Origin of the sequence: Vibrio panuliri, from assembly GCF_009938205.1 — a bacterium.
Lineage (GTDB): Bacteria > Pseudomonadota > Gammaproteobacteria > Enterobacterales > Vibrionaceae > Vibrio > Vibrio panuliri.
The window spans coordinates 1,382,714-1,440,384 of sequence record NZ_AP019655.1 but is presented as its reverse complement, the minus strand read 5'-3'; the positions used below and the strand labels follow the sequence as shown (position 1 = coordinate 1,440,384).

At 45.1% G+C, this 57,671-nt stretch carries 51 protein-coding genes (2 of these 51 running past the window's edge); 16 read left to right on the top strand and 35 right to left on the bottom strand.

What is annotated here, in order from left to right; translation table 11 throughout:
- Positions 1-590, top strand: the 3' portion of a protein-coding gene (locus tag GZK95_RS21170) for a class I SAM-dependent methyltransferase (RefSeq protein ID WP_075714442.1). 157 nt of this gene lie to the left of the window's left edge; only the last 590 of its 747 coding nucleotides appear in the window; its start codon lies beyond the left edge, outside the window; its stop codon occupies positions 588-590.
- Between the two features lie 70 nt (positions 591-660).
- Here the strand turns inward: GZK95_RS21170 and GZK95_RS21165 are convergent, their stop codons facing one another.
- Positions 661-1,407, bottom strand: coding sequence for a class I SAM-dependent DNA methyltransferase (locus GZK95_RS21165; protein ID WP_139315042.1), 747 nt, complete (start codon positions 1,405-1,407; stop codon positions 661-663).
- A gap of 282 nt (positions 1,408-1,689) precedes the next feature.
- Here GZK95_RS21165 and GZK95_RS21160 point away from each other — a divergent pair, with 282 nt between their 5' ends.
- The 3 genes from GZK95_RS21160 to GZK95_RS21150 all read left to right on the top strand — a co-directional run bounded on the left by GZK95_RS21160 (position 1,690) and on the right by GZK95_RS21150 (position 5,292).
- Positions 1,690-3,081 carry an MATE family efflux transporter gene (locus tag GZK95_RS21160; RefSeq protein WP_075714444.1) on the top strand — a complete coding sequence of 464 codons (1,392 nt, stop codon included), beginning with the start codon at positions 1,690-1,692 and terminating at the stop codon, positions 3,079-3,081.
- Positions 3,082-3,285: 204 nt separating this feature from the next.
- The gene (locus GZK95_RS21155) at positions 3,286-4,473 is read left to right on the top strand and encodes a C45 family autoproteolytic acyltransferase/hydolase (protein WP_075714446.1); all 1,188 of its coding nucleotides are present in this window, start codon (positions 3,286-3,288) and stop codon (positions 4,471-4,473) included.
- A 192-nt stretch (positions 4,474-4,665) separates the two neighbouring features.
- Entirely contained in the window at positions 4,666-5,292 is a 627-nt protein-coding gene (locus tag GZK95_RS21150) for a LysE family translocator (RefSeq protein ID WP_075714448.1), read from the top strand.
- Positions 5,293-5,390: 98 nt separating this feature from the next.
- On the opposite strand, the gene GZK95_RS21145 is transcribed toward GZK95_RS21150, so the two are convergent.
- The 7 genes from GZK95_RS21145 to GZK95_RS21115 form a co-directional block, all read right to left on the bottom strand.
- The gene (locus GZK95_RS21145) at positions 5,391-6,530 is read right to left on the bottom strand and encodes an iron-containing alcohol dehydrogenase (protein WP_075714450.1); all 1,140 of its coding nucleotides are present in this window, start codon (positions 6,528-6,530) and stop codon (positions 5,391-5,393) included.
- 290 nt (positions 6,531-6,820) lie between these two features.
- Complete coding sequence (locus tag GZK95_RS21140) at positions 6,821-7,639, bottom strand: hypothetical protein (protein ID WP_075714452.1); 819 nt, start codon at positions 7,637-7,639, stop codon at positions 6,821-6,823.
- Positions 7,640-7,766: 127 nt separating this feature from the next.
- Complete coding sequence (locus tag GZK95_RS21135; RefSeq protein WP_075705597.1) at positions 7,767-8,084, bottom strand: cupin domain-containing protein; 318 nt, start codon at positions 8,082-8,084, stop codon at positions 7,767-7,769.
- Positions 8,085-8,114: 30 nt separating this feature from the next.
- Complete coding sequence (locus GZK95_RS21130; RefSeq protein WP_075714454.1) at positions 8,115-8,756, bottom strand: HAD-IB family hydrolase; 642 nt, start codon at positions 8,754-8,756, stop codon at positions 8,115-8,117.
- Between the two features lie 59 nt (positions 8,757-8,815).
- Positions 8,816-9,133 carry a MazG nucleotide pyrophosphohydrolase domain-containing protein gene (locus GZK95_RS21125; RefSeq protein WP_075705593.1) on the bottom strand — a complete coding sequence of 106 codons (318 nt, stop codon included), beginning with the start codon at positions 9,131-9,133 and terminating at the stop codon, positions 8,816-8,818.
- Between the two features lie 150 nt (positions 9,134-9,283).
- Positions 9,284-10,117, bottom strand: a complete 834-nt coding sequence (locus GZK95_RS21120) for an arylamine N-acetyltransferase family protein (RefSeq protein WP_075714456.1) — start codon at positions 10,115-10,117, stop codon at positions 9,284-9,286.
- Positions 10,118-10,226: 109 nt separating this feature from the next.
- Positions 10,227-10,853, bottom strand: a complete 627-nt coding sequence (locus tag GZK95_RS21115) for an HAD family hydrolase (RefSeq protein ID WP_075714458.1) — start codon at positions 10,851-10,853, stop codon at positions 10,227-10,229.
- Between the two features lie 304 nt (positions 10,854-11,157).
- On the opposite strand from GZK95_RS21115, the gene GZK95_RS21110 reads away from it, so the two are divergent.
- Positions 11,158-11,865, top strand: coding sequence for a lipoate--protein ligase family protein (locus GZK95_RS21110; RefSeq protein ID WP_075714460.1), 708 nt, complete (start codon positions 11,158-11,160; stop codon positions 11,863-11,865).
- Positions 11,866-11,914: 49 nt separating this feature from the next.
- On the opposite strand, the gene GZK95_RS21105 is transcribed toward GZK95_RS21110, so the two are convergent.
- The 5 genes from GZK95_RS21105 to GZK95_RS21085 all read right to left on the bottom strand — a co-directional run bounded on the left by GZK95_RS21105 (position 11,915) and on the right by GZK95_RS21085 (position 18,252).
- Positions 11,915-13,177, bottom strand: coding sequence for a quaternary amine ABC transporter ATP-binding protein (locus GZK95_RS21105; RefSeq protein WP_075714462.1), 1,263 nt, complete (start codon positions 13,175-13,177; stop codon positions 11,915-11,917).
- The gene (locus tag GZK95_RS21100) at positions 13,170-14,069 is read right to left on the bottom strand and encodes an ABC transporter permease (protein ID WP_075705581.1); all 900 of its coding nucleotides are present in this window, start codon (positions 14,067-14,069) and stop codon (positions 13,170-13,172) included. Before GZK95_RS21100 ends, GZK95_RS21105 begins: the two co-directional genes overlap by 8 nt.
- Positions 14,070-14,157: 88 nt before the next feature.
- Positions 14,158-15,147 carry an ABC transporter substrate-binding protein gene (locus GZK95_RS21095; RefSeq protein WP_075705579.1) on the bottom strand — a complete coding sequence of 330 codons (990 nt, stop codon included), beginning with the start codon at positions 15,145-15,147 and terminating at the stop codon, positions 14,158-14,160.
- Between the two features lie 383 nt (positions 15,148-15,530).
- The gene (locus GZK95_RS21090; protein ID WP_075705577.1) at positions 15,531-17,279 is read right to left on the bottom strand and encodes an SgrR family transcriptional regulator; all 1,749 of its coding nucleotides are present in this window, start codon (positions 17,277-17,279) and stop codon (positions 15,531-15,533) included.
- A 355-nt stretch (positions 17,280-17,634) separates the two neighbouring features.
- Positions 17,635-18,252 (bottom strand): DedA family protein, encoded by a 618-nt coding sequence (locus GZK95_RS21085; protein ID WP_139312590.1) that lies wholly within the window; start codon positions 18,250-18,252, stop codon positions 17,635-17,637.
- 551 nt (positions 18,253-18,803) lie between these two features.
- Between GZK95_RS21085 and gadC the strand changes: the two genes are divergently transcribed.
- The 4 genes from gadC to GZK95_RS21065 all read left to right on the top strand — a co-directional run bounded on the left by gadC (position 18,804) and on the right by GZK95_RS21065 (position 23,447).
- Positions 18,804-20,324: a putative glutamine/gamma-aminobutyrate antiporter GadC gene (gadC, locus tag GZK95_RS21080; protein WP_075714464.1), complete on the top strand. Its 1,521-nt coding sequence runs from the start codon at positions 18,804-18,806 to the stop codon at positions 20,322-20,324.
- 67 nt (positions 20,325-20,391) lie between these two features.
- A complete protein-coding gene (glsA, locus tag GZK95_RS21075; protein ID WP_075706215.1) occupies positions 20,392-21,327 on the top strand; it encodes a glutaminase A in 936 nt (311 codons plus the stop codon).
- A 15-nt stretch (positions 21,328-21,342) separates the two neighbouring features.
- Complete coding sequence (locus GZK95_RS21070; protein WP_075714466.1) at positions 21,343-22,737, top strand: glutamate decarboxylase; 1,395 nt, start codon at positions 21,343-21,345, stop codon at positions 22,735-22,737.
- A 95-nt stretch (positions 22,738-22,832) separates the two neighbouring features.
- Positions 22,833-23,447, top strand: a complete 615-nt coding sequence (locus GZK95_RS21065) for a trimeric intracellular cation channel family protein (RefSeq protein ID WP_075705569.1) — start codon at positions 22,833-22,835, stop codon at positions 23,445-23,447.
- A 62-nt stretch (positions 23,448-23,509) separates the two neighbouring features.
- Here GZK95_RS21065 and GZK95_RS21060 read toward each other — a convergent pair whose 3' ends face one another.
- Complete coding sequence (locus GZK95_RS21060) at positions 23,510-24,031, bottom strand: NADPH-dependent FMN reductase (RefSeq protein WP_075714468.1); 522 nt, start codon at positions 24,029-24,031, stop codon at positions 23,510-23,512.
- A gap of 110 nt (positions 24,032-24,141) precedes the next feature.
- Here GZK95_RS21060 and GZK95_RS21055 point away from each other — a divergent pair, with 110 nt between their 5' ends.
- Positions 24,142-25,044, top strand: a complete 903-nt coding sequence (locus tag GZK95_RS21055) for a LysR family transcriptional regulator (protein ID WP_083626183.1) — start codon at positions 24,142-24,144, stop codon at positions 25,042-25,044.
- A gap of 41 nt (positions 25,045-25,085) precedes the next feature.
- Here the strand turns inward: GZK95_RS21055 and GZK95_RS21050 are convergent, their stop codons facing one another.
- The 5 genes from GZK95_RS21050 to GZK95_RS21030 all read right to left on the bottom strand — a co-directional run bounded on the left by GZK95_RS21050 (position 25,086) and on the right by GZK95_RS21030 (position 31,318).
- The gene (locus GZK95_RS21050; protein ID WP_075714470.1) at positions 25,086-26,822 is read right to left on the bottom strand and encodes a hypothetical protein; all 1,737 of its coding nucleotides are present in this window, start codon (positions 26,820-26,822) and stop codon (positions 25,086-25,088) included.
- Between the two features lie 62 nt (positions 26,823-26,884).
- Positions 26,885-27,721 carry a hypothetical protein gene (locus GZK95_RS21045; RefSeq protein WP_075705561.1) on the bottom strand — a complete coding sequence of 279 codons (837 nt, stop codon included), beginning with the start codon at positions 27,719-27,721 and terminating at the stop codon, positions 26,885-26,887.
- Positions 27,722-27,733: 12 nt separating this feature from the next.
- On the bottom strand, positions 27,734-29,368 hold the full coding sequence (locus GZK95_RS21040) for a PT domain-containing protein (protein WP_225623961.1): 1,635 nt from the start codon (positions 29,366-29,368) through the stop codon (positions 27,734-27,736).
- Positions 29,365-30,915: an OmpA family protein gene (locus GZK95_RS21035; protein ID WP_083626185.1), complete on the bottom strand. Its 1,551-nt coding sequence runs from the start codon at positions 30,913-30,915 to the stop codon at positions 29,365-29,367. The genes GZK95_RS21040 and GZK95_RS21035 overlap by 4 nt, the downstream gene beginning before the upstream one ends.
- Positions 30,899-31,318: a hypothetical protein gene (locus GZK95_RS21030; RefSeq protein WP_075714474.1), complete on the bottom strand. Its 420-nt coding sequence runs from the start codon at positions 31,316-31,318 to the stop codon at positions 30,899-30,901. The genes GZK95_RS21035 and GZK95_RS21030 overlap by 17 nt, the downstream gene beginning before the upstream one ends.
- A gap of 616 nt (positions 31,319-31,934) precedes the next feature.
- Here GZK95_RS21030 and GZK95_RS21025 point away from each other — a divergent pair.
- Positions 31,935-32,834, top strand: coding sequence for a LysR family transcriptional regulator (locus GZK95_RS21025; RefSeq protein WP_075714476.1), 900 nt, complete (start codon positions 31,935-31,937; stop codon positions 32,832-32,834).
- A gap of 52 nt (positions 32,835-32,886) precedes the next feature.
- On the opposite strand, the gene GZK95_RS21020 is transcribed toward GZK95_RS21025, so the two are convergent.
- The 5 genes from GZK95_RS21020 to GZK95_RS21000 all read right to left on the bottom strand — a co-directional run bounded on the left by GZK95_RS21020 (position 32,887) and on the right by GZK95_RS21000 (position 38,365).
- Positions 32,887-33,759 (bottom strand): radical SAM protein, encoded by an 873-nt coding sequence (locus tag GZK95_RS21020; RefSeq protein ID WP_075714478.1) that lies wholly within the window; start codon positions 33,757-33,759, stop codon positions 32,887-32,889.
- A 239-nt stretch (positions 33,760-33,998) separates the two neighbouring features.
- Entirely contained in the window at positions 33,999-34,826 is an 828-nt protein-coding gene (locus GZK95_RS21015) for an SDR family NAD(P)-dependent oxidoreductase (RefSeq protein WP_435594135.1), read from the bottom strand.
- Positions 34,827-34,838: 12 nt separating this feature from the next.
- Positions 34,839-35,144 carry a DUF1330 domain-containing protein gene (locus GZK95_RS21010; protein ID WP_075714482.1) on the bottom strand — a complete coding sequence of 102 codons (306 nt, stop codon included), beginning with the start codon at positions 35,142-35,144 and terminating at the stop codon, positions 34,839-34,841.
- Positions 35,145-35,327: 183 nt separating this feature from the next.
- A complete protein-coding gene (locus tag GZK95_RS21005; protein ID WP_075714484.1) occupies positions 35,328-37,382 on the bottom strand; it encodes a TonB-dependent receptor in 2,055 nt (684 codons plus the stop codon).
- A 308-nt stretch (positions 37,383-37,690) separates the two neighbouring features.
- The gene (locus tag GZK95_RS21000) at positions 37,691-38,365 is read right to left on the bottom strand and encodes a fructose-6-phosphate aldolase (protein WP_075714486.1); all 675 of its coding nucleotides are present in this window, start codon (positions 38,363-38,365) and stop codon (positions 37,691-37,693) included.
- 203 nt (positions 38,366-38,568) lie between these two features.
- Here GZK95_RS21000 and GZK95_RS20995 point away from each other — a divergent pair, with 203 nt between their 5' ends.
- From GZK95_RS20995 to GZK95_RS20985, 3 genes are all read left to right on the top strand, one after another.
- Entirely contained in the window at positions 38,569-39,483 is a 915-nt protein-coding gene (locus GZK95_RS20995; protein ID WP_075714515.1) for a glycyl-radical enzyme activating protein, read from the top strand.
- 2 nt (positions 39,484-39,485) lie between these two features.
- Complete coding sequence (locus GZK95_RS20990; RefSeq protein WP_075714488.1) at positions 39,486-41,909, top strand: formate C-acetyltransferase/glycerol dehydratase family glycyl radical enzyme; 2,424 nt, start codon at positions 39,486-39,488, stop codon at positions 41,907-41,909.
- 119 nt (positions 41,910-42,028) lie between these two features.
- On the top strand, positions 42,029-42,769 hold the full coding sequence (locus GZK95_RS20985) for a DeoR/GlpR family DNA-binding transcription regulator (protein ID WP_075705543.1): 741 nt from the start codon (positions 42,029-42,031) through the stop codon (positions 42,767-42,769).
- A 20-nt stretch (positions 42,770-42,789) separates the two neighbouring features.
- Here GZK95_RS20985 and GZK95_RS20980 read toward each other — a convergent pair whose 3' ends face one another.
- The 10 genes from GZK95_RS20980 to rarD all read right to left on the bottom strand — a co-directional run bounded on the left by GZK95_RS20980 (position 42,790) and on the right by rarD (position 54,320).
- Positions 42,790-43,608 (bottom strand): lipase family protein, encoded by an 819-nt coding sequence (locus GZK95_RS20980; RefSeq protein WP_075714490.1) that lies wholly within the window; start codon positions 43,606-43,608, stop codon positions 42,790-42,792.
- Between the two features lie 249 nt (positions 43,609-43,857).
- The gene (gene yidZ / locus GZK95_RS20975) at positions 43,858-44,847 is read right to left on the bottom strand and encodes an HTH-type transcriptional regulator YidZ (RefSeq protein ID WP_075714492.1); all 990 of its coding nucleotides are present in this window, start codon (positions 44,845-44,847) and stop codon (positions 43,858-43,860) included.
- Positions 44,822-46,009: an MFS transporter gene (locus GZK95_RS20970; RefSeq protein ID WP_075714494.1), complete on the bottom strand. Its 1,188-nt coding sequence runs from the start codon at positions 46,007-46,009 to the stop codon at positions 44,822-44,824. The genes yidZ and GZK95_RS20970 overlap by 26 nt, the downstream gene beginning before the upstream one ends.
- Before the next feature lie 111 nt (positions 46,010-46,120).
- Positions 46,121-47,659 (bottom strand): DHA2 family efflux MFS transporter permease subunit, encoded by a 1,539-nt coding sequence (locus tag GZK95_RS20965; RefSeq protein ID WP_232061585.1) that lies wholly within the window; start codon positions 47,657-47,659, stop codon positions 46,121-46,123.
- A gap of 19 nt (positions 47,660-47,678) precedes the next feature.
- The gene (locus GZK95_RS20960; RefSeq protein WP_075705535.1) at positions 47,679-48,728 is read right to left on the bottom strand and encodes an HlyD family secretion protein; all 1,050 of its coding nucleotides are present in this window, start codon (positions 48,726-48,728) and stop codon (positions 47,679-47,681) included.
- Between the two features lie 336 nt (positions 48,729-49,064).
- Positions 49,065-49,583: a prepilin-type N-terminal cleavage/methylation domain-containing protein gene (locus GZK95_RS22445; protein WP_075714498.1), complete on the bottom strand. Its 519-nt coding sequence runs from the start codon at positions 49,581-49,583 to the stop codon at positions 49,065-49,067.
- A 235-nt stretch (positions 49,584-49,818) separates the two neighbouring features.
- A complete protein-coding gene (locus GZK95_RS20950; RefSeq protein WP_075714517.1) occupies positions 49,819-50,820 on the bottom strand; it encodes a metal-dependent hydrolase in 1,002 nt (333 codons plus the stop codon).
- Between the two features lie 171 nt (positions 50,821-50,991).
- A complete protein-coding gene (locus tag GZK95_RS20945; protein WP_075714500.1) occupies positions 50,992-51,501 on the bottom strand; it encodes a hypothetical protein in 510 nt (169 codons plus the stop codon).
- A 210-nt stretch (positions 51,502-51,711) separates the two neighbouring features.
- Positions 51,712-53,214: a phospholipase D family protein gene (locus GZK95_RS20940; protein ID WP_075714519.1), complete on the bottom strand. Its 1,503-nt coding sequence runs from the start codon at positions 53,212-53,214 to the stop codon at positions 51,712-51,714.
- 179 nt (positions 53,215-53,393) lie between these two features.
- The gene (rarD, locus tag GZK95_RS20935; protein ID WP_075714502.1) at positions 53,394-54,320 is read right to left on the bottom strand and encodes an EamA family transporter RarD; all 927 of its coding nucleotides are present in this window, start codon (positions 54,318-54,320) and stop codon (positions 53,394-53,396) included.
- A gap of 295 nt (positions 54,321-54,615) precedes the next feature.
- Between rarD and GZK95_RS20930 the strand changes: the two genes are divergently transcribed.
- Together GZK95_RS20930 and GZK95_RS20925 are read left to right on the top strand one after the other, a co-directional pair.
- On the top strand, positions 54,616-55,848 hold the full coding sequence (locus GZK95_RS20930; protein ID WP_075714504.1) for an NAD(P)/FAD-dependent oxidoreductase: 1,233 nt from the start codon (positions 54,616-54,618) through the stop codon (positions 55,846-55,848).
- Between the two features lie 114 nt (positions 55,849-55,962).
- Complete coding sequence (locus tag GZK95_RS20925) at positions 55,963-57,252, top strand: dicarboxylate/amino acid:cation symporter (protein WP_075714506.1); 1,290 nt, start codon at positions 55,963-55,965, stop codon at positions 57,250-57,252.
- Positions 57,253-57,264: 12 nt separating this feature from the next.
- Here GZK95_RS20925 and GZK95_RS20920 read toward each other — a convergent pair whose 3' ends face one another.
- Positions 57,265-57,671 carry the final stretch of an AraC family transcriptional regulator gene (locus tag GZK95_RS20920; protein ID WP_075714508.1) on the bottom strand. Its footprint extends 421 nt past the window's final position, so only the last 407 of its 828 coding nucleotides appear in the window; its start codon lies beyond the right edge, outside the window; it ends in the stop codon at positions 57,265-57,267.

Below are 57,671 nucleotides of genomic sequence, written 5' to 3'. Positions count from 1 at the left end.
GTAAATACGCTGATAAACTTTTGTACCATTACCCAAATGCATCGGCGGTGGTTGTGGAGCCGGAAAAAACATTGGCAGAAAAAAACCTACCCAATCGACGCAAGCAGGTTATTCAATCTCCTTTCCAAAACATTGCGCTACCCAGTGGATTGAATGCGGTGCAGTTTAATTGGGTGTTGCATCATTTCGTTACTAGCGGGTATCGCGACACCTGCGCTTTACAACAGCGAGCGCTGCACGATGCTTATCGTTCGTTGGCTCCCGGCGGTATTATCATGATTTTTGAGAACTTTTATGAGGGGGCTTTGAGCGAGGATCTTCCCAGTCAGTTGATTTTCCATCTTACATCTAGCCAGATTCTAGCGCCACTCACAGAGAAACTCGGTGCCAATACAGCGGGTGTTGGGGTTTGCTTTCACTCGGCACGTTTTTGGCGAGAACAGCTCGCACAAGCAGGCTTTAGCCAAATAGAAGAGCATCCCTGCTACGACTTTGGGACTCTTTCAAGCATCAAAAGAGTAGCTTTAACATTAAGAAAGCAGCGCGTTGGCTTGCTGGTGGCACGAAAGCCATTGTCTACGGTAAGCTGATTGGTATCGGCTCGGGGAGAATAAAACTTGGCTCTTAAGAAAAGCGTTGAGAGCCAAGTTGAGAAGTTGGTTAGTCACGTTTTACGCAAGCGAAGAACGCGTTTCCTGCTTGACCATCCCAAGGGAGAATCTTTTCATAGTCATGTTGGAAAATGTGCACTTTAAAATAGGGCTCAAGTAACGCTGTTAGCTCTTGATAATTCACTGCCACCATTGGGTGCTCATCATTCCAAAGCTGTTTTTCAGTTTCAGACTGTTTTTCGATGCTAAGGGTTAAGAACTGGCGTTCTCCTTCACCGCAGTATTTCCAACCGGAACTGAAGGTAAACTCACTGCCTTCATGATTAGCGCTGTGGCGAACGAAGGAACGGTTGTCGATTTTGTCGCAATTGACCGAGTTAAAACAGAGCATACCACCTTGTGCCAAAGCGGCATGGGCGGCTTCGATACACTTCTTCAGGTTTTCAATACCATCGCTGTAGTGGATGGAATAAAGAAAGCAGGTAATCAAATCAAGTGGCTGCTCGACGGTGAAATCGCACATATTGTGCAAGATAAAATCCGCTTCAGGACAGCGAACTTTAGCAAGGTCAAGCATTGGTTGGTTGAGATCAAGCCCACTGCTTTGATAACCAAAATCGATAAAGTGACGGATGTGTGGGCCTGTTCCGCACGCGAGATCAAGGTGCTTTTTACCTTGATTGCCAAATAGTTGATGCAGACGGCTGACGTAGTGACTTTGCGCTTTGTAATCGATGTCGGCACACATCAAATCATAGTAACCTGAAAGGTCGGTATAGAGGGCGTTTGAAGGAATAATTCCCACAGTGGTTATGCTCGTAAATAATTGGGCTGCGCATGCTATACCAACATTGACTGAGAACGAAGCAAAAAATAACAACTATTTCTTGATGTCAACCTTATGTGTTTTTAGCAATCGTTTCACTTTCATGATGTTATTGGATTTTGATCATAAACGTGATGCTTGACCGATTTTAGCAAGCTGTTTATATTATCGCCGCCCGATGGGCACACCCTAAAATGCACACCCGCTATCCTGCCATCATTGGTGCATTTATATTGGTGTTTGTGAAATACCATGCAAACGACATTAAGTCCTTTCTCTCGCTTTACTCGTGAATCGGGTGCTTTGATGCATCTGTCGATTCCTATTATTTTGACGCAAATCGCCACTCAAGCGATGGGGTTTGTTGATACCACTATGGCGGGCCAAGTAAGCCCTGCTGATCTTGCGGCGATAGCACTGGGTGGTAGTCTTTGGATCCCGGTTTTACTATTGCTGCGCGGCATAATTATGGCGCTGACTCCCGTGGTGGCTTATCACCGAGGCGCTCGTGATTTTCCCAGTATTTCGGTTGAGTTTTTTCAGATGGTTTGGCTTGCGCTGCTCTCTAGCGTGTTGCTGATCAGCTACTTGCTGAGTGCCAAACCGATTCTCGAATGGATTGGTGTTGCTTCTGATATCATCCCTATTGCGAGTGACTATGCTTTTGCTCTCGCTTTTGGAGTGCCAGGGATTGCGCTGTTCTATACCTTAAATGGCTTTTGCGAAGGAATGAACAATACCAAGGTACCAATGGTTATCTCGGTGATTGGGTTACTGCTCAATATTCCAGTCAACTACGTACTTATTTACGGCAAACTGGGCTTCCCAGAGCTTGGTGCGGTTGGCTGTGGTTGGGCAACCAGTTTGGTCTACTGGGTGATGTCAGGCTTGCTTTATTCATACATTCGTGGACATCATCACTACAAGAAAATTATCTCATTTGCTGATGTAAAACCCCGCGCTAAAGAGATGTTTAATCTGCTCAAATTGGGTCTGCCGATTGGTATGAATATCGCGGTTTGTGGCAGCATTTTTGCGGTAATCGCTCTGTTAATTGGTCGTATTGGCGCTGAGAACGTTGCGGCTGCGCAGATTGCGTTGAATATCTCAAGTCTGACTTACGTGATTCCAATGAGTATCTCATTTGGTATCACGATTCGTGTTGGTCATTCACTGGGTGAACGTGAGGAACAGAGTGCGATTGAACGCAGTAAAATCGGCATTTTAGTTGCGGCGATGGTGTCGCTGATTTCAGTGACGATTTTCTTGCTCTTCCCTGAGTGGATTATTCGTTTATATACGACGGATCCCGCAATTAGCGCAACCGCTGCAACCTTGCTGGTTTTTACTGCGATGTACCAGTTTAGTGACGCGCTGCAAACTTCAGCCAATGGCGCGTTGCGTGGCTATAAAGATACGAAAATTCCGATGTTCTTAGCGATTGCGTCATACTGGGGCTTGGCGCTGCCAATGGGTGTCGTGCTCGGTCTAACCGATTACGTTGTACCCGCAATGGGCGAGAAAGGTTTTTGGGTGGGGATTCTCACCGGCTTAACTGTCGCCGCCATTCTGATGTTGCTACGTCTGCGCTTTGTGATTAAGCGCCGCAACACGGTTGAAGCTAACGGCGTGACGGCCAGTTAAGTCCAAATACAATTCAATCCATAAGATAAAGCGCGTGACTGCAAATAGGTGACGCGCTTTTTTTATGGCTTAAAGCCATCATTTATCGCTTTGCGCTGGCAATCAAAATGCTTTGCTAGCGATTACTAAACACCGTTGTAATGCTTAGATATAGCGTCTTTCTTATGATGAACTCAGTTTAAAGATATATCCCGTGAGGACACTATGAAAAAGACTCTTCTAGCTTCGTTACTTTCTGCTATTGCGCTCAATGCTAATGCAGAACTTATCCAACACACCGATCAAATTGGTGAGGTACAGTTTACCGGCTCTACGTATGAGCTTGGTAAACATGTTGGTGAGGTCGCTGGCGATCAAGTTGAGAGTGCAATCAAGCGCTTCAGCGATACTCTAGGTGTGATGTTGCCGGGCTTAAGCGCGGAGTCTTTATCTCAGTCATTCGATAAGCAACAAGTATTCACTAAGCTAGAGAAAGCGAGTCCGGAATCTGCTGCCTATATCCGTGGTCTTGCCGATGAACTTAACAAGAACCCTAATCTATTGTTAGCGGTTGCGATGTCTGATGAAGCCATCTTAGAATCTCAGCGTAACGGTGGTATGGGTTTCTTACAGGCAGAGAAACCAGCCCATGATGCATCTGCGCCAGCAAAATGTACCTCAATGGCTGTCGCGGCAGTGGGTGATAAAGCTTGGGCGGCATCGAACTTTGACTATATGGGCGTTAACTACACGGGTCTGCTAATGCTTAAGCACACGGATACTGATGGTAAAACCCGTCTAATTCAAACTTGGGCAGGTCTTATCCCTTATGGTGGTGTGACCAAAGGTGCTCAGGTGATGACGATGAACACCATGGCTGACCAAGGTACGTTGCGTGAAAAGGACGGCGGAGAGATCTTAAGTGATACAGCGACGCCATCATTTTACCTTAGCTGGGATGTGTACAACGAGGAAAGCTACCAAGGCATTAAATCGGTGTTCGATAAATACCCAGAGTACACGGCGTTCTTTACTTACACGGTTGCATCGGCAAACAAACCAGCGATGAACATTGAGAACACATATGGCGGTAAAGTGAACTACAGCGAAGGTGACTACAAAGCGCACGCGAACCATTCGATTTACGGTGAAACGGCTGACTTTGTTGATGAGGCATTCGCTGCGCACTCTCTTGCTCGCCAAGATGCCGCGTCAAAATTTATGGCGAACGCATCGGTGAATACGGCTGAATCAGATGTACGTAAACTGCTTCAAAGCAAACCTTTGTGGAAAGGACGTGGAGAGATGATGGGCACAGTGACCAACACTTACTATAAAGTGAACGGTAAGAAAGTAGATGTGTACTTCCAGACCGATAGCGAGCACGAACCCGTGCATATGACTAACTACTAATCATCGATTAACGAGATAAAATAACGAAAGCCAGAGGTCGCTATCTCTGGCTTTTTCTTTTTTAGCGATTTGCAAAAGTGACACAGATTATGTGTTAGATAGTGGAAAATTTGGTCAATAATGGCTCGTATTTACAGCTAAGTCTCAGGTAGGGTTATTGGTGTCATTTCATATTAACGACAGGGAGTCATCATGTTTCCATTGGATATTTTTATTCCTTATACCTTAGCCTGCTTATTGTTAGTGATATCTCCAGGGCCTGATAATCTTTTGGCGATTGCACGTGGATTGAGCCAAGGTAAATTGGCGGCTTGGGTATCGGGGTGCTCTTCTGGTAGTGGTATTTTGCTTCACGTTTTTGCGGCAACATTTGGTTTAACGTTGTTGATTCAAACCTCTGAAATCGCATTCTATATTGTCAAGTTAGTCGGTGCTGCGTATTTGATTTGGCTTGGGGTGAAAGTTCTGCGCTCAAAAAGCTTGTTTAGCCTTGAACAAGCCGAGCCGCAATCACTTAAAACGATATTTACCACTGGTTTCCTTTCCGCCGCGCTAAATCCTAAGCCTGGGCTATTTGTCCTTGCGTTTATTCCTCAGTTTGTTAACCCTCAGCTTGGTTCCGTAACTGTGCAAATGGTCGTTTATGGGGTGTGGTTCGCGCTGCTGACGGCGGTAGGATTTAGCCTGATGGGTGTATTTTCTTCTCAATTAGCACACTGGTTTAAGCAAAAACCACGAGTTGTCTCTGCTCTTAACATTGGTGGAGGGTTAACTTTTATTGGCTCTGGATTGGCAGTAGCATTGATGCGTCAAGAATAGTCAATAAGACCACAATCTCGCGGATCAAAAAAAAAGGCCCCGCGAAGCGGGGCAATGGTTACTACATGAGGGTAGTAAGTTATGGAAATGCCTGGCGGTTATTCACCAAAGTATGCGCGGCGATAGATTTCTTTAACGTCAGCAGGTGTTGGTGTTCCCGGGTTGGTTAGTGTACATGGGTCGTCGAAGGCGTTTTGGCTCATGCGATCGAGTACTGCAAGGAACTCTTCCTCTTTAATATCAACTTCAGTCACATCTTTGAACGTCAATGGAATATCGAGCTTAGCGTTAAGAGCGCGCAGCTCGTTTTCAATCGCGTCAATGCCAAGATAGCGTTCGATTTCTGCATATTTATCAGTCGATTGCTTATTGTACTCAATGATATAAGGCATCAAGATAGCGTTCGCTAAGCCGTGAGTTACCGCAAACTCGCCACCGATTTTATGCGCGAGTGAATGCACTAAGCCTAATGAAACGTTAGAGAAAGCCATGCCTGCCAGCGTTGAGGCATTGTGCATGTTGTCACGAGCAGCCATATCGTCGCCTTGCTTGTAGGCGGTTTCAATGTTTTCAAACACTAACTTAACGGCACGCATGGCGAGTGGATCGGAGTAGTCGTTTGCCACTGTAGAAACAAACGCCTCTAAAGCATGCGCCATCACATCCATACCGGTGTTTGCAGTAATATGTGGCGGCATTTTTGCAGGCAGCGCTGGGTCAATGATTGCGACATCTGGCACGATATGCGCCGATACAATTGGGTACTTAATATGGTTTTCCATATCAGTGATCACTGAAAATGCGGTGATCTCAGAAGCGGTACCGCTGGTCGATGGAATCGCGACAAACTTAGCTTTGTTACGCAGTGCTGGCATTGAACCAACAGGGATAATATCCTCAAAGCCCAATTGTGGGTGCTCATAGAAACACCACATAATTTTCGCCGCATCTAAAGCCGAACCACCACCGATTGCAATGATCCAATCTGGTTCAAAGTCACGCATGGCTTGAGCACCTTTGACGACGGTTTGAACCGATGGGTTTGGTTCTACGCCATCAAAAACAATCGAATCAATACCTGCTGCACCAAGGAGTTCTTGTGTTTGGGCAATAAAGCCAAACTTTTTCATTGAACTACCACCGGTGACGATGACCGCTTTACGACCTTGTAGGGTTTTGAGAGCATCCATAGCATTCTCACCAAAGTAGATGCTCTCAGGGATTTTAAACATGTTCATGTTTTTTCCTTCAGTCTAATTTTAATACAAACTGAGGAAATATTAACTTGGCTTATGAATGCGAAATTGATCCGTATCATGTCGGGTAACAGGTGAATGATAGGGACTTATTTTGACTTGAAAATTTAGGACTCTCTTATCAAATTGAATGAAAAATCACTGCAAATCATTGGCTTAAATTCAAATGCGTCGGTCTGCTAAGTTTTTCAAAGTCAATTGCTATGAGGATGACTTTCGATAAACATCGCACTAACTCTAGAAGAACTTTGCTGTGAATCTAGTCGGGTCAATTACCCTTTATCGACAGTATAGTTTTCCATCTCTTCCGCGATACGGTGAGCGTGTTCGGTAACTGCTCTAGCATTGTCCCCGTTCTCTGGATCACCACAGCGTTGACCTTGATTGAAGATATTTGGGCTAGAGTAGACTGGTAAAATATTGTCTTCGTAGCTCATGATGGTTCCGCTAGTGCCACACTTAAAAGCTCGGGCATAAGGTTTCAATAAGTGGTGGTATTGGGGAAGAATGACCGATTCTAGCCATTTACCAAGATTATGTGGGTGCCCGTCTTTATGTTGCGCCCAAGATAGATGCCCAAGTTCATGCTCTATTAAATCGATGCCGTTATCAAACGTGATGGTAAAGAATTTGCGGCTTAAGTTAACTTCAACCTGCCCAGTAAGATCGGCAATGTCCGCTATCGTTTTAGGCAAAACCAACCCATATATCTGATTTGGCGCAGGGTAAGAGCTATCGAGATCATCAATGCCTAGATTTACTTCCAACTGTTTATGTAAAGCGTAGAGACTTTCAAGGTTACTTTTGTTTAGTTCTACGTATGTGATGCTCCCTAAAGAGCGAGTCATAGGGATGCAGGAGTTTTTCAGGACTAAGTTAGAGTGATGAAGTGATTGTGTAAAGTAGCGTTTAACGGCTTCTTTGCTGTTCGCGTTAAGCACATCTTTATCGACAATAAAACTGACTTCGGTATCAACAATGGGGGTAACGTCGCAGTCAGGCAATTGCAAGCCTTCAGAGTTTGGTTTAGTGAGCACCATGACTAATGCAACGAACACCAAGCTAGAAGCCACTAAAGCCTTACGTTTCATAACGATACCTCTGTCAGTTTAATAGCTCAAAGTCTGTCTAATTTAATGATTATTAACAACATACTTCTATCCATATGCGACAGACGTAACGTATTCACCTTTTGGTGTTATGCGGGTAATTGTGCCGCTAATCTGGGTAAAATACGGCTAGCCAAACGGTCGGCTCTTTGTCTGATGTTGCCGTGACACGATGTTTTTGATGAGCGGCAATATTGAGATAGTCGCCTTGTTTGAGCTCGAAGCGTTCTCCATTGTCATATTCGATAATGCCGAAGCCAGTTAATACCATCACCCATTCATTTTCATCTTGCTCATACCAACCTTGCTCCGGAGAACTTTGACCATAAGAGACAATGCGTTCGATTCGAATCTGATCGGTTTTAACAATGTCGCGAAACTGCTCGTGGTCGAGAAATGGAGGAATACAGGAGAATAGGTTATTCATAGCGCCTCTCAGTAGATTGTGAGCAATGAGTTACTTGGCTAATCGCTGTTGTATCTGCTCAGTGTTGGTGACTTTTTGCCAATTGAACATCTTTTCATCGGCAAGTTCTAACATTGGGATATCTTCATAGGTATCACCGTAGGCGTATATTTTGTCAAACTGATTAAGAGTAATTTGCTGGCTCACTAAGCGTTTTTTGAGTAAACGAACTTTATTGTCTAAGCTACAGTCACCATCCACATAACTGCCGGTATAACGGCCTTTTTTTATCGCTAATCGACTGCATATCACTTCAATACCTTGTTGTTGACCCCAAATATCGAGGTAAGGATTGAGAGAAGCAGAGATAAGGTAAATCCTATCTCCTTGCTGTTTATGCCAATTGAGTGCTGCTATGGCTTCGGGTCTTAGTACTGTTGGTAAATACTCGCTAACAAATTTGCTGGCAAGCGCGTCGACTTGCTCAACCGAACGGTGCCAAAAAGCAACTTTGGCAAGAATAGGGCGAGTATAACGTGCGGGTAGTAAGCCGAGTTTATACAACCCAATTACCGGTGATGCGATGATAAACCCTGCTAACGTACGCGACTTGGGTGTCGCGTAAAATAGAAACTTGGTAAACGCATCTTGGTTGGTGATGGTGCCGTCAAAATCGAATAAAGCTAAGTTCATAAGGTATGTATAGGTTCAGAGCAATTGGTTCAAGCGAAGCAATGCCGTGTAATCGCTGGCTATTGCCAACGACGTTGCTTGTTTTTTTCTTCTTTGGTTAGAAAAGCTTGCTCTAAGTCGATATCGTAGCGATTGGCAATAGAGCAAAGATAAATAAAAATGTCGGCAAGTTCATCGCCAATGTCACCAACTTTAGATTGTGGGTCAATAGCAATGCCTTGGGCTTTGCGTATTGCTTTGAACAACTCGCCAATCTCTTCGCCTAAAAGCAAACATTTTTCGAGTGGTGGCTGGTCAGCAAACCCTCGCTCGATTTCCAGTTGGCTAACGTAATGTTGGAAATCAGCCAAAGTAGGAGTTGGTTTTAAGTCTGGCATGGTTGTCCCTATAACTATCTAATTAAATGATGAACTTACCCCAAGTGACGCTCACTTTTCACCGTATCTTGAGAGTACTTGGGATAGGGTATCCATAATCGAAGCGAAACACCAATTTGTCTATGAGCCGTTGTCTTGTGACGCTGAGTGTTACGATTTTGCTTTTAATTGCTGATGTTCAAATATTTCTTCGATCTCTTCGCTGGTAAAGTTGAGCCCCATATCGTGAACGATAACTTGGAACAGATGCTCGCTAGATCGGATAGGTGAGCAAGTTTCGCTACCTTGGTGTTCATCGTACTCGAAAAGCTCCAACCGCTTAACCAATAGCCGTTTATCTTTGTCGATGGAAGAGACAACGAGATTGTTGACGAAGTTGCTCTGAGGAAACTTATGGGTGTAGAAATGGCTAGCATCGCAGTCGGCCTCTGTTGTCTCACTGAGATCAAAGCGATACATGGTTTGCCAGTTATCGAGTATCAACTGTTCGACGCGATAATCTTGCCCTTGAATGGCACAAAGGCGACAGTGAGTTTGCGACCATTGATAATGTTGGCTTGTGAGTGGTAAGGCTTCTCTTGGGGTACCAATACCGAACCCGACGTCCACAGCATACTCTTGAGAATTGAGTGTGAGTAAGGTGAGTCGGTGTGAGCGGCGATTATACTCATTCCCATCGAGCAAGACACGAGCGAGAATTGGGCGCACTTGATAGCCAAGGTGCGCTAGCGCCACTTGCATTAGCTTGTTGTGTTCAAAACAGTAGCCACCTTGTTTTCTTACCACGATGCGATCGACAATGTCGGCAATATCTAGCGGAAGTTCCCGTTCAAGCATTACGTTGATACTACTGAAGGCGAACATCGAAAGATGTTTTTGGATCATGTAGTTAACTTGAGCAAGGCCCGTTAAATTTTGCGGCACTTCGAGTGCTGCGAGGTATTGCTCGATAGGCTCGTATACGTTTAAGGTGTTGTCAGTCATCAGTGAGATCTTTGTCTATGCGTATTGAATGAATAGGCATGATAAAACCTCAACCTAAGTTGAGGTAAAGCGTTATTTTTGCCTCAAGAGTATAATGAGGAGAGGGGCTCTACTCTTCGTCGCTCAATATACCTAGACGCTTAAGATCCTGTTCGCATTGTTCTGCATTCTCAAACTGCAGTGCTGACATACCAACATTTTGCGCGCCTTCGACGTTGTACGCCATATCGTCAATAAACAAACATGACTCAGCATTCAACTGGTATTGTTCTAACAAAGAAAGGTAGATCTCTTGGCTAGGTTTAAGAAAGCCAACATCAGCAGAGATCACTACTCCGTCGAACAGAGACCAGAAGTCGTATTGCTGTTTGAGGTAATCAACGATCTCGTGGACATTGTCCGACAGGGCATAAACTTTATAACCTGACTCTTTAACTTGCTTGATTAAGTCAACAGAACCATACAGCTCAAGCTGAGTATGTTTGACGTAGTAACCGAGTTTTTCAGCTTGAACTGAGGAGAGACCAAACTCTTTTTGCAGCGCAACCTTGACTTGCTCTTCACTTAACTCACCACGATTGGCGGCTTGCCAAATCGTTGATTGAAAGATTTGCTTGGTCAGGCTTGTCGCACGAGGCGAATCTCCAAACGTAAGACGAATGATTTCGCCGGGTGACCAACGAACGATAACGTTGCCGATATCGAAGATGATATTTTCAATGCTCTTTGATGACATCCTGTTCTCCCAAAAAACAATTTCAACGGGTTGTGTTAGTGATGTCAGATAGTCAGAATCTCTCGAACTCTTGTTATTGCAAGGCAGTACTACGTGATGACTTAACAGATTACTTTAAGAGTTATGAATAAGGGAGAGAGCCTCGACGTTAGACTAATTCACTGTTGTTTCATAAGTTTAGTGGTTAATATCTGTTCTGTATATATTGGCGCTGGTTGAAATTGTAAGTCGATCTAAATTCTTCCCGCTTTTATTGCCTGCTGAATGTCTAAAGTTATTATCAAACACAAAACAAAGGTGCAATATGGCAACGAAAAACAAAATTATCCGGTTTGCGGCGATCGAAGCACAAGCACTGTTTGATAAAGAGCATCAACTCATTGAGCAGGTGAAGAGCAACCAACTTGAGCAAGTGTTGTTACTTTGGCAAGCAAAGCAGCCGACTCTAGTCTTACCAGCTGGTAAGAAATGGGCGGTTAGTGAAGAGCTTGTTGATACGTTATCAGAGCTAGGCTGGCAACTGACAGCACGCAAAACAGGCGGTGCGCCAGTCCCTCAGTTGCCGGGGATCATTAACTTATCCCATATTTATACATGCAGTGATGACAAGCCCTACGACATAAAAACCGCGTATATGCAGCTATGCAATATACTCAGTGAGTTTTTTAGAACATTGGGCATCAATGTCGACGTTCATGCGACGCCAAATTCCTATTGTGATGGTGATTACAATCTCAATATCAATGGGCAGAAGATCGTGGGAACTGCGCAGCGAGTGCTGCTGAAAAAAGATGGTGGGAGAGTGGTGTTATCGCAGGCTTGTATCATCATTGATGCGGACGTAGAGCGCATCGTCGAGCCCGTCATTGTCTGCAATCGAATTTGTCACTATCCCGCTCAGATCGAAGCTAACGTGCATACTAGTTTGTTCAATCATATGACTGAACGGCCTAGCGTCGACTTCTTATTCCAACGATTGACCGATGCCTTTTTAGCCCATGCGCCTCGATAAAAGAATCCCTCAACGGCGGTTGAGGGATTCATGTTAAATTTGGACTCGCTTAGCTAACTTTGTCTAGCTTGGGGTCATTGGGATCTTTTGGTGTGTCCGGATCCTCTTGGGCGGGATTGGAGTCATCACCATTTGATTCAGAGAAAATTTCGGCGACAGCACTACGCTCTAGTTCCCCTTGCAAGTTACCTTCTTCGTCTACAACCGGAAGTGAGTAGTCAGAAGAGATCGTTTCAGTCAGTACTTCTTCAATTGCGGTATCCGGAGAAACAACCGGTACTGACTCGTACATTTCTTCACACCAATCATCACTGTCAGGGTCTTGGACCGCGTCAATCAGGCTTTCTTGGGTAACCAAACCTTGATAGCCATCTTCGGTGACGTGATAACCGTAGTCGTGCTTGGATTTCTTCATCTGCAGCAACGCCTCTTCGAGTGTTGAGGCGGTAATGCGCAATGCTGGTGGCTGCATGACCGTTTCAACGGTCAACGCCCGTGCACGGTTTACATCTTTAACAAAGGCCTCTACATAATCGTCGGCAGGGGTGAGTAAGATTTCATCTGGTGTCCCTTGCTGAACCAAAACACCATCTTTTAAGATCGCGATGCGATCGCCAATGCGTAGTGCTTCGTCTAGGTCGTGCGTAATAAAGATAATGGTTTTGTGGAGCTTTTCTTGAAGCTCGATTAACTGGTCTTGCATTTCACTGCGAATAAGTGGATCAAGCGCGGAGAAGGCTTCATCCATCAGCAATATTTCTGCATCGGTGGCGAGTGCGCGGGCGAGTCCCACACGTTGCTGCTGGCCGCCCGACAACTGGGCAGGATATTGCTTTTCATAGCCTTTCAATCCAACGGTATCGAGCCAATTTTGGGCACGTTGATAGCGCTCCGTTTTCTCAATACCTTGGATTTCTAGGCCATATGATACGTTGTCAATCACGGTGCGATGGGGAAGCAGGCCAAAACGCTGGAAAACCATCGACATTTTATGACGACGAAACTCTTCCAACTCTTGGTTGGAAAGCTGCATAACGTCGATGCCTTCCACCATGATTTTCCCCTCAGTGGGGTCTATTAAGCGGTTAAAGTGACGAATAAGAGTCGATTTACCAGAGCCTGAAAGCCCCATAATCACGAAGATTTCACCTTGATTAATGTTCAAGTTGATATCTTTTAAGCCGACAGTATGACCTGTTTCAGCCAGTACCTGCTCTTTGCTGTCACCGCGTTTAACCTGCTCCATCACACTTTTAGGTGCTCGACCAAACACCTTGTACAGACCGGTGATCTCAATTAATGGTTTAGTCATGCTTTAGATCTCCTAAATGCGCTTGAGTTCGTTTGGCATAGGCTTGTGAAGCTCGGTCAAACAAGATGGCCAGTGCGACAATGGCAAAGCCATTGAGTAGACCCAAAGTGAAGTACTGGTTGGTGATCGATTTTAGTACGGGTTGGCCTAAGCCTTTTACACCGATCATCGAAGCGATAACGACCATCGAGAGTGCCATCATAATGGTTTGGTTGATCCCGGCCATTATCGTGGGCATTGCAAGTGGTAGTTGCACGCCAAATAGGCGCTGTTTCTTGCTGGCTCCAAAAGCGGTGGCAGCCTCGAGTACTTCTTTGTCGACTAGGCGAATCCCTAGGTTCGTTAAGCGAATTACGGGTGGAATCGCGTAAATGACCACCGCGATAAGACCTGGGATCTTGCCGATACCTAACAGCATTACAACCGGAATCAGGTAGACGAAAGCAGGCATGGTTTGCATGATATCGAGCATTGGTGTAACCACGGATTGAACTCGGTTTGAACGAGCCATAGCAATACCAATAGGGATACCGAGCACAATGGCGAGCATGGTACAGACAGTGATGATGCTGAGTGTGCGCATGGTGTCATCCCACATGCCAAAGTAGCCGATCAGTAGCAGTGATACAGCACAGCCTACCACCAACTTCCAAGAGCGACTTGCGGCGTAAACCAGAGCACAACAGGCTGCTAAAACAATAAACCAAGGTGTGGAGAGGAGCAGCTTTTCAAACCAAACCAGAAAAGAGAGAAGTGGGTCAAAAATGGATTCTATTAGGTCTCCATACTCGCGAGAAAAGTCGCGGTACGCCCCATCAAGTGTTTTACGAATGGCTCGTAGATCGGCGCGTTCCATTTGCGGAAATTCGCTGAGCCAGCTGTTGTCAGACATGTTAAGTTCCTTATCAATACTGAAGCGGCAGGTGCCGCTTCAGAACTACAGATGTGAGTGTTAAGTCTGTATTGGGTTAGTCGAGGGCTTAAAGTGCTTGCGCGACTTTGTCAGCAACCTCTTTTGGTAGCCATTGCTTCCATGTGTCAGGGTAGGTTTCTAAGAAGTGGAACATGGCGTCTTCGCCACTTGCTTGGTTATCTTCCATCCATGCAAGCAGTTGGTTCATTTGGTCATTGGTGAAGCCACGTTTATTGAGGTAATCCTGAACAACAGGTACGCGCGTAGCAAAATCTTCAGTTACGACAGTGCTAACAGGTGATGGTGGGTACATAGTCGGTTTTGGCGAATCACACTCTTCTTTGCTGATGCAGTTGAGGTATTGATCTTTATCGACGCCAGAACCAAAGTCCACTTTCACCATTTCGTATTTACCCAAAATGGCCGTTGGTGCCCAGTAGTAACCAAACCATGCTTCTTCACGGGCAAACGCTTTGGCGATAGAGCCAGATAATCCCGCACTTGAACCTGGATCAACGATAGTGAAGCCCGCTGCATCAAGATCCATTGCTTTGAAAAGATTGCCTGCGCTGATTTGACAGTTCCAACCCGCTGGGCAGCTATAGAATGCGCTCGTTTCTGAATCTTCAGGATGAGGGAAAAGGCTGACGTGTTTTTTGACACCTTCGATAGTGGCTAGCTCAGGGTATTTTTCAACCATGTACTTCGGTACCCAAAAACCTTCTTCACCACCTTCGACTAACGCCTTACCCGCATAGCGTAAGCGTTTTTCTGCGACACCACGGTCAAGGGATTCTTTAAGAGCATTGGTCCACATCTCAGGAGCGATATCTGGTTGACTCTTCTCGATCATGGATGCGCCAGTTGGCATCGTATCACCCGGGACGAGTTCTGCTTCACAACCATATCCTTCGTTGAGAATAAACTGATCTAGATTGGCGATTAAACTTGCAGAATTCCAGTTCATTTCAGCGATGGTGACTTTGCCACATTCGTCAGCAGACGCATGTGCAGACACTAATCCAGCGACCAACAGAGCCGCGAATTTTAGTTTCATTTCGATATCCTTTCTCAAAAGTACGCTATAAGGTTACCTAAATATTTATTAGAGTTCAAACTATTGAGAAATGTAACTTTAGCGAAATGATATAGTCTACATGCCTATTTAAGTCCTTATTTAAGCTGTTTTTTTGCTTTTTGAGGTCAATTAAACCCCCGTGAGAATAGGCTTGGCTGGGTGAATTAAATCGTTAATGAAACAATGGTAATTAGAATTCTAATGATTTGATCCAGATCGCATTATGGTAGGGGTTGACGAGGGGTTAAAAAATGCTCGGATGGTGGCGGTGTTGAAATGAGCAATGGAAAGGAAAAGTCCATCACGTCATGGATTTAATAACAGTGATGGACTTGAAATAAATATGCAAATTAAGCGTTGAATTAGTCGGCTGACCAAACGTTACGAATGTCCGGCCAACCCCAGTTTGTTAGAGCGACATCTTTTAAAACGCCGTGGAAACGCAAGGTTTGTCTATGGTGGAAAATGGGCAACAACAGATACTGATTAATCAATGATGATGCGATGGGCTCAAGGGCATCTAAATAATGCTCGAGTGGGGTATTAGCGCGTAAATGTTTGAGTGACTCAGACAACCAAGCTTGCGCCTTGTCACCAATACTGGCTTGTAAAATTGGGTTATGAAATAGGCTGCCAAATGCTGATGAGTGGCGATTGTCATCAAGGTTAATATTGTGAACAATCAAGTCTTCAAGCAACTGGTGTCTTTCCGAGCGTTGATTCAACTCTCTAAACGAGTAAATGTTCACGACAACCTCAATGCCCAATAGTTTAAGTTGCTCAGCAACAGCATAGGCGCAGTTGATTAACGAGTTGTAATCGTAGACAGCAATGCTGATTTTACTTGGCAATGAGCAGGGTTCGGCAATCGGGCGTATGACTTTATGCCACTGTGGTAGCAAGTTGTAAGCATTTTCACTACCAAACGTCTTTCGCTCTTGTTGCAAATGGCGGTAAGTGCTTTCTGGCGTAATCACGCTCGATAGGTAACGCTGCTGTAAAGTGTCGAGTGGCCTACTACTGCGTTGATTAAACAGTAAAAACATACAACCATCTTCGATTCTAGTATGTTGCACTGCTTCCGCTGTATTGTCCCCTTCAGAGGTTAGATAGTAGTGACAAGCATGATGACTTTGACTGCTTGATTGGTTGGTTTCAATCTGCTTCTGTTTGAGTTCTTTTTCGTCTAATTGCCAAATCGTGACTAAGTCGGTCAGCGCGCGGCATGCGTAATATTGCTCAAAAGCTTGTAGGCAGAGCCTAGTGTTGGAATGTTCTATAACTTCAAAGACCCCACTTCCTACCACCGGACCTTGATAGTTTTCTTGCAATTGTGAGAGTGGCTGGATGGAAAACTTAATCCCGGATAAAAGACCAGCAAAGCCTTGATCTGGCTGAGAAAGTGTAAACACCACTTTATTGTCCATGGGGGCTGAAATATCGACTAAGTGGTCGAGATCAGGATGATAGTGTTCCAGTTCTAGTAAGCGTGTAAACAACTCAGCAATGGTGTGAGCATTGATGGCGGTGCCGTTGTGAAAGGTGAGCCCCGGTCTTAAATAAAAAGTCCATTGTTGCGCTTGTTCATCCTGTTGCCAGTGATGAGCAAGCTGTGGTTCTAGTCGTCCTTCGAAGTCACAACTGACCAAACAGCAATAGATTTGGCGGATCAAATAGCGCTCACTTGAGCGGTGTCGTTGGTGGGGAACCAATTGTTCGAACGGGCGCTTATAGGTTAACTGAATATGCAGCCGTCCTTCACGAAAAGAGGCACCAGAGGTCGACTGGAGTAAAAGACCAAAGGCGCGTTCGTCATTATCTAAAATTGATAACGCTTTTTCGTACTTGCCCTGTTCGATGCGTTTGGTTGCAAGCTGGATTTTTAACTCTTTTAACTCAATCTTAAGCCGTAGTGTAGAGCGTTGATTACGCCCAACTTTAGGAGTCCAGCTTAACCAATCAAGTTTGTGCATGTCGCCAAGTAAATTTCGTGCGTGCCGAGTGCTGGTAAATAGAGTATTGGCTACATCAGCGAGTGCGATCTTAATATCTTGATCCGACCCCAGCGGTGTCAGACGAGCATAATAACGGAGTAGGTTTAAATCAGACATCAACGTCACCCTTCAAAATAGAGCAATGTTTTCTCGATTCTGTTCCTTAAATTGGGCAAACAGCACGGTTTGTGGTTGATAATTAACCAAATGCAGCAAAATGAGGAATGACTTGGAAAAAAAGTGCTCACTGTTTCTTTTCCTTATACTAGGGGACAATAGCATCATAAAGAGAGCATAGAAAGTAGTAGTCGATAGTCGCCCGCTCCTGTACCCCCAGAACGCACATCTACTACTGCTTTTTATGCTCTTTTATTTATACCAAGTGGCATTGAGGTGCCTGGTTCAGCCAAAATGCTTTGCCAATTAGGGCATGATGTAAGGATCTCGCGGCGCTAAATTTTGTCTCTTGAGGCTATTTGGGTGTCGATGCCTTGCGCTTGCGACGATGAAGTAGGATACCAATAAGTAAAGTGAGTAAAACCGCGACAATCATCCACACTAGGATTTGGTTGTTGGTATAGAAAGTGGCGAGCTGGTGTAGGTGAGCAAAAGCAAAATTGGTCAGCAAACTAAATACTGCAACCCATATTGTAGAAGCAACAGCGTTGCCGATGAGAAACTCTCTTTTAGGCATTTTGGCGATACCGCAAGCCAATGGCATAAACTGTTTCATTCCTTCGATAAATCGGCTAATGATCAAGCAAGCGGGACCGTATTTCTGAATAGCGGACTGTAATTTTAGAAATTTGTCACCCGAAATATAACCCTTTTTATCGAGCCAAGTTTCAAAGTGATAACCTAGCAAGTAGCCGCAGGTATTACCGAAAAAGCACGCCAGCCAAGAGACTCCCATCACCATAGAAAGATTCATTACCCCTCTTGAGGCCAGAATAGAGGCTGCGATCATCAGTGATTGACCGGGCATGGGAACCCCGATGCCTTCGAGAAATATACTGACGATAAGTGCAAGATAGCCGTATTGATCCAGTAGTGGCGACATGGCTTCAAGTAGTTGGTTAATGTGTTCCAATAGCAGCTCCCAAAAGAGTAAAGCGTGAATACTTGCGTGGTCTAAACATCATAATGATCACTTGGGTATAGATACTCCCCTAAGGGGAGTGAATCAATGCGCAATCCGTGCTGAGCTAAAAATCTAACCTTGCTCTGATATTTGTGTTTAAGAAACAGACATTCCACTCGCGCTATTGCCTAGCTTAGTTATTGGAAGCGAGGTTGTGTAGGTTGTAAGACGTGAGTTCCGACCTCGAACCTGATTTTGCCAGCTTTTAACTGGGTGTGACGAGTTAATCATTACCCCCTTATTTCGCTTGTAAGAGAGCAGAGTAAAATGACGTAGCTACTCGTTTTTAGTTAATCTCATGAAATCATCATCGAGACAACGTGTAGATATGCAACATTAAATGCTATTTTTGCTAGCTATGCAGCCCGTCATCGTGGTGGTACTTTCCACACATTAGGTTTCTCCTGTCTCCATATAACACGCCAAATCAGACGGTTATACGCCCACTCGTAGTACCTAACCCACTTGATTTTTACCCTGTAAATATAAGGTTGGTTATTATGGCTAATACCGAAAAAACGCCAAATGGGCGAATTAGTATCTTTGCCCTTGCAATGCTTAACATCGTTGCAGTGGTGAGCTTAAGGGGCCTGCCAGCAGAAGCTGAATATGGTTTAAGTTCAATTTTCTATTATATCTTTGCTGCAATTGTATTTCTGATTCCCGTTTCTCTGGTCGCGGCTGAACTGGCGACTGGTTGGTCGGAAAAAGGCGGTGTGTTCCGCTGGGTTGGCGAGGCTTTTGGTCCTCGTTTGGCTTTGGTCGCAATGTTTATGTTGTGGATTGAGGTGACCGTTTGGTTCCCAACTGCATTGACCTTTGGTTCTGTTTCTCTTGCGTTTGTCGGCCCCGATCAATCTTGGGACCAAGCTTTGGCGCAAAATAAATTCTTCGTCCTGACTATTGTGTTAGCAATATACTGGCTCGCGACCGTCATTGCCTTGCGTGGTACTGATGCTTTCGCCAAAGTGGCGAAATGGGGTGGCTTGATTGGTACCGTCATTCCTGGCGTAGTGCTTATTATCTTGGGTTTCTCTTATCTCTTCTTCTCTGGTCTTGCTCCTCAAATTGAAATGTCATGGAGCAAAGTGATTCCAGATTTCTCCAACTTTCATAACGTGGTCCTTGCGGCGAGTATCTTCTTGTTTTACGCCGGTATGGAAATGAACGCACTCCATGTTAAAGAGGTGGATAACGCGGCACGTAACTACCCACTTGCCATCATGATAGCGGCAGTTGGAACCGTGAGTGTGTTTGTCTTAGGTACGCTGGCAATCGCCTTTGTAATTCCACAACAAGACATCAGTTTGACGCAAAGTTTGCTGGTTGCTTATGACCAAATGTTCGCGTGGGCGGGTATTAGTTGGGCTGCGCCAATTATGGCAAGCTGTCTTGCCCTTGGTGTTTTGGCGATGGTCGTTGGTTGGGTCGCAGGTCCTTCATCGGGTCTACTTGTTGTGGCAAAAGGCGGTTACCTTCCTCGCTTTTGGCAATACACCAACAAACACGGCATGGCGACACACATCATGATGGCGCAAGCGCTGCTAGTCACAATGATCTCTACCGTATTTGTGGTGCTACCTTCAGTGCAAGCGGCATACCAGATCCTAAGTCAGTTAACAGTGGTGCTCTATCTCGTGATGTACTTGCTGATGTTTGCAGCGGCGATTCACCTTCGTTATACACAACCAAACCGTCCTCGTCCTTATCGTATTCCTGGCGGCAACACTGGTATGTGGATGATCGCTGGTCTTGGCTTTATCGGCTCAATGATTGCCTTCGTATTCTCATTTATTCCACCAAGCCAAATTGCAGTGGGTAGCCCAGAAGCCTACGTTGGCATCTTGGTGGCGTTAACCATTGTTTTTGTCTCAGTGCCTTTTGCTATCTACAAAGCTCGCAAACCTCACTGGAAAGATCCAGCCGTGACAGACTTTGCGCCGTTCACATGGGAACTTGAGGATGTACACCCTGGTGTCATTAACCCATCCAACAAAGTGACTCACACATTGAACTCATAAGCGAGAGGGGAAAACCATGTCATACGTTTCTCAATTATCAGAAATTACCGCTGAGTCAGCATCTGTGATGACTGTACAGTTGGCTGAGGTTATGCAGCAAGCGTTGGACGATAGTGCCAATAATTGTCAGGGAGAAAATGCCTCCTACATCCCGTACCTCGCGTCCGTACCTTCCGATCTAGCGGGGTTAGCATTTGTCTCTGTTACCGGCGAAATATTGATGCTGCAAGATGCGGAGTACAAGTTTGCTATCGAATCGATTTCAAAAGTAATGACGTTAGCCTTGGTGTTAGAGCAGAGCGGGGCCGAAGCGTTGCACAGCCAAGTTGGCGCTGAGCCAACAGGGATGCCGTTTAACTCCGTTCTGGCGCTAGAGCTTCACCAAGGCAAGCCTTTGACACCGCTGGTTAATGCGGGGGCGATAGCCACAGTGAGTATGGTCAATGCCAGTGATTGTGAAGACCGTTGGCAGCAAATCTTAGCCTTTCAATCTCAGCTAGCTGATAGCCAGATTGAGTTGTCACAAGCGGTAAACCAATCCGAGCAAACCACCAACTCACATAATCGAGCGATTGCATTGTTGCTTGAATCATCGGGCTGCATTTACTCAGAACCAATGCAAGCGTGCGATGTGTATACACGTCAATGCTCGACGCTATTTAATGCTCTTGAGCTTGCCAAAGTTGGGGCAACCTTGGCCAATGGCGGCCAGAATCCTTGCTCCGGAAAACAGCTTATCCAACCAGAGAATATTCCCCACATTCTGGCTGAGATGATGATGGAGGGGCTTTATGATACGTCCGGTGACTGGGCGTATGATGTAGGCCTTCCTAGTAAAAGTGGGGTCGGCGGCGGTCTGCTGACAGTGATTCCGAATGTCGGGGCATTAGCAGCATTCTCACCACGCTTAGACGCATTTGGCAATAGCGTGCGCGGCCAACAAATGATCAAACAAATTGCTCAAACAATGGGCTGGAATTTGTTTGCTAGTCAGCAACACTAAGGTAGGAAAATAACAATGGCACTTCATGATGTAACTCGAAACAACGATCCAATTTTTGGTTCTGAGAGTATTCGTAATGTTGCGGCTGCTACTAAGTTACCCCAACAAGAACAGTCACCTGCAGTCATCTATCAGATGATTCGTGATGAACTTTATTTGGATGGCAATGCGCGTCAAAACTTAGCGACATTCTGTCAAACTTGGGAAGAGGAAGAAGTTCATAAGCTGATGGATCTCTCTATCGATAAAAACATGATCGATAAAGATGAGTATCCACAATCTGCAGCAATTGAGGGACGTTGTGTACATATGCTGGCCGATTTATGGAATGCGCCAGATTCTACGACCACAGTAGGCACTTCAACCACCGGCTCTAGTGAAGCTTGTATGCTGGGTGGTCTAGCGGCGCTATGGCGTTGGTTTGCAAGACGCCATGAACAGGGTTTGTCGATTGAAAAACCAAATATGGTGTGTGGTCCTGTGCAAGTATGTTGGGAGAAATTCGCACGCTATTGGGGCGTAGAAATGCGTCAAATGGAAATGGCAGAAGATCATTACTGTCTGACTGCTGAAGATATGTTGTCGATGGTGGATGAGAATACCATTATGGTTGTCCCTACCTTTGGTCAAACATTCACCGGTTTGTATGAGCAAGTAAAACCGCTCGCTGACGCATTGGATGAGTATCAACGCCAAACTGGTATCTCGATCGATATCCATGTGGATGGCGCCAGTGGCGCCATGCTTGCTCCTTTCTGTGCACCAGAGATTGAACCATGGGATTTTCGTTTAGAACGGGTCAAATCAATTAGCACATCAGGACATAAATTTGGACTATCACCAGTTGGTGTGGGCTGGATCATTTGGCGTAGTAGCGAAGATCTGCCTGAAGGTTTGGTGTTCCATGTCAATTATCTTGGTGGCGATATGCCGACCTTTGCTCTGAACTTCTCTCGTCCAGCGGGTCAGATTATTGCACAGTACTATAACTTTCTTCGTCTCGGCTTTGAAGGTTATCGACGTATCCACTCCGCCTCTTACGATGTCTGTGAGTATCTCGTTCAAGAGCTAAGCAAACTCGAGTTGTTTGAGTTCTTGTTCGATGGCAATCGAGAGCAAGGTATTCCGGCGATCTCTTGGCGTTTAAAACCAGGCGTAAAAGTCGATTATAGCTTGTATGACGTTGCTGATCGCTTGCGTACTCGAGGTTGGCTAGTACCAGCTTACAGCTTACCTGCAAACGCAGAACATATTGTTGTACAGCGTATTTTGGCTAAACAAGGTCTAACCATCGACTTGGCGAATCTCTTGATAGAAGATTTTAAACGTGCAATTGAGTTCCTGGAGAAAAATGGCTCGACTCATTGCAGTGAAGAGGACGCAAGATCGTTTGATCATAGTGGACGCTAAGTGAGTTTTTAGCTTAGCGACTCTTTACCTCGATAGATGAGTTCAAAGGCCAACTGTCTTGCAGCTGGCCTTTATTATTTTGGTTGAGGTCATTTATGTTTGTGCATGTTATTGAAATTATATGTATTTGTGCATTTGCATTGAGTGCGGTGATCAGTGAGGTCAACAAAGGGAAAGACATTATCAGCATACTGGTGCTCGGTTGGGTGACTGCACTCGGCGGTGGAACAGTGCGTGATGTCATTTTATCGACAGAGCAAGTTTTCTGGATTCAATACCCATCTTACTTTTGGGCGGCATTGATCAGCTCATTGGTGGGGTTCTTCATCGCTCCGCAGTTGCGAAAGCTTAAAGCAGAGAAACTGATTTTAGTCTTGGACGCGATTGGCATTTCTATTTTTTCTATTTTGGTCACGAAGAAGATGATTCACCAAGACTACGCTGCATACGTTGCGATCACTATGGGAACAATCACAGCGGTATTTGGTGGGGTAGTACGGGACATTATCGTGAATCGCCCGACCATGTTTAACAATACCGAGTTTTATGCCACACCGGTGATTATCGGTTGCTCCTTGTTTGTCGCATTGTCACGGTTGGGGCTTAATAGCGACCTAAATACCATTATTTGCATCGCTTTTATTATTATCTTTCGCCTCTATATCGTAGTGAGTAAGAAAAGTTTCCCCAAATATCTTTTACTTAGATAGACAAAAAAGCCAGCGACGTTGACGTCACTGGCTGATTCAGTCGATAGGCAGTTAGTGTGTTCTTACAATGTTTCGATAGCATCAAGCAACTGACGGTTAAACTCCTCAGATGTCACTTGACCCGCTTCCATATCGAAATTGTCGTAAAAGCTTGGTAGTGAGATGCTGGCTTTAACATCGGCGGCGAAATAAGGCGCTGAGCCAGATGCCGCTGCTAATACACTGCCTGCACCGCCAGGACCCGGTGAAGTGGCGAGCATAATCACTGGTTTACCTTGGAATACTTTCATGTCGATACGAGAAGTCCAGTCGAATAGGTTTTTGTATGCTGCGGTGTATGAACCGTTATGCTCAGCAAAGGAAATCACGATCAAGTCAGCATCACCAATGGCGTTAAAGAACTGCTTCGCTTGTTCTGGTTGACCCAGCTCTTTTTCACGTGCATCGCTAAAGATAGGCATTTCTAGTTGGTCAATATCCAACATAGTCACTTCCGCATTCGGGACTTGCTTTGCTGCGTAGTGAGCAAGCTGCTGGTTGATTGAATTTGCGTTGTTGCTTGCGCCAAATGCTAATACTTTCATTGTTCGTTCCTCAATTCGGTTGATGAGACTAGTTTAGTTTTGTTCCATATTTTGATTAATAGGGTAAATGTGTAATTATTATTTCCATATGACTCTTAATTGGATGGGTATTGATGATTTCTTCAACGAATTTACTCGATGGCATGGTGATTTTTACCACCGTGGTTGAGCAGGGCAGTTTTACCAATGCTGCCAATGTCACTGGGCATTCCACCTCGTTCATCAGCAAGGAGATCAATAAGCTCGAAGACAGATTAGGGGTTCGATTGCTCCACCGAACCACTCGCACGCTAAGTTTGACTCCAGAAGGGCAACACTACTTTTCTCAAAGCAAACAATTGATAGAGAGTGCTCAAGAGCTTGAACAAGCGATAAGTGGTAAGCAAGAAGAACCAAAAGGCGTACTTAAGATCAGTTGTCCGGTCAATTTCGGCGCTGATCAACTTAGCCCGGTGTTGGCGAAATATATGCAGTTGTATCCGAAAGTAAAAGTCGAGGTGTATGCGAGTGACCATAAAGTCGACTTAATTGGAGAGGGCTATGACGTGGTGTTGCGTTCTACTGCTAGTGCGGAGGATTCCACTTTGATTAGCCGCTTGGTACAACGCTCGTGCACGCGCACTGTGGCGTCTCCTGATTACATTCAGCAGTTTGGTATGCCCAAGCATCCTTCAGAGTTAACACGTCATAAGTTACTATGTTATAGCAATCACAAACAGCCGTATGTATGGAGCTATGTTGATAGTGATGGCTCACTTCTTAAAGTGGATGTGACGGGGGTACTGACTACCAACAGCCCTGAGATGGAGTTGAGTTTGTGTATCCTAGGGCAAGGGATATGTCGCTTGCCAGAGTCGTTGGTCATTGATGGATTAAGAAACGGTCAACTGGTCGAGCTGTTTAGCGATCTCCCCGAACACAAAATAGAGATGTGTTTGGTGTACCCAAGCCGCAAACATATGTCGACTAAAGTTCGTCGGTTTATTGATCTCGTGGTTGAAGAGTTACGATGATAGAAGTGAGCCAGCGATATTGCATCGCTGGCTTGAGCGGCTTAGCCAAGAACATTGAGTTGTTTTTTCAACTGTTGCAGGGACTCTTTGAATTCAGAGACCTTAGCTTGCAGCGGTTTGAGTAGCGTTTTGCGCTGACGTTTATTCTTGCTTGATGAAGTGATTCGTCTACATAGGGCAACAACGTTAAACAAGATGGCACCAATGACACTGATTGAGAGCAGAGCCTCTGAATTGGCGAACATCCCCGCAATGCTGGCGATGAAAAACAGCAAGTTCCATCCCCACCAAGCGTTAGTTCCTTGTACATCAGAGTAGTTGGCGAATGATCGATCGTTGTACTCTTTATCTTTGGAAATGTTGTAAGCATATTCAAAGTAATAGTGGTAGTTATCTTCGCGCTCAAGGTAGCTATCGGCAATTGCTAACCAATCCCCCACATCAACGTCACCTAAGATATCTTCAGAAAGAGTAAATGTTGCCGTTTTGCCCGATACGTACTCGAGAATTACCTTGCCTTTCAACGTTGATGAGCGATTACGGTAACTAGAGTGTTGCGTGTCATAGGTAGAATATTGATAGTTGTTGCCACGATAATGTTTGGTTTCGGTCGTCGTTGTTGTGTGACGAGTGACATCAGAGACATCAGTATTGACCGATTTAGATTGAACTCGAGCCAAGATAAACTCATTGGTTAATGTCCAATGACGTGCGCCACTCAACGCATAGTAATGGGTATATTGGCCTTGAGAGTGGTAAGAGTATATTTCGTCGAGTCGTCGTTGAATATCGCTTACAGAAACCGAGGTTGGCGCGGATGCGACTTGTGCATGCTCACGTTGTGCCACTTCGTGAAGGGTATGGCTTGCTTCAAGAGTAGGTTCTAGTGAGCCAATCGCGCCAAACTCAGCACTTGAGCCATGTTGCTCGGTGATCGCTGGTGGCTCTTGCACCGCACTTTGGTTACCACAGCATATGCAGTATCCGCTGTTCTCAGGTAAGCGCGTATTACACTGAATGCAAATCACATCTGAAGATTGCTTAGGTCGCTCAATATTGTTGTAACCCAATTGATATTTGGTCACTTTTAATAGCTTGTTGAATGATGCGTTTAACGCTTCATATTGCGCAGTGGCGAAAGCAAATTTCTTTTTATTTCGTTTAAGTTCCAGAAACAGAACGATGGATGCGACGGCGATGCTTACCACCCAAGCAGCCTCAGATCCCGAGCGTGAACTAAATAGTGGAATGGCAGATAAAATACCGGCGACAATCCACAGCCAAGCCGTTTTTTTATGCGGGCTTGGGTAGAGATTTTCAACCGTATAGCACTGCCCGTCATCACCATGAACAACGACGCAGGGTGCCGCTTGGTCATCTTTAACAAACCTTTTCGCATCGCGGCTTTTTTTGTATAACAGATTCATAGTCGTTGGGTAATAGAGCGTAAGAATATCGCCACGACCAATGGATGCGGTGTATTTGTGTTCGGCTGAAATCGAGGTTTCGATTATCTCCCCTTGGTTGGTTTCTAGCTTGATCCACCAATATGAGTATTCGAGGTTTCGTGAAGAGTTTTTAGAGAAGCGTTTATAAAGTCTCGACTCAAGAACTCGGCCAGTTTTTGCTTCGGCTTCTTTGTAGTACTGCCTAACTTCATCGAAAATGTCTGGGCAGACATCTTCTACGCTGTGTTTTTTTGGCACGCTGCTGAGTGCTTCTCCACAGTCAGCACAGAATTTATCGCCATGAAATATCGTGCTTTGGCAATGTTTCATGTTATGTCCCTATTTGAATAGAAAAAAGGGGCAAATTACGTTGCCCCTTAGAATGAGAGAAATTAACGTATGTCACCAAGTAGCATTGGCTTACCAAAGCCGCGCAGGGTGGCATTACTTTGCTTAAAGTAATCTTTCCAGAAAGACTCCAACTTGTTCATCTTCTGCGCTGAGATGTATTGTTGGTTGCCCGGAATGACACCCGTACCGATAACGTAAATATCCGCCTGATTGAAGTTGGCAAACATTTGTGACGTTGAGACGCGGTCCAGCTCTTGTTGCGGATTGATCACGCGAGTCTGGTTGTTCTTGTAGAACGAAGTAATGTCTGAATTTTCCAACATGTCGCTGATTAGAAGCACGACTTTACGTTTGGCTGTTGAGTGCGTTAGCACTTGGTTGCTGATGTCACTCAACGTACCAATTAGCTCGGTGTTGGTTGGCTTCTCTTGCGGTTGAAACGCGGCTTTTAGCGAAATGCCCACTTTGTTCAGCATAAAGTTATGCTGCTTATCCAGACACTTATCTAGTGACTTTAGCACTGACTTCTTGATCTGGCTGCGATGATCATCGCTTAGCTGGGTATCAAGCTGACCATTAAATGCCACTTTGGTGTAACTGTCTTGTGCGAATGACGAAAACTCGACCAGTTGTACCTTGTCACCTGGTTGAATAAAGCGTTTCACGCTCTGGTACAACTCAGACTTGATACCTTGATCCAGCGAGTGAGCCATTGTTTTATCAACCAGAATAACCAGTTCGCGCTCGTTCGGTAGCTGGTAGTATTCTGCGGGTACGTCATTGGTACAGCTTGGTACGTCGTTACGCAGTGTCGCGGCATTCGCGATTTGACTCACAAGTGCCAGCGCTGCGCATACGGCTAATGTTACTTTTTTCATGATTCTCTCTTTTTATGACGTCATCGCTTGCTTTTGCAGGCGAGCAAGGCGTTCTTCTGCCGTTTCTGGCTTAGGTTCATTGCTGATGGCTTTAAGCGCAGCAACAATTTGCTCGTCAGTTAAGCCGTCAAGATCGTTGTTTTTCACTTTATTGATAATATCAACGTCGCTTAGGAACGATTCTGCCGTTGGTGCCATTTCCGGTTGAGGAACTGGTTGAGGTGCAGGTTGGTACGCTGGCTCTACCGCTGGTTGCGCAGCTGGCTGCATCATTGGCTGAGGTGCTGGTTGTGGTGCCATTTGCGGCGCAGCTTGTTGTGCTGGCTGATACTCTGGATATTGAGTTTTAATCAACTCCGGTGTTTCGGCGTTCTTCAAAGCACGTAACTTGTAGTAGTTCAAGAAGTTGCGGCTTGAAGGATTATTTGCTGCGTAAATAACATGTTGTTCGCCAGCACTTCTTTGTGCGTTAATTGCGATTTTGCTTTGTAAGTGTGAAAGCACACTTTGAGCCACGCGCTCAACGTTAGCTTGCTGCGCTGCGTAGTACTCAATGTACGCATTGACGTTAGAGAACTTATACGTTGCATCGTACGCTGCTGGTGATTCTTTACCCGAGAAGGTCGACTTGAAACCAAGGTAGATACTGTATGCTTGCATCGCGGCAAAAATAACCGCTAGCATGATAAACGTCATCCAGCCGCCACGTTTGTGAGCATTAATTGCATCTCTAAACGCTTTATCTTCCGCCTCGTCATTGTAAGCAGTGAGTTCTGCTGGTGCGCTTTCAGCGAATGGGTCTTGCACATCAAATGGGCTACCCATGCCTTCTTGTTCATGACCGCTGATCTCTTCGATCGCCAGTTTTTCAAGAACTTGACCACGCACGTAGGTAGCACCTACTGCGACGATAGAAATGAACACAACTGTAACGATGCTCATTGTCCAAGATTTAGTAAAACCAGCGTTTGCTTTCGCTAAACGGTTTGCCATTTGACGCCAGCTTGGCTGGTTATCATCAAGCGCATTGGTTTTTGATTTCAAGCCGATGTTAAGATCTGGAGCAATCACACCTGGTTTTTGTGGATCATGGTTCCAATGCAGACGTACTTTACCGATTTGTTGGTTGCGGTAAAGTTCACCACCCATTGCGTGGGTAAAGCCAACCAACAGCACACTGATCAATAGGGCAATACCAACAGCGGCTTGGATTTGAATTGACTCACTGCCGTCTTGAATGGTGAAGCCGGCTAGAACATAAGCAAAACCAGCCGCTTCGATGAGTACCATGATTGATAGACCAAGCCAGGTATACCATTTCATTGGCGAAATACCGGTATCGCCGACTTTGTTTAGGTAGCGGCTTGATTGCTCGTAGTGGTACTCGTCTGCATTATACTGGTCGTAAAAAGGTAGAAAGCTGTTGCAGACTTCGCGTTCTGAGTTAAACCAACGCTGATCATCAAGCCCCAGTCTTTTTGATAGGCGTGCGTTTTTACCAATTAATGGCAGACGGTAGTACATCGCTTTTAAATATAGATTGATGATATCGCGATTGCTTAGGTAAACAACGATAGCAACAATAATTGAGCTGATACCCGCCACAAGCATGCGGTTGAGTAATAGCCAAGTTGTTAGTTCACTCATGATTTGATTTTTCCTGGTTTGTAGTCTGCAATCATCAAGCCTTTAGGACCTTGATAGTAGATTTTGCCCGCGAACGCACTAAACACACCTTGGTTGTGTTTTTTGTCTACTGCGATGTCGATACATTTGATTGGGTAATTTTTGTCTTGCACGAATGCTCTGTAGATAACGCCTTCAGAACCGTTGTAGATGTTGACATCAACGGCTTTGAGTGTTTTTTGAGGCTTCACTTTCTTATTCGAAGCGTAATCCTCATAAACATAAATAGATGGGCTTTCTGTTGCTTCTAGTGTGCTACGGTCAACCGCCAGTGGAGCCAGTGCGACCAGATGATCATTGACTTCGCCACCCCAAGCGGTGCGGTTCATACCGGGTAAGTAGTCAGTGGTACGGCGTGTATCGTCACTGATTTTGAACACTGGAGTCGTGACACTTGGCTCATCATAAACGCAGGATGATTCTTCCAGCGTATTAGCAACTGCTTGGCCGATAATGGAGAAACTGTTGCTTTCACGCGCGCCAATGTAGACGAACAGATTCTCATCCGTACCACGATACGCTTCACCACCAAAGTCAACAAAAGAGCGGCTATTGCTGCTACGACGATTGTTTTTATCGATCACGTCATGCATGGCTGCTGTACTTTGTGTCGACGTCGCTTGGCCTTTCGCCACTTGTTGGCTAACGGTTTTACTGCGCTTAGCGATGTTATCGGTGGTTCTGAGTTTCGCGTAGCTTGGCTCCGTTGCTTTGTAGCGAACGTAGTTGGTCACGTACTCTGGTTTATTATCTAAGGTCACCACTTCGATGCGTCGGTTTTCAGCACGGCCTTTTGCAGAGTTGTTGGAGGCAATAGGTTGCGACTCACCTGCACCGTAGATATAGATGTTCTCTTTTGGAATGCCGTTACGGATTAACTCGCGGGCAACACTGCTGGCGCGTTTTAGCGACACATCTGCGTTGACCTTGGCTGAGCCCGTATTATCAGTATGGCCGACGATCAATACGGCGCTACCGCTTGGTTTAACGGTTTCCGCATACTGGCTAAAGAAGCGCTTGTGCTTGCGGCTTGAGATGCTGGTTTGCCCAGAACGGAAGATATCACCCTTAACCGTGGCAGAGAGACCAACGACCTCAGAGTCACCAACAACTTGCTCTATTTTTTCAGTATTGCCGGATGCTTCAGCTTCAATAATCGCTTTAGACTGCACCACCACCATGCTGTCGACTTCGTCATCGTCTGGTGAACCGATGCGCTCAAATTCGACTTCAACGTCTTGTTTGGCTGCGGCTTCCGCCAGTTTTGCTTCGCGTTGTGCCCAGTAATAACCTACAGAACAACCGACAAGTGCACCAACACCAGCACCGATCCATGTTCCTTCTTTACCACCAATAGCTTTACCTGCAAGACCACCAACGATCATCCCGCCAGCACAGCCGATCAGAGTGGTGGTACTAATGCCACCATAATCTCCAGTACTTGAACAACTGGTCACGGCCAACGAGACACTGACCGCAATAGCTACTTTCTTAAAGTTCTGCATCATCTAATTCCATGCATTTATAAACGATGTTATTTGCTCGGTCATTGACCCAACGAATTGAATATTGGTCGCCATCAGGCGCGATTTCTAGCTCTTGCTGCAAGCCACTTTGAGGCTCTTTTAGGTGATAGCGCCAAAGGTTGTCTTCTTGCGTCACGGCGAGAATTTGAAATTGATAACTTATGTCACTAGGCATCCCTAATGCTTGTAAAGGCTGGTTAAAAGTGGTCATCAGGTTGACCATCTTTGTGTCAAGCGAAAAGTTGAACGTTGTGACTTCTTCGCCCATGCGCATTTCGCCTGAATAGTGGCGACAATCAGGCGCGGGAAAAGGTGCAAAAAAGACATAACCAATGGCAATAGCGGTTAGCGTTGCTATCGGCAGTAAGACCTTCTTTAAACTCATTTTTATTGTGACTAAGCAGTATTAATAGTGATCAGTCGCAGGGGGAATTGGGGGTGGTAAATGATCTGATTTAGAGCCGTCCATAGAAAACCTTTGCTTACTGATGAAATTATTATTAGTGAGTGTTTTTTTGTTTAGAATTGTTACAAACATCATGCGATTGAATCAAGGAGGGCTAGCTATAAAGTTTAGTTATGTTTTATAAAGTGTGAGACATATCAACTAACTGCAATGTGTTCAATTGAATAATTGCGCGTTTAAGTTGTGGAAATGTCATGGTTTATGTGATGTTCTGTTGAATATTTATGGGGTAATTTCAAGGAGTCGCTTTCGGCTTTGAAGGGGCTTCACAAAGCTTATGATGGGGTCGCAAACTTATCTTGTTCTTGATACAAAATTATGATTTCAGAAAATGCTCTGTTCCGGCGAATATGCGCAGAAGATTAGTAAACGAAAGTTCGATTTGACGACCAATAAGCAAAGATGGAATGAGAACGCAGACACGGTTTATTTTCGTCTCAAGTATGGTAATTGCGCTTTGATTTATGCTTAATATACCCAAGTAATCTCAAGGTGCTTGAGTATGAATGGCGACTGAGTCATAGAAAGGAATGTTATGAACATTGAGCATTTAAAACTATTTGTCCGTTTGGCCTCAACGCACAATATCAGTATGGCTGGGCAAGAGTTAGGTCTATCACCAGCGGTAGCCAGCTCTCATATCAATAAACTTGAAGAAGGGCTCGGTGTTCGATTAGTTCACCGGACGACTCGCAAAGTATCGCTTACCCAAGAGGGCGAAGCATTTTTGCCCCATGCAGAAGATGTTTTGGCTAGTGTGGATGCAGCGAAAGGCGCGATTGGTGTGGGCCAGGCTTCCCCAAGTGGCACACTGCGCGTAACGGCCCCTGCGTCTTTTGGGCGTATGCATTTGATGCCTGCGTTAAAAGCCTTTTTGCAGGCTTACCCTGATCTCAATGTCGATTTACGTTTTTCAGACTCGGTATTGGATTTGGTTGAGGGCGGTTTTGATATCGCAATTCGTATTTCCGAGCTCAAGGATTCAAGCCTAGTGGCGAAGAAGATTGCCGACGATCCTCGAATTGTTTGTGTCTCACCAGATTATCTTGCCAAGTACGGTGAACCAACTCATCCCAGTGATTTAGTTCAGCACAATTGCATTCTTTTGATGGGGATGGACAACTGGGTGTTTGATACGCCCGAGGGCGCTATCACAATTAAAGCAAAAGGCACTGTTCGCGTGGACAATGGTGATGCAATGCGTGACGCCACAACCGATGGTCTGGGTATTTCCATTAATTCAAAATGGAGTGCCTACAAGGAGCTGAATTCGGGAAAGCTAGTTCAAGTTTTACACCAGTACCCGTTGGTTTCTAATGCCGCGATTTGGGCGGTTTATCCAAGTTCCCGTTTAATGGCTCCTAAGGTACGTGCATTTATCGACTATTTTGCTGAGTTTTACGGCAATCCTCCTTACTGGGAAAAAGAGTCATAGCCACTAACCAACAAAGCCCTTCAATTGAAGGGCTTTGTATTTTCATCGCGACTTACCAAGAATAAGTCTGGATAACGTTATCTTGTGCCATTGGATTGTTCTTAATTGCACTGTTCACATTGTTGAGAAACCAGTTGCGAGAATCCAGCAAGTAACCTTTGTGTTGAATAAGGTTGTTGCCGTGATCTCCCCAGTAAAAAGTATCAATATTTAGGTTTTCCAATAGGTACTTTTCTTCCTCTAATACCTGCATTTGCGTTGGCATAATAAAGCGTCCTTGTTGTACATCGCGTTCCATTTCAGTGCCGGGTTGAACGGCGAGAGCCATTGGCGCAATATGTTCAGGCTGCATGATATTAAGAATATCCGTTGTGGCAACAATGTGCTCTTGAGAGCGCTCACGACCACCCAAACCGAAAATAAACGACAGTAACATTTCAATTCCCGCTTCCTTTGCCATCGCCATGCCTTCGATAGCTTGCTCTGGTGACATGCGTTTTTTGATTTGCTCCAAGATTAAGCGATCTCCCGATTCCAAACCGGAGTAAGCCATGTTCAGACCAGCATCAACGAGTTCTTTGAGTTCTGCTGTCGTTTTACGGCGAAAGTCATTTAATCCGCTATAGAGAGAAATACGTTGGCATTCAGGGAATGTCGAACGAAGTTTATCTAACACTTTCAGTAGGTAATCGGTACGCGCTGCCATCACATTGCCGTCAATCAAGAAGATTGATTCAACATGGGGGTAAAGTCGTCTGGCTTGTTCGATGTCCTTTAAGACATCCTCTAAGTCACGTACTTTAAATCGCTTATCGTCAAACATGCTACAGAAAGTGCAGGTGTTAATACTGCATCCTAACGTTATTTGAATCAGAATACTTCGAGCCTCAATCCATGGTCGATATACCTTGCCCTCATAGTTCATATTGCTTCTCCGGTTGAAGTCATCAGTGGCGAGAGTGCCAACTCAACGAGACTTGGACTGTGCCATCATCGATGGCGATTCGATGCAAAGAGTGTATCAATAGGTTCTTTTGTTGATAATAAGCGTAAAAATGGAATGACTTTATAGTTTGTGTTGATAATCGGTGTGTGGTTGTGGTGAGCTATCTTGCAGACATGAAAACACCCAGCCTAAGCTGGGTGTCCTTTGCAAAAGATCGTTTATGCAAGTTGTGCAATTTGATTCTCTATTGCGCTAATGACTTGCTTTACCTTCGCTTCATCAAACGCTTGAGAATGTGGCTTAGCAAATGCTTCAATGTCGTTATCAAAATATTTGCCGTGTGCGGCGTCAAACTCTGTTGATAGTGCGGCTCTTACTAAGATATCGGCTCCTAGCTTTAAATCCCCACCGGCAACACCATAGGCGTCTTTTACCATCTTACTACCAAGGAATGACTTGGGGTTAACGGCAACAATCATTGGGCCTTTGTTTTGGTTTGCTAACCCTAACGAGCGCGACCACATGGTTAAGGCGAGTTTACTTTGAGCGTACGCCTCACCGTCACCAAGTGTTTGTACACCCTCTAAAGCTGAGAGGTTAACGGGCGCTTGTGCAGCGGAAGATAAATTAACCACGCGACCTGATGTGCCAAGCAAAGGGAGTAATTCTTTGGTAAGGTAGTATGGCGCAATGGTGTTGACCACAAAGCGTACATCTAGCCCATCGTTGGTGATGGGGTTACCAGTACTAAACACACCAGCGTTATTGATTAGCACATCAATTTTACCAAAACGTTCAGCAAGCTCACTTACCATCGAAGTCACCGACTTTAAGTTGGAGAGATCGGCTACGACTGACTCGACTTTTGCTTGGTTAGAGAGTGCTTGAAGTTTGGTGACAACATCGGTGGTCTTTTGGGGATTACGACCGTGAACCACAAGATGATGACCTTGCTCGACTAACATTTTTGCTGTCTCTAAACCAATACCGTCAGTTGCGCCGGTAACAACAATAATTTTTTGCATGATGATATTCCTGTAAGTCATTGGCAGTAGGGATTATGCAAGCGCATCCAAGCCTTCGATAAGGGCATGATGGCTGATTGAACCTGCAGTGCGAGCTTCTAGATGAGGCACATACTCAGGGTCTTGCATAAAGTTGAGTGCAGCTTGGCGCGAGGGCCACTGGATAATAATACGCAAGGCTGGGCTTTCACCGTTGCCTTCTAGCCGTTCATGATTGCTAGTTCGAGCGATGTTCTGACCACCGTGTTTGGTGACGAGTCGGTTCGATGCTGCCAAATAAGCAGGGATCCAATCTTGACTGGTTGGGGTCACTTCAAGAACTGAGTAGTAAATCGACATCGTCTTTCTCCATATACTTCGGCTCGTTATTGAGCGGATATATTTAGAATACTTGAATCAGCATAGATGATAAGTCGCGGATTTTAGGAAAGACTTTATAGTTTTTGTTGAAGATAGGCGAGATCAAGCGAATGGGAATGTGTCAAGGGTATAGCGCCCCAGCAATGGAGCGCTGCCTGTTACTTAAAAGTGGTAAGTGCCACTCACACCAAATGTTCGGCTTTGACCAATCGCCGCTCTGTTACCGCTATTGTTGAAGTAGATAATCTCTTCATCAGTTAAGTTTTTCACGTAACCATCGATGACGAAATCGTTAATCACGTACTGTACTCTCGCATCGACAGAGACGTAATCGCCTGCTTTATACTCATCGGTATTGGCAAGGTCAGAGTAGTATTCGCCCACAAAGTAGACATCTGAGCCAAAGGAGAAATTCTCGCCAATGTATTGTGTAAAGCCTGCTGCAACATTGATTTCAGGTGCATTGGGTAGTTCTGAACCAGAGAAAGACTGGTCATCACTTAACACTTCTGATTTTAGGTAACCCACTGAGCCGCGAAGTTGCGTGCTGTTGGTAACCCACATATTGGCTTCAAGTTCTAGGCCATAGGTTCTAGCATCATTTATGTTGGCAATGTATGCACTTTGGACAAAGGCTTGATAATCGGTGTAATCATTGTAGAAAAGGTTTGCGCTAAGTTGTCCGGAATCAAACTGAGTTAATAGTCCCATTTCGTATGCAATGACAGTCTCTTCATCGTAAGTGTAATATGCATTGGTATCCCAGTTTACAGACGCACCTCCGGCATTGTAGCCCTTGCGAATAGTCGAGTTAAAGGTAGTTTGATCGTTTAGATAGTAGATAAGTCCTAGCTTTGGTAGGAAAATGTTTTCACTAGTATCCTGACTAAAGTCGTTTGTTGTATTCAAATAGTCGAGTTCACGGTCAATTTTCTCGTTCTCAAATCTCGCTCCACCAACAACTTTTAGACTTGGGGTTAAGGTGTAAGTTACTTCACCGAATGCGGCAGATGTAATTGTCTCATTAGGGCCATCAAACATTCGGTAAACTTGAAGCATGGTTTTGTTTTTTGAGTAATACAGACCTGCAACACCCTGCCAATCGCTGCCAGGTGAGTCAAAGAGTAGACGGTTTTCTAATGTAAGATTGTCAATATCCGACATGACGTTAAACACTCTAGCGTTATTTGGGTACTGATCGAATCTTACATCTGTCATCAAATAACCAATATGTAACGCATTAGTAATTCCTTCGGAGATTTCATAGTTTATATCTGCTGCAATCGTTTCGACGGTTGAATCTTGTAAACGAATAAGGCTGCGTCGTGCTGCATCAAGAGTGAGTGTTTCTTCGTCGTATTCTGTTGCCCAATTTAGATATTCGCCTTCATGAGATTGTTTGTTATAGGTTAGTTTTGCTGAAAGGCCAGGAATATTCTTGGGTTGCCATAGTAGTTTGGCTCGTCCATTGATATTTTCTGAGTCATCAAGATCTGGTGAATAGTCAAATTCATTATTAGCTTGTTTATAGTTAAGCCATCCTTCACCTTTTGTCCCATCGATAGCGATGCGAAATGCAAGCTCGTCTTCGATCAATGGCCCTGACAACATTACGGCAAGGTTGCCTTTAACGTTGTTATTTTTGTATTGCTCGCCACCGACTCGAACTTTAGATTCCCAATGATAAGTAGGATCGTTGGTTTGTACAATTAACGCGCCGCCAATGGCATTGGTACCTTGCGCTGTAGATTGAGGACCTCGTAATACTTCTACTTGTTTAACATCCCATGCTCTGCTTGGTGTAAAGCCATAGCCAGACCAACTCTGTGTTATACCATCGACAATAGTTGATACTCTGGGCCTTGCTCCACTAAAGAAAGCATAGCCTCCGACGGCAGCACCCGAGCCATCAATACCGCGAATGCTGATTGTTCCAAACCCACTATCAACAACGTTGGGTGCGATTGTGGCAAGTTCATTGATATCTTTTAGCTCGCCACTTTCTGTTAGTTCTTCACCGATTACTGTAACGGCAGTCGTTGTATCGCGGAGCGATTTATCAATTCGTTCACCAACGACAACAATCGTTTCTGGTTTATTTATTTCCTTTAGAGGGGCGCCAAGTACGTATGTTGATGCAAATACACTGCTGGCACCAATTACAGCGGTAATTGATATTCGCAAGGTGCTTTTTTCACTGCATTTGATAGTTTTCATATTATTCCTGCTTGTTATCTATCCATATAATTCGACCGAATGATAAACAGCGGATATTATTTGATCAATAACAATTATGATAATCATTCGTATTTATTGTTGATATTGTGCGAGAAATGTTGAGCACGACTTGGAAAAGAAGTTCTTTGAATAAACTATATTGGGGAAGTAAGGCGGTTCATCTATGGTTAGGTTGCGACACTTGACTGCTAGAGCAAATTAGTGGGAATGCTCGAAACATTGCATCATGAAGTTAGGCTCAATTAAGTAAAAGACGCGATCATCGCGTCTTTTTAGAAGTTCAGTGGTTAACTTTCAAATGAAAGCTTATTACCAAAGGCTTGTTGCCAGTCTTTTTCGAACTGTTCGACCGCTGGTTGAACTGCTGGGTGAGCGAACATCTGCGCCGCAACATCAACGGGAAGCGTGATCGCTTCAATGCCGAGTTTCATCACTTCCATCGCCTGTTGGGTATTCTTAAAGCTTGCCGCTAAAATTTTGGCTGGTAATTGGTTTTGATCCAACAGTAGTTGCAGGACTGCAACGACTTCGACGCCATTGCCATTCATTGCATCGATGCGATTCACATAAGGGGCCAGATAATCAGCACCACATAGTGCGGCTAAAAAGCCTTGTTGAGCTGAATAAATTGCCGTGGCAAGAACGGTAATGCCTTCTTTTTTCATTAGTTTTATGGCGCTTAGACCCACCTCGGTGGCAGGAACTTTTACCACCATATCGTAAGGAAGTTCATTAATTTGACGGGCTTCTTCAAGCATACCTTCTACTGTTGAACTGACGACTTGCGCGTGGAATCTCGGCGTACCTCCAAGAGCATCCTGCATACCTTTTAAGGTTTCATTTAATCCTTGGTTTGACTTCGCCAAAATGCTTGGGTTAGTGGTCACGCCTTTTAGTGGTAGGCAAGCATTAAAGCGGGTGACTTCTGCCACGTCAGCGGTGTCTAAATAGAGTTCAATCATAGTTCTACCTTTATACAAAATCTTCGTTTTGATGATGGGATCACTATAGATCCGACTATCCGTTCAGATCTTGATTTCGATCAATTGAAATTTCATTTGAAAGTATAATAATTTCATTAAATGAAAGTTAAGCGTGAAAACGAAGCCATCAAATGAAACCTTCTATTGTGCTTAACAGCAACATTCCAAGAGGTCTGACAGAGATGTATTTCAATATTCAGAGGTTCTCGACTCATGATGGTGATGGGATTCGCACCATCTTGTTCCTTAAAGGGTGCAGCTTGTCTTGTCCGTGGTGTCAAAACCCAGAGAGTCGCAGCGAAAAACGCTCACTACTGTTTGATCAGCGTAGTTGTTTAGAAGAGTGTCAACTGTGTATTGCCGCTAGCCATAAAATTGGTTGTACCGGGATCTCGCGTGAAAACAATCAAATCATTGTTAATCGCAAAGCCATAAACCAAGAGCAATTGATCGCGTTAGAAAATGTCTGCCCAACCCAAGCCCTGAGTGTTTGTGGCCAACAAGCAGAGTCTGAAATGCTCTTTGAGTCATTGATGAAAGACAAACCTTTTTATGACCAGAGTCAAGGGGGCGTGACATTCTCTGGTGGAGAGCCCCTGATGCAAGCGGGTTTAGTGACAGAGTTGGCAAAAAAACTAAAGCAAAACAATGTCTCAACGGCGATTGAATCCTGTATGCATGTGCCGTGGAAACACGTAGAGCAAGTCGCGCCTTATATCGATTGCTGGTTAGCGGATCTGAAACATACGGACGATGAAAAATTTCTCAGCTGGGCTAAAGGGTCGTTAAAACGCATCAAAGAGAATTTCCGTCAGTTGGCTCCAATTGCAAAACGGATCGTTATTCGCGTGCCTGTTGTGTCTGGCTTTAACGATACCATCGAAGAGTTACAACAGATCATCGATTTTGCAGCTTCACTTGAAAGCTGCCAAGAACTCCATTTGCTGCCGTACCACACGCTAGGCATCAATAAATATCGTTTGCTTGATATGCCTTATCTCTGTTCTGACAAACCATTAAACAATCCAGAGCTGTTAGAGAGTGCACAAACATACGCAAGTAAACATACCCAACTTAACGTGATTGTAAGAGGTTAACTATGAACCTGAACCACCTTCCAGAGCGCATCAAAGCGCATAAATCGGCTTTGGTCAACATTGTCACGCCGCCAGTTTGTACCGAACGCGCACAAGCTTACACGCGAGCATATCAAGCCAATGAAGATAAGCCTGTTATTGTTCAGCGTGCTTTAGCTTTGCAAGAACATTTACGTACTCGTACGATTTGGATTAAACATGATGAGTTAATCGTCGGGAACCAAGCAAGTAAAGTGCGTGCGGCACCTATCTTCCCTGAGTACACAGTGCGTTGGATTGAAGCGGAAATCGATGAACTGGCCGATCGTCCTGGAGCGGGTTTTGCTGTGAGTGAGCAAGACAAGCAGAGTATCCACGCCATTACACCATACTGGCGCGGCAAAACGGTGCAAGATCGCTGCTATGGCTTGTTTACCGAAGAGCAGCAAGAGATTTTGGCAAGCTCTATCATCAAAGCCGAAGGGAACATGACTTCTGGCGATGCGCATTTGGCGGTGGACAACGAGAAAATCCTTAAACTAGGTATGAACGGCTTACTTGATGAGGTTCGCCAGCATCGTAACCAAAATGATGTTTCAACTTTTGACGGTTTGAAAAAAGAGCAGTTTTACAAATCAGTCGAAATTGTCTTACTGGCGATTCAAGAGCATATGCTGAGCTATTCTGAGCTTGCTCGTAAAATGGCACAGGAGGAGACAAGAGCGGAGCGAAAATCTGAGCTTGAAACCATTGCCGAAAACTGTGCTCATGTCGCTTATTACCCACCGGAGAACTTCTGGCAAGCTCTGCAACTGAGTTATTTTGTGCAGTTGATGCTGCAAATCGAATCTAATGGTCACTCGGTTTCGTTTGGTCGTATGGACCAGTTCCTAAACCGTTTTTACGTAGCGGATATCGACAGTGGCGCACTTAACAAAGCGTTTGCGCTCGAACTGCTGCAAAGCTGTTGGCTAAAACTACTTGAAGTGAATAAGATCCGATCAGGTGCGCACTCCAAAGCGTCAGCAGGGTCTCCGCTATACCAAAACGTCTGTATTGGCGGGCAAAAACTTGATCTTAACGGTCAACCTGTTGATGCGGTTAATCCGCTATCGTGGGCGATTTTAGAATCTTGTGGCCAACTTCGATCAACTCAACCGAACCTAAGTGTTCGCTATCACGAAGGGCTAAACCAAGAGTTTTTGATGGGCTGTATTGAGGTGATCAAATGCGGTTTTGGCATGCCTGCATTTAACAACGACGAGATTGTTATCCCTGAGTTTATTAAGCTTGGTGTGGAAAGAGAAGATGCGTATGACTATGCGTCTATCGGTTGCATCGAAACGGCCGTTCCGGGTAAATGGGGCTACCGTTGCACAGGTATGAGCTTTATTAACTTCGCTCGTATTTTACTTGCAGCCCTTAATGAAGGTGTGGATGCAACGACAGGCAAAGCGTTCCTGCCTCACGATAAGTCGTTAGCGAAGGGTAATTTTGATAATTTTGAGCAAATTGCCACCTCGTGGGCAGAGCAAATTCGTTATTACACGCGTAAGTCAATTGAGATCGATACGGTAGTGGATACCGTTTTGGAACAGCAAGCACATGATATTTTCTGTTCAGCGCTTGTTGATGACTGTCTAGTGCGCGGGAAAACCGTTAAAGAGGGCGGGGCAAAATACGATTGGGTTTCAGGCTTGCAAGTGGGCATCGCTAACCTAGGCAATAGTTTGGCTGCTATTAAACATTTGGTGTTTGATGATGCGCAGATCACTCAACCTGATCTTGCTAAGGCGCTGGCAGAGGACTTTGCTGGCGCTGAGAATGAGCAGTTACGCCAACGCTTAATCAACTTTGCGCCTAAATATGGCAATGATGATGATTATGTCGACCAATTGCTGGCTGATGCCTATCAAGTTTACATCAATGAGCTTGAACAGTTTGTGAATACCCGTCATGGGCGAGGTCCGATTGGTGGCGGTTACTACGCAGGGACTTCGAGTATTTCTGCCAATGTGCCATTTGGTGCTGCGACGATGGCGACGCCAGATGGACGCAAAGCCAAAACGCCGCTTGCTGAGGGAGCAAGCCCAGCTTCAGGCTCTGACCGTTTAGGTCCAACGGCAGTATATAACTCTGTTGGTAAGATTCAGGCGAATAAGATCTTGGGTGGTGTGCTGCTTAATCAGAAGTTAAGCCCGGCAGCGGTTGAGTCGCCAAGTGACAAACTAAAATTGTCGATGTTGATTCGTACTTTCTTTAATCACCATAAAGGTTGGCACGTTCAATACAATATTGTCTCGCGTGAGACGTTACTAGCGGCGAAGAAAAACCCTGAGTTGTATCGTGATTTGGTCGTGCGTGTTGCCGGTTATTCCGCTTTCTTTACCGCGTTGTCGCCGGATGCACAGGACGATATTATCGCTCGAACAGAGCACGAGTTGTAAATCACTCGCAAAGTTAAGCTCGCCATTACCATTACTTGAGTATTAACTTTCACTTTAGTTTCAAATGAAAGAAAGAGGCATTATACTGATGCCTCTTTTTATTTCTTCAAGTTAACGTTATGAATCCAAGACAAAATGAAATTCTGCAGATCGTGAATGACCGTAAGCGTGTTCAAGTCACGGAGCTTTCAGAGCTAATTGGTGTCTCAGGTGTAACGATTCGCCAAGATCTCAACTTTCTTGAACAAGAGGGTTACCTTAAGCGAGTGCATGGTGCCGCAATGGCGTTGCAAAGTGATGATATTGAAAGCCGCTTGGAAGTGCGTTTTGATATCAAACAAGCATTAGCGAACAAAGCGGCCGATTTGGTTAAAGCCAATGAGACCGTTCTGATTGAAGGAGGCAGTGCCAACGCTTTATTAGCGCGCACGCTTGCCGAACGTGGGGATGTGACCATCATTACACCATCAGCTTATATTGCCCATTTGATTCGAAATACCTCGGCGAATATTATTTTGCTCGGTGGCGTGTATCAGCATCAAGGTGAGAGCTTAGTCGGGCCATTGACCAAGCTGTGTATTGAAAACATTCACTTTAGTACCGCTTTCTTAGGCGTCGATGGTTTTCATCAAGATACCGGGTTTACCAGTCGAGATATGATGCGCGCGGAGATAGCGTCGACTATTTTGGCAAAGAGCCGACGCAATATCATTTTGACTGATTCGAGTAAGTTTGGGCAAATCTACCCATCGACGATTGGTCACACCAATCAGATTTCGATTTTGCTTACTGATAATCGCCTGCCTGAAAGTGACTTAAACTATCTGCAAAGTCATGGCGTTGAAGTCATCCTTGGCTAATTTCCCCAGTTTGGTGGCGTTTAGTCACCAAACTGCCATCGCTCAATAGCACGCAGGTAATTATCCATATCATGGTCTTTAATTCCGTCGAATCCAGCCTCTTTGATATCATCTAATACCCCCACCACTTGGTCGACAAAGCGGAACCAGAAGCCAGACTCTTGGTGGATATCTTCTTGCTCAGAAATATAGAGATAGCTTCCTACATGGCTATAGCCCATTATGCGGGCTGGTACTCGCGTCACAACGTCGTTGTTATTGTGGAAACGGAAATAGCGCGATTTGCACTCCATATTAAAGATTTGCGCGGTTTCGCGAGTTAATGCTCTTGGCTGACCAAAGGTATAGACGCTGGTAAACGGCTTGTCTTCATGGACAAACTTCGCTGCTGCCATGGTCGCCATTGCGCCCCCCAAACTGTGTCCGGTGAAAAATACCGGTCGAGCTTTGGCTTGCTGCAACTCTCGAAGTTTTTTATCCATTGGTTGCCAAACATCTTCTAAGGATTTCCAGAAGCCGCGGTGGAACTCACCAAACAGTTGTTTAGTAGCAAATGCATTTAAGTTATCGAGCCAGTCTCTAATTTCATCTGTGCCACGAAAGGCAAGACACAAGTAATCTTGATGTTCAATTAACGCAGCTTGAGCGCTGTTGTTATTACATGGATAAACTTCGACAAATTTTGCATCTTGTTCTTGTAGATTGGCCAGGATTACCTCTCGATTAGGCGTCGGGTCATCGTTTGAAACACACTGGTAGACTTCTTTGGCTATTTTCGCCATCCAATAGGCGTTGGCATCATTGAGTGATGTTGTGTAGGGCTTGATAGGTTTGCTCATACCGTTTCCTCCGTTGCTTAGTTGATTGCCTGTGCATCGTGATACCCAGTACAACCAGACAGCGAAGGGTATGCATGTTAGACGTCTATCGCCTAACCTAAAGTTGAGCGCAAACCTATTCACTTTATTGCATTTGCAGCTAGGGGTTTTTGCCTAACTCACAAATATCAAAGCTTGAAAACATTTCATTCAACTTTGGGAGCTCTGCTTGTTTTCGAAGGTGATGTCTGTCTAACCCACCACCAGTATCTAGTGACTGGTGTTATCCAGCTCTTTAGTTTCAAGTGATTGCTCATAGAGTGATTTGATAGTCTCTCTTAACCAAATTAACTTAGGGTTGTACGCATTGCGTTTATGCCAGATTAGCGTGAATGGTGTAGAGAGTTTATCTCTTAGCGGTTGATCTATTGGGATCGGCAGACAAACCAAATCAGGGTGGAGGCTTTGCACATAGCTAAGGGCGTATCTGGGAGCAGTCGTGAGCATTTGATGGTTTGGTTGAGCTGCCATAAAAAGAGATTGCTCAAAACTCGACATGGTTAAAGCAATATTTCGCTGTAAGCCAAGTTCGGTGAGCACGTCATCTAAAGCCCATTTCTCGTTTCTTTCCCAGAGAATATTGATGTGTGGGTAGCGTAAAAAAGCGTCGAGATTCCATGGGTGAGAAAGAGCAGGGTGGTCTTTACGTAAATAGACAACGGGGATGTCTGCCGAGAGCACTTCAAAATCGAGAAAGTAAGGCAGAAGATCGAGAGATTCTTTGGACATTGGGTGGCTCTCTCGCCCAGTAAAGCCAATATCGGCTTCGCCAAGAATAATCGCATCGAGAGAGTCATAGTCCCAGTTGCTCGTTTTTACTTTTGCGTCAGGATAACGCTGGCGAATCTTTGTGAGTAGTTTGCTTAAAATGGTGAGAACGAGTGGGGACTCAATACATAGATCAAAGCGCATCCCTTTAGCGGCAACATCACTGCGTTTTTCTGCAATTTGACTGCCTATTTGCAACCAGTCAGCCAACTCTTGCTCCATGCTTTGTGCCAAAGGCGTGGGAGCTAACCCTTTTGGGGTTTTAACAAATAGCGGGTCGTCAAACCAATCTCGGAGTTTGTTGAGCGACTTACTTACTGTTGATGGTGTCAGGTTGAGTTTTTTTGCTGTTTTAGAAACACTGCGCTCTTGCAAAAGCAGTTGCAACGTAAAGAGCAAATTGAGATCAAGACGCGCGAGAGATTTCTTCATAATGATTTTCTTGTGTGGCCTGAGGAGTCCATAGTATTAGAGGTAAGCTGATTATGCCACCCGACACAGTGATTAAAATTAGCATATTCAGAGCGTTAACACCTATCAAACCCATCAGCCAAATATAGAATGCAGAGCAACAGACTTGGGCAATCGCGAGTAGTGAACTCGCCACGCCAGCGCGTTGTGCAAAAGGTGTGAGCGCTTGGCTCATGGTCACTCCAAAACCAATTGAAAAGCCAAAGCAAATGAGACTACAGCCAATTACGTAGCTCATGTAGGTATCGAAATGAAAATGCCCCATTGCCAACACGACTGCTGCCACCAAGAGAAGCGATTGTGATGTCAGCATTAATGTGCGCTGCTCAAGATACCGCAGGGCGATCGGTGCTAAAAATGAGGTGAGCATGCTAATCAATGCCATCCCCGCCATCATCGAAGAATAGTCTGCGCGGCTAAGCCCGAGCTCACCCATGATGATGATTGGCGAGACATTGACATAGGTGAGAATCGTTGTGACTCCGATTGCCGAAATCAGTAAGCGACTGAGGAAAAAGCGATTGATAAAGCATTCTTGATTTTGCAATGAGGAGAGACATTTCACTTGAGTGTGGTGTCTGGTCTCTTTCAGGATCATCGTGCTGATAAAACAAACGGCTATCCCCATTCCTGCCATGACGTTAAACAGCGTTTGCCAAGGGAATTGGAGCATGATTAGGTGCCCAACAACTGGGGCAATAACGGGGACAATACAGGTAATACCGTTAATCATCGAAAGAACTTTGGCTCGGCGTTGGTCATCAAGGCTATCTCGCAAAATGGCAAATGCGACGACATAGCAAGACCCAGCGCCAATACCTTGGGTAAATCGAGCGATAAAAAACAGCGTGGTATCTTGCGCCCATCCAGCGAGAAGTGAAGCCATGATGAAAACGAGTGAACCAACAACCGCCACGGGTTTTCGCCCCATACTGTCTGCAATTTTACCGGCGAACAACATAGTGACTGCCATTCCAACGAGGTAGATAGAAAACGCCATATGTAGGTGTGATTCGCTGGCATTTAAGTCCACTGCGATTTGGGGCAGTCCAACCAGATAGAGATCAATCGCGGTAGGGTAGAGCAAAACAAGAAAGAAGCTAGACAATAAAACTCGAAACATAACAACCTCACTAAATGTTGCTGCTGATAATAGTGAGGTTGGGTTGAGGCCTCGAGTGGTAACGACGACACTACGTATGTCCATTTACGACATACGGGTATCAATGTCCATTTACGACATACGGGTATCAATGTCCATTTTCGCCTTTGGCTTAAACAGTGCCAAGAGTGGAATGAGGCACAAGTATGAGAACAACAAGAAACCAAAGGTGTAGACGAATGCCGTTAAGGTTGACTGTTGATGAAGTAAGTTTTGTATTTGTGCTAAAAATGTCGGGTCGGTTATCGCTGTGCCTTGGGCATGAGCGGCCTGTTGTAATGCAGGGTTAGTTGGTGAAAGTGCTCCGCCTAACTCATGCCATTCTTGTTGCTGGGTGCGTGAGAAGTAAGTATTGACTATTGAGATGCCAAAAGATCCTCCGATGGTTCGGCACAAGTTAAATACTACTGCGCCGCCAATCGTATCTTTGGGGGCAAGCGTTGCATATGCTAGCTGACTTAATGGCGCGAATACCAAACCCATTCCCGCACCTTGGAAGATACTTGGAAGTAGAATCCAATAGATATCGATATCCAGGGAGTATTGAGTCATAAAGTAAGTACCGACCACATTGAGTGATAAACCAATCACGATAAGTAGCCGCGCATCAATTCTGTCCATGTAACGTGCAAGAGCAAGTAATACTATCGCGGAGGTTAGCCCACGTGGTGCCATCATAAACCCCGTAGTTTCTACAGGGTAATTGAGCAACTGCTCCAGCATCATAGGCTGCAACTGAGTGATACCGAACATGCCCATTGAAAATCCCGCCATGACGATGCAGGACATCGCTAAGTTTCTGTCACGCAGTAGCCATATCGGGGCAATATCTCCTTTAGTGAGGATTGAACGACCAATAAAGAACACCATGGCAATACCGCTGATAATGGTGGCGAGCAGAATTTGGTTGGATTGGAACCAGGATTCTTCGTTGCCTCTATCGAGAACCATTTGTAGTAAGCCGATACCTATCGTCATCGCAATCACGAGCGGCCAATCTAGTTTGCTCTCTCCACGTCCATCGAGTTTGACGAAAAAGTAGAGCAACGCTAAACAAATTGCACCAATTGGCATATTGACGTAAAAAATCCAGCGCCAGTCCATATTTTCGGTGATGATGCCACCCAATGTCGGACCCAGAATCGGGCCAAGTAATACGCCGACACTGAACAGCGCCATAGCTTTGCCGCGCTGACTTTTAGGGTAAATTTGAACCATGATCGATTGTGACAGTGGGATCACTGAAGCTCCAAATGCCCCTTGCATAATTCGGAAAGTGACCATCTCAGCGATTCCGTCTGCTTGCCCGCACAAAGCTGAGGTGACGACAAAGCCACTAACGGAAACCAGCAATAAACGGCGAATACCAAATTTCAGAGCCAGAAAACTTGCGAGCGGAATAAATATCGCTTCTGCCATCGAGTAAGAAGTAAGAACCCACGTGACTTGATCTGAGGTAACGCCCAATGCGCCCATCATATGAGGCAAGGCGACGTTAGCGATGGTCATATCAAGCAATACCATGATGGCTGAGAGCATAACTGCTAACGTCACCAGCTTCCGTGTCCCCTCACTCATTACATTGGCTTCTTCATCCTCTGAATCTGCCATGTGTGCTAATTCAGCCATTTTAATGCTCTTGCTGGTTTGGTCGCGTAGAGGATGAGTCAACGATGGTATCGATTGTTACCGTAGCGCTAGCACCGACACGTAATGGAAAGTCAGGGTGCTCAGTTTCGTTGGTTAATTGGATCAAAATTGGGAATCGTTGCGGGATCTTAACCCAGTTACCTGTGGCGTTTTCGGGCGGAAGCAATGAGAATGATGAGCCACTTGCTGGTGAGATGGCTTTGACCGTGCCGTGGTATTGTGCATCAGGATAGAGATCTAACTCTACAGTTGCTGGCATGCCATTGGTGATGCGTTCGAGTTGGGTTTCTTTAAAGTTTGCTTGCACCCAGAAGGTATTATCTTCAACCAATGGAACCATCGCTTGTCCTGGAGAGACGATGCTTCCGACATGGGCAGTGAGTTTACCCAAGTGGCCGCTTTTAGGCGCAAAGATATTGGTGTAAGAAAGCGCTAAGCTTGCTTGACTTAACGCCGCAGCTGCTTGTTTTACTTCTGGTGCATCCTTACCTTGTGCACCTTGCGCTTTGATTAATTGCGACATATTTGCTCGCGCGGCAATCACGTTTTCTTCAGCGCTGGAGAGTTTTGCTTTGGCATCATCGAGTTGTTGGGCAGGAAGCAGTTGCTTGTTGACGAGATTGGCGATTCGTCGATAAGTGGATTGAGCATCCGCAAGTAGGGCAACGGTACTCTTTACATTGGCACTCGCTGCGAGTATCGCATCATCAGTTGCTGCGTTGCTTTGAATCGCAACCTCATATGCGGCTTGGGCTTGGTCAAGTTTAGCCTGAAAAGGAGCAGGGTCGATTTGATACAATAAATCCCCTTGAGCAACTTGCTGGTAGTTCGAGACGTTGACATTGATTATTTTGCCGCTGACTTGCGGAGCGATATAAATAATATTGGCATGTACATAAGCGTCATCGGTACTTGGGTAGTTTTTCTGATGCTCTACATAAAAGTAGCTAGCGGCAGCAAGGACTGCAGCAACAATGGCTGTGATGAATAGATTACGAAAGAAATGGGACGATGCGGTATTTTCACTCATTGTTATCAACCAACTCGTTGAGCCCCTAGTCGCAGGAGCTCTCAATTGACGCAGGATTGCGTTGTTACAAATTCTTACACAAATATTAGATCTAGCTCACGTTGTCTACAACGGCTTTGGATAAAAAAGAGACGTGCTGACTGGTCAGAATGCTTTACACCTAGAAATGGCTTTTAATTTAAACAGATTACTATGGAGAGAGACCAAAGTAGTTGCGATAGAAAGAGTGGAGTATTTTGCGAAGGCAGGTCATCCAGCGGAGCAGTTATAAAAAGAGAGGGACACCGAATGGTATCCCTCTCTTTTTTCAATCATTGTGGCGCTTATTAGTTACCACTACTCACATGGAAACACCTCAAGAGTATAGTCACCTGAAGTACTCGTCGCATCGGTGTAACGTAGGTAACAGTTTTTATTGATCATCTCAGGCTTACCGCCGTTGTATTTTAGGTTAGAGCGAGCGGTAATCAGCAGTGGTCCATGCTCTCCGTCTTTGGTTAAGCCCCAATCTTCAGTTTCTTCATAATCTTTGTTGATGCCATCGACCAACGTGGTGATGGTGTAGTAGTCAGACTCTGGATAACCGTAGCGGAAAACACAACGAGTTTCACAGCCAGCAATTGGGATTTGGTCATCACCACTGCGGATATACGCTTCGTTCGCCAAATGATGGATCTCCAATTTTTGGTGGCCCATATCTAAACCAGCTTGTACAGATGCTTTGAGTCCTTCTAGGGCACTATTTTTCGCATCAACTTGCAAGTTGAGAAAGCGAGGCGCAGCGGTGACAGCGAGCACGCCTAATATAACAATGACGACAACCAGTTCGATAAGCGTAAAGCCGGTCTTTTTCACGATCAATTATCCTTATAGTGGCAAATAGCCACTTACTGAGAAGATGACTTAAATTGAAACATCAGTTGGTTTTGGGGCGGCTAATTATGCCACCGAAAAAACAGCGGTTTGGTGACGGAGCGCTCAGCTTATGAAATGAACAATGCGCTGCACATTCAGCCTGATTTCTTGTCAAGATCGTATCAGTTATTTGCGAGTCATGCGACGGATTTATATCCGTGTAATGAGAGATAAATCAATCACCTTGCAACATAGTGAAGAAAATCTGCCGTGTGGCAGGAGAGGTATCTCTGTGGGTAGAGTACTCGACGTGTGATTCAGAATTGGCTAATGGGGAAAGTGTAATACTCCACAATGCCTTGGTTTGGTTGGGTATAACAGAGTATCTGACATCAATGATACGCAGCTTGTTATTTGGGTCTTGGGCTAAGTAACCATTTGAAAAATGGGCAAAGCGTTCAATGTCTTTGGCTTGTTGTGAGTCTGAACCAAGCCATGGAAAATCTTTGTTTATATCGAGCTTTTCAATACTCTCGCCGGGATAGATTTTGATTGCTGATCCAACTCTTACCGCATCAACGTGGTAAGTATCTTGTGTCACATAAATCACTTTCCATAATAGAATATTTGCGAAACTCGGTTTGGCTTCTAACTGCAGTGGTGTATGTTGCCGCTCTTTCGCTAATTGCCACCCTACCGCTTCTGCTCTGTCTCTTTGAATCATTCCGACCGAAGGGTATATCACTGCCCAAGCCAAAGCGATCCGAGCCAACCAAAGGTTATGTTTTCGTATGGCATAAACCAACAGTATGACGATGGGTAAGGTAAACACAGGGTCGATAATAGAGATGACGTTCCACGCGTAGCGTTCATCTGTCAACGGCCAAAGAAGCTGTGTGCCATAGGTAGTACAAGCATCAAGTAATGGATGGGTGCCATAACCCAATGTGCAATAGAACCAGCTTTGTGTAAATGTTAGCCCCCGATTCTTGGCGAACAATAAGTGTAGAACCAACGCGCAAATCAGTCCTCCAATTGGGACAAATAGGAGCGAATGGGTAAATTGGCGATGAAACTCTAGGAAAAGTAATGGATCTTGCGACGAGCGAATGAGCGTGTCTAAATCTGGTGCCATGGAGGCGAGCAGCCCCAACATCCCCGCACTGACCAAATGTGGTTTTTTGCAAACGGATAGCGTCAGGGAAGCGCCAAGCACACCTTGCGATAATGGATCCATACTTAACTCACGGTTAGTTCGAAGCTTAATTTCGAGTGTTGCCACTAATTTGAGTTTAGCAAAATGCTGTTATTTCACCCTGTTAATGCAATAGCGTTTAAAGAAATGCTTATAGCAGTGCTTATAGGGACACACACCATAGTGATGTGTCCCTACAGGTTGCTTGTGAGCTTAAGAGGTTGCCTTTGCAAGCCCCATGCAACGGTTTAATGTTTTTCGGTAAGTTTTGTTTAACTGCTTCTCGATTTTTTCGTCACTGATGTCCTTTTTCTCGAGCATGGTGGCTAAGTTAGACAGTGCTTTATTTTCGAGTACTTTCATCTTTTGCAGATAAAAGCGTTTTTCGATCGCAGATTCGATATCCGGGATTTCATTCAAATCCTTGGCATCATTTCGCATCAGTTCTTTAATGTCGTTTTCATTTAAACCATCAATTACCGCTTGGTAGGAGGCGACTTCATAGTTTGCGAAATACTCGCATTGCTCAGCTTTGCTGGCATCAGTTGGAAAGTGGGAACCAAGTAACTTTTCGTTACCCGCGGAACCTCCTCCGCCTAATAACAGCGCGACTATTAACACGGCTGCACCGACACAAGCACCGCCTAACATCCGTTTTTTTCTTGGCTCCAACTGTTGGATTTTTTCCATGTTTGCATTGGTTTTGAGTTGGTTTAAAGACATGTTTTCCCTACCTATTTCAGCTAATACCGTACGGTTAAAAAGCGCTTGTGATTAAAGCGTCACTTCAGAGAGGTATATTGCTTGATGAGAAGGGTGGAAACCACGTACGGAAATTGGCGAATTTTACGCAAAGAAAGCGCGAGGATTGATTTTTAGCTGTGACAAAGCGCACAATTATTGGCGTGTCAGAGCTGTGCTGTTTGTCCCTATCTACAGTAAGCTTTCGATGGGAAGTAACCCACTTAACCATGCTCCGCTTCGTAGTAACCAACCTGCATCAGGTTCGCTTTCGAGAATCTGACCAGTTTGATAGTCGCGCCATATCAGTTCATCATCCTTAATCTCAAGTTTGTAAGCGCTGCGCTGGAGTTGCTTGAGTAATTCTTGTTGGGTAGCCGAAACATATTGTGGATGTTCGAACACGACTGCCATTTCTGTATTGAGTTCAGCTGAGCGCGGGTCAATATTCATTGAACCGACGAAGATCTTACGTTTGTCGAGCAGTATGACTTTAGCGTGTAAACTTGAACGACTGCTACCTGTTACGCTCCAAGGATTTTCTGCTTTTGCGTGGGATTTCATTTCCCACAGTTCGATGTTTCCTTTGACCAGTTTCTCTCGATATTTTGCATACCAACCGTGAACGGCGAACACATCGTTTGAGGCAAGAGAGTTGGTGAGGATAGTGATTTTTTTCCCTTGCTTGGCTGCCTCAATTAAGGCTTGGGTGCCAGTTTCTGTCGGCACAAAATAGGGTGAAACAATCACTACCGAATGCTCAATATCGGCAAGAACGGGCGCCAAGCCATCAATCAGTTGACTCTGTCCATTATCAATTTTCTCAGGCAAGTCATAGAGTAGTACCGCTTCCCCCCAGTAGAGTTCGATCTGCTGGTCGACAATATCACGGTACAGAGGTAACGCTTTAAAGCTGTACTGCTCATTATTGAATTGATGCTCAATTTGCGATTCTGTGCGCCATTGCTCGACATCTTGCTGGTTGAGTGCACCATCACTTGGATGTATCCAAGCCATTGGTACCGCAAAATCGCTGTTCCAGTAATGATCAAATTGAACTTGAGTTTGCTCGACCACAGGCCCGTATAGCAGAAGATCAAAATCACCAAATTCAACGTCAGAGCGAAAAGAGAAATATTCATTACCAATATTCCGGCCACCAACGATCGAAACGACACCATCTGCTGTCAGGGACTTGTTGTGCATGCGACGATTGAGTCTAGAGCCGTCCGTGACCCAAGAAAGCATACGGACATAGCGATGCTGGTGGGGGTTAAAAAGACGGATCTCAATGTTTGGGTGACCGTTTAAGTATGCGATGGCGCTGTCTTTTCGATTTTGCATATCGTCAAGCAGCAGCCGTACTTTGACGCCACGCTCCGCGGCTTCAAAGATACGCCATATCAACAATTGGCTGGTTTCGTCATCTCGGAAAATATAGTACTGCAGTTCAAGTGATGTCGAGGCAGACTCAATTAATGCTAAACGGGCGAGCAGAGCATCTGAGCCTTGAGCAAGCGGATAGAAGCCGGAGTAGTGGGTTGGGGTATCTGGTGGTGGATGGAAAAAGTGAGCCAGGGTGGAAGAGGCATCAAACCCAGAGTGGTAGGTTGCTGTTTTGGGGGCTAATGCTGAAGTTGATTGGCAGCCAATCAACCATAATGTGCTAAACAGCACTGTAAACCATCTCTTCAAATCAGCCCAACCTTTGAACAATATAAAGCGTGATACTCAAACTCCTTGAGGTCACTTGAGTATAAATTAACACAGTTTACGGTTGGGGAGGCTAAATCAGTCCATCTTTTCGTCGGAGTTATCTTTTTCGAGCGTGGGGTGGATTCCCCTCTCTCGAAAGAGAGGGGCGGTTGCGAATATTATAATGCGCGACTACTTTTCATCCGCCTATAACCGTCGGCAATCAACGCAATTAAGGCAAGGATAATAAACAGGTAAGTCGGCATTTCATTGAGGGCAATGGTGTCGCCGATAAGTAAACCTACGATAAAAATAAAGGTTGGTTCGACATAGCCAAGCAAGCCAAATAGTGACACCGTTAGCTTCGAATAAGCATAGAGATAGAGCAGCATCGGTGTGACAGCAACGACAGCTAGACCGACATAGTAAAAGTAAGTACTAACTGGCAAGTGCAAGAAGTAGTCCGCAGGATAAAGGAAGAACATGGCTACAATGGCAAATGGCAGCAGGATAATATGATCCACAGCCAATCCCACGTCAGCGGATAATGGGATAGCTTTACGGTTGATAAAATAGAACGGGTAACCTAAGGCGACCATCAATACCACCCATGAAACCCCAGAAGAAAGCGCGTAAGCCCAAAGCGTACCAAGTAATGCAAATAGGCACGCGATTTTTTGTAGACGTGTCAGGCTTTCTTTATAGACGAATCGACCAACCAAAACCATCACGATTGGTAGCGTAAAATACCCCAATGCGAGGTTGAGTGTCTCGCCATTGGCGGGAGCCCAAACAAATAACCAGTATTGCGGAGCAACAAGTATGGCTGAAATCAGATACTTGGGCCACATGTGGGTCTCTTTTAATGCTTGTATTAATAATGGCATTCGTTGGGTGACCAACAGCAACGAGCCAAACAAGAGTGTACTCCAGAAAATTCGTTGTACCGCGAGCCAATGACTGTCTCCTCCTGCGATTAAGCTAGGAGCCATATCGGGTTGTAATTGAACGTAAGCTGGTATTAACGCAAATAGCAGTGAACACAGAATAGATGCTGAGACGCCTTTGCTTTGCTCTGACATCACGTGATTATATTTATTCAGCATGGTGAAAATGGGTTGAATAGGAATGCTTGGCGCTACTTTGGCGATATTCGGTCAAATAGGCAACTAAAATCAATTGGGCACAGTGGTAATTCTTTATGTCTGAGAATTAACCACATTTGACGTCTGTTGATTATTACAAATACGTAATAGTTATTTGTAATTTGTGCTGATTATCATTTTTAGTGTCATCAATATAATGCCCCCATTCAAATTTGTGCTGACGCCATCTTAGATGTTTTTAAGAGCCGTCAGCGCTTGACGTTTTATCCTTGGATACAGAATGGGGGAGAGTGGGATGTCAAAAATCGTTGTTGTCGGAGGCGGTGCGGCAGGTCTTGAGTTAGTGACCCGTCTTGGAAAGAGTTTTGCGCGTCGCAACCAGCACCAAGTGGTATTGGTTGAACCTGCTAGTCACCATTACTGGAAACCGCGTTTACATGAAATTGCGGCGGGTACGTTTGACGATGAACTTGATGCCGTAAGCTACTTGCAGCATTCGTATTGCAACCAATATGAGTATGTGCAAGCGGCGATGACGTCAATAAATCGCCAAGAGAAAATCATTCAAATTCGTAATGCCGATGGTGAGATCTCTAACCTAAACTACGATTATCTGGTTATCGCAGTCGGTGCAGTGAGCAATGACTTTAAAACCCAAGGCGTCAGCGAGCACTGCTTGTTTTTAGATTCAGCATTAGAAGCAAAACAAACTTGGGAACAGATTAACCCGTTACTTAAACAAAATGGTCAGCAAAACATATCGATTGTTGGCGCTGGTGCGACAGGTGTTGAGTTAGCCGCAGAGCTTGCCAAGGTGAGTGCCAAAGTTGAGCGCTATCGCCAAAACAACAAACTTAATATCACTCTGATTGAAGCCGCTGAACGCGTATTACCCGCTGGCCCTGAGTGCATGTCTGAGAAGGTGTTTAAAGCGCTAACTAAGCTTGGTGTTAATGTGCGTACTAATGTACGTATTAACCGTGCTGAGCAAGGTCATTTGGTAACAACGGACGGTGAGGTTATCGCTGCGGACCTGCAATTATGGGCTGCCGGAATAAAATGTGCACCTTGGCTAAGTCAGCTTGATGGTTTAGAAACCAATCATCTTAATCAGTTAAAAGTTGATGCGACTTTGCGTACAACGATTGATGATTCAGTGTTTGTCATTGGTGACAGCGCTGAGTGTCCGCAAGCGGATGGCAGCTTTGTTCCACCGCGCGCACAAGCAGCCAATCAAGCAGCAGGGCATCTTGCAACGCAGCTTAAGCGCTTGTTAAAAGGTAAAGTGATGAAGCCATTTGTGTTTCATGATGGGGGTATGGTGATTGCAGTTGGTCATGACTATGCCGTCGGTGCGCTGCTTAATGACAAACTGATTCTTCGCGGTCGCTTGGTTCGTAACCTCTACGACACTATTTTTAGGCTACACCAACGAATTCTGTTTGGTTGGGGGCGAGTGACGGCGTTAGTGCTACTTAAGCGTGTGAAAGGATCGCTCAATCCATTCTATAAGCACAATATCTCTTAGTTATTGTCGACTCTGGTTTTATCACAGCAAAGAGAAGTGCTGATGCACTTCTCTGCTTTCTATTTTCTGCTTTTTATTGGTAAGAATTAAACAACACTATTTTGGAAGCCAAATATGTGGAATAAATTACGTACGTCATTGCCTCTTCAGTTGGTATTTGCAGCGCTGACTGCTTGGGCTGCATCGAGCTTAGTTGCCGATGGAACGGTTGTTGCCGATCAAGCTTGGTTTCAATTTATCACCTTGGGTAAAACCCTCTATCTCGGATTGCTGAAAATGGTGGTGGGCATTGTGGTGATGTTGTCTCTATTGCAAGGGATAACCAGCATTGGTTCCACTATGCGACTAAAGAAAATTGGTTATACCACTATTACCTTCTACAGCTTCACCAGTGTGTTAGCGATTAGCTTGGGTTTAGGCGCCGCTTTAATGATGCCAGCGTGGCAGCCTTTATCTGCGCCGGTAGAAGTGGCGGAAGGGGTTAAATTGATCAGCTCTGACGCAACCGGTGGTGGCGCAATCGCCAGTAAGTTATTGGAAATGGCGTTAGTCAACCCAGTGGCGGCGTTGGCACAAGGCAACCTGCTTGCCATCGTGGTGTTTTCGATCATGCTTGGCGTGGCATTGCTGTCAGCTTTGCCAGAAAAGCACCCTCTATTTGAGGTTCTATCAGGGCTAAATAGCGGGGTGAACAAGGCGGTCAGTGCGATTATTCGTTTAGCACCGTTAGCGGTGTTCTCGATTGTGTTTGAGTTCTCGCTAGCAGGCAATGACAACTTATTTAGACAACTTTTTATGTTTGCGCTGTTGGTTTTTGTGCTTACCCTTATTCATGGTGCAGTCGTGCTGCCAAGTATTGCTAAGTTTGCAACAGGCATCAGCATGCGTCGTTTGTTTAAAGCACTATCGGCACCAATGGCGATGGCATTAGCTACCTCATCGAGTTCAGCAACACTGCCATTATCGATGCAAACCGCACAGAATGAACTCGGTGTTTCGCAAAGTTCCAGTAGTATGGTTTTACCACTTGGCGCGGTGATGAATATGGATGGTACGGCACTGTTTGAAGGCGTTGCGGCAATATTTCTTGCTCAGTTGTTTGGCGTCGATCTCACGACTTCTGGTTTGGTGATGATCTTTATTATGGCGATGGTCTCTTCAATTGGTGCTCCAGGGATGCCTTCTGGTTCAATGTCTGGGATGCAAATGGTGTTGTTGGCCGCCGGCATTCCACTTGAAGCGATAGCTATCTTACTGATCATTGAGCGGCCTTTAGATACTTTCCGTACTGCGGTGAATGTGGAGGGGGACTTGATTGCTTCTCTAGTTATAGACAAGTGGACGTCGGCGAAACCAGTGTTGTCAAATGAGGCAAGTTGGCACCCTACGAGTGAGCTTTGCTAGTTCAATTTGGGCTTAATCAATAAAGTGTGATTGATAATATTTCGGTGTGACGGAAAGCTTGCGTTTAAACTGGCGTTGGAAATGAGCCTGATCTGCAAACCCTAGTTGATGAGCGACTTCTGAAATTGTATTGCCAGTTTTAAGTAGGTTTTTAGCGCGTTTTATTTTCTCGTTAATTAAATAGGCATGTGGTGGTAAGCCATATTGTTGCTTAAAGTTACGTACTAATTGGTAACGGCTTAGTCCAACTTCTTCAGCGAGATGTTCTAGTTGATGAGATGTTGCTATGTCATCAAGCAACATCTCACGAACTCTCTTTAAATTGGGAGAAGCCTGAGAGGGGGAATGATTGGATGACTGAGCAAAGCATAGTGCCACAAATTGGAGAAACTGAGTCTGTGCGGCTAAAGGACAATTTT

What these genes read in the sequence shown, in the direction of transcription:
- GZK95_RS21160 (WP_075714444.1), top strand. Translation starts at nt 1,690, where the DNA reads ATGCAAACGACATTAAGTCCTTTCTCTCGCTTTACTCGTGAATCGGGT.
- GZK95_RS21155 (WP_075714446.1), top strand. Translation starts at nt 3,286, where the DNA reads ATGAAAAAGACTCTTCTAGCTTCGTTACTTTCTGCTATTGCGCTCAAT.
- GZK95_RS21150 (WP_075714448.1), top strand. Translation starts at nt 4,666, where the DNA reads ATGTTTCCATTGGATATTTTTATTCCTTATACCTTAGCCTGCTTATTG.
- GZK95_RS21145 (WP_075714450.1), bottom strand. Translation starts at nt 6,530, where the DNA reads ATGAACATGTTTAAAATCCCTGAGAGCATCTACTTTGGTGAGAATGCT.
- GZK95_RS21140 (WP_075714452.1), bottom strand. Translation starts at nt 7,639, where the DNA reads ATGAAACGTAAGGCTTTAGTGGCTTCTAGCTTGGTGTTCGTTGCATTA.
- GZK95_RS21135 (WP_075705597.1), bottom strand. Translation starts at nt 8,084, where the DNA reads ATGAATAACCTATTCTCCTGTATTCCTCCATTTCTCGACCACGAGCAG.
- GZK95_RS21130 (WP_075714454.1), bottom strand. Translation starts at nt 8,756, where the DNA reads ATGAACTTAGCTTTATTCGATTTTGACGGCACCATCACCAACCAAGAT.
- GZK95_RS21125 (WP_075705593.1), bottom strand. Translation starts at nt 9,133, where the DNA reads ATGCCAGACTTAAAACCAACTCCTACTTTGGCTGATTTCCAACATTAC.
- GZK95_RS21120 (WP_075714456.1), bottom strand. Translation starts at nt 10,117, where the DNA reads ATGACTGACAACACCTTAAACGTATACGAGCCTATCGAGCAATACCTC.
- GZK95_RS21115 (WP_075714458.1), bottom strand. Translation starts at nt 10,853, where the DNA reads ATGTCATCAAAGAGCATTGAAAATATCATCTTCGATATCGGCAACGTT.
- GZK95_RS21110 (WP_075714460.1), top strand. Translation starts at nt 11,158, where the DNA reads ATGGCAACGAAAAACAAAATTATCCGGTTTGCGGCGATCGAAGCACAA.
- GZK95_RS21105 (WP_075714462.1), bottom strand. Translation starts at nt 13,177, where the DNA reads ATGACTAAACCATTAATTGAGATCACCGGTCTGTACAAGGTGTTTGGT.
- GZK95_RS21100 (WP_075705581.1), bottom strand. Translation starts at nt 14,069, where the DNA reads ATGTCTGACAACAGCTGGCTCAGCGAATTTCCGCAAATGGAACGCGCC.
- GZK95_RS21095 (WP_075705579.1), bottom strand. Translation starts at nt 15,147, where the DNA reads ATGAAACTAAAATTCGCGGCTCTGTTGGTCGCTGGATTAGTGTCTGCA.
- GZK95_RS21090 (WP_075705577.1), bottom strand. Translation starts at nt 17,279, where the DNA reads ATGTCTGATTTAAACCTACTCCGTTATTATGCTCGTCTGACACCGCTG.
- gadC (WP_075714464.1), top strand. Translation starts at nt 18,804, where the DNA reads ATGGCTAATACCGAAAAAACGCCAAATGGGCGAATTAGTATCTTTGCC.
- glsA (WP_075706215.1), top strand. Translation starts at nt 20,392, where the DNA reads ATGACTGTACAGTTGGCTGAGGTTATGCAGCAAGCGTTGGACGATAGT.
- GZK95_RS21070 (WP_075714466.1), top strand. Translation starts at nt 21,343, where the DNA reads ATGGCACTTCATGATGTAACTCGAAACAACGATCCAATTTTTGGTTCT.
- GZK95_RS21065 (WP_075705569.1), top strand. Translation starts at nt 22,833, where the DNA reads ATGTTTGTGCATGTTATTGAAATTATATGTATTTGTGCATTTGCATTG.
- GZK95_RS21060 (WP_075714468.1), bottom strand. Translation starts at nt 24,031, where the DNA reads ATGAAAGTATTAGCATTTGGCGCAAGCAACAACGCAAATTCAATCAAC.
- GZK95_RS21050 (WP_075714470.1), bottom strand. Translation starts at nt 26,822, where the DNA reads ATGAAACATTGCCAAAGCACGATATTTCATGGCGATAAATTCTGTGCT.
- GZK95_RS21045 (WP_075705561.1), bottom strand. Translation starts at nt 27,721, where the DNA reads ATGAAAAAAGTAACATTAGCCGTATGCGCAGCGCTGGCACTTGTGAGT.
- GZK95_RS21040 (WP_225623961.1), bottom strand. Translation starts at nt 29,368, where the DNA reads ATGAGTGAACTAACAACTTGGCTATTACTCAACCGCATGCTTGTGGCG.
- GZK95_RS21035 (WP_083626185.1), bottom strand. Translation starts at nt 30,915, where the DNA reads ATGATGCAGAACTTTAAGAAAGTAGCTATTGCGGTCAGTGTCTCGTTG.
- GZK95_RS21030 (WP_075714474.1), bottom strand. Translation starts at nt 31,318, where the DNA reads ATGAGTTTAAAGAAGGTCTTACTGCCGATAGCAACGCTAACCGCTATT.
- GZK95_RS21025 (WP_075714476.1), top strand. Translation starts at nt 31,935, where the DNA reads ATGAACATTGAGCATTTAAAACTATTTGTCCGTTTGGCCTCAACGCAC.
- GZK95_RS21020 (WP_075714478.1), bottom strand. Translation starts at nt 33,759, where the DNA reads ATGAACTATGAGGGCAAGGTATATCGACCATGGATTGAGGCTCGAAGT.
- GZK95_RS21015 (WP_435594135.1), bottom strand. Translation starts at nt 34,826, where the DNA reads ATGACTTACAGGAATATCATCATGCAAAAAATTATTGTTGTTACCGGC.
- GZK95_RS21010 (WP_075714482.1), bottom strand. Translation starts at nt 35,144, where the DNA reads ATGTCGATTTACTACTCAGTTCTTGAAGTGACCCCAACCAGTCAAGAT.
- GZK95_RS21005 (WP_075714484.1), bottom strand. Translation starts at nt 37,382, where the DNA reads ATGAAAACTATCAAATGCAGTGAAAAAAGCACCTTGCGAATATCAATT.
- GZK95_RS21000 (WP_075714486.1), bottom strand. Translation starts at nt 38,365, where the DNA reads ATGATTGAACTCTATTTAGACACCGCTGACGTGGCAGAAGTCACCCGC.
- GZK95_RS20995 (WP_075714515.1), top strand. Translation starts at nt 38,569, where the DNA reads ATGTATTTCAATATTCAGAGGTTCTCGACTCATGATGGTGATGGGATT.
- GZK95_RS20990 (WP_075714488.1), top strand. Translation starts at nt 39,486, where the DNA reads ATGAACCTGAACCACCTTCCAGAGCGCATCAAAGCGCATAAATCGGCT.
- GZK95_RS20985 (WP_075705543.1), top strand. Translation starts at nt 42,029, where the DNA reads ATGAATCCAAGACAAAATGAAATTCTGCAGATCGTGAATGACCGTAAG.
- GZK95_RS20980 (WP_075714490.1), bottom strand. Translation starts at nt 43,608, where the DNA reads ATGAGCAAACCTATCAAGCCCTACACAACATCACTCAATGATGCCAAC.
- yidZ (WP_075714492.1), bottom strand. Translation starts at nt 44,847, where the DNA reads ATGAAGAAATCTCTCGCGCGTCTTGATCTCAATTTGCTCTTTACGTTG.
- GZK95_RS20970 (WP_075714494.1), bottom strand. Translation starts at nt 46,009, where the DNA reads ATGTTTCGAGTTTTATTGTCTAGCTTCTTTCTTGTTTTGCTCTACCCT.
- GZK95_RS20965 (WP_232061585.1), bottom strand. Translation starts at nt 47,659, where the DNA reads ATGGCAGATTCAGAGGATGAAGAAGCCAATGTAATGAGTGAGGGGACA.
- GZK95_RS20960 (WP_075705535.1), bottom strand. Translation starts at nt 48,728, where the DNA reads ATGAGTGAAAATACCGCATCGTCCCATTTCTTTCGTAATCTATTCATC.
- GZK95_RS20950 (WP_075714517.1), bottom strand. Translation starts at nt 50,820, where the DNA reads ATGGATCCATTATCGCAAGGTGTGCTTGGCGCTTCCCTGACGCTATCC.
- GZK95_RS20945 (WP_075714500.1), bottom strand. Translation starts at nt 51,501, where the DNA reads ATGTCTTTAAACCAACTCAAAACCAATGCAAACATGGAAAAAATCCAA.
- rarD (WP_075714502.1), bottom strand. Translation starts at nt 54,320, where the DNA reads ATGCTGAATAAATATAATCACGTGATGTCAGAGCAAAGCAAAGGCGTC.
- GZK95_RS20930 (WP_075714504.1), top strand. Translation starts at nt 54,616, where the DNA reads ATGTCAAAAATCGTTGTTGTCGGAGGCGGTGCGGCAGGTCTTGAGTTA.
- GZK95_RS20925 (WP_075714506.1), top strand. Translation starts at nt 55,963, where the DNA reads ATGTGGAATAAATTACGTACGTCATTGCCTCTTCAGTTGGTATTTGCA.